This window comes from Duganella sp. S19_KUP01_CR8 (assembly GCF_036688705.1).
Taxonomy (GTDB): domain Bacteria; phylum Pseudomonadota; class Gammaproteobacteria; order Burkholderiales; family Burkholderiaceae_D; genus Rugamonas.
The window spans coordinates 114035-171705 of record NZ_JAQQPR010000013.1 but is presented as its reverse complement, the minus strand read 5'-3'; the positions used below and the strand labels follow the sequence as shown (position 1 = coordinate 171705).

The window sequence follows — 57671 nt, the reverse complement described above, 5'->3', positions numbered from 1 at the left end:
CCTTCGGCAGCACGCCGAACTGCTGCGACAACTGGGTGTACATCTGGTCGGTATATTTCTGGTACAGGTCGATAATTTCCTGGCGCGATTTCGGATGCAGCTCCGGCTTGGCCGACACCGCCTTGTTGAAGCTCTTCAGGTCCTTGTAGCCCAGCTTTTGCGCCGTCGCCAGCATCTGCGATTCGATGCGCTTGACTTCGGACAGGCCCAGCTGATGGATCGCTTCCGGCGACATCTCGGTGGTGGTCGAGGACTTGGCCTTGTAGGTATAGCGCGCCGCGCCATCCGGCAGCGACCACATGCCGACGTCCATGCGGCCGTAAGGCGCGTACTTGGTCTTGGTGAACACGGCCAGCTTCTTGTAGGCCGGGATCACGTCCTTCTGCACCGCCGCCAGCACTGCCTTGCTCAGGCGCGCCTTGTCGGCGTCCGAGAAATCTTTCGGGAATTTCTTCAGCGGCTCGGCGAACGGCGAATCGGCCGGCTTGATGGCCGCCACGTCCTCGCACTGCTTGACGATTTTCGGGATCAGGAATTTCGGCGGCATCAGCTTGTCGTGCACGCCTTTTTCCATCTGTACGCGGGTCTCGTCGAACAGCTTGGGCAGCGTGTGCAGGCGGACGATGTAGTCCTCGTAGTCCTTGACGGTATCGAACGGCAGCGCCGAGACCAGCTGCGGCGCATCGATGTGGATGCCGGAGTTCTGCGCCAGCGGCATCTCCCATTCCTTGAAGCGCCCGCCTTCCACGCTCTGGCGCAACTGGCGCACCATCAGGTCGCGGTTCAGCTGTTCCTGCAAGGGGAAGCCGGTGGTGTCCACCGCTTCGAAGCGCTTGAGGAAGTCGGCGGTGAGCTTGAGGTCGGCCTCGATGCCGGCCTGCGAGAAGTCGGACCATTTGTCGTTGTAGCGCTTGTCGCCCAACAGCGACGCCCACTCAGGGCTGGCGCGCATGGTGTATTCCCACTGCTCCTTGATCAGGGAGTTCAGTGCTTCGCGGCGACCCGCCAGGTCGGGAGCTGCCGGGTCGGCATGGGCCACGCCCAGGATCAGGGAAAACAACAGGGCGCTGGCGACGCCGATACGGGTAGTTGCAGTTGTCATGTCTAGAGGCCTATCAGGAAAAAATGTTGAGCATGCACTGTAGGCCTGCGGCCGCCCCGCCGCGCGCGAATTGCGCTGGAATGTTGAAACAAGGGCATGAAATGCATATTCCCGCGACAGGCGAGGTTCGCTCAGAACAGGACGAAGTCCTCGTTGCAGCTGGGTAGCGAACGCAGCACGCACCACAGCGGGCTGCGGTACGCAAAGTATAGTCCGACGGGAATCAGCATCAGCAGGGCGGCCATCATATTCTCCTTTTTTCGCACACGTGTGCGAAACTGGTTTAAAGAAAACCGCAGACGAGCTGCGGCCGGGTTTATTCCATGTCGTTGAAGCTTTTGTAGGTCGAGATCAGCCGGCTGAAGGCGCGCTGCATGTGGCGCCTGGCCTGCTCATCGCGCAGGAAACGGGTGTCGTGCATCAGGCCCACGATCAGGCTGTAGATTTCGTAGACCAGCTGGCCGGCGTCGGTGTCGGGCCGCAGGTGACCCAGCTCCATCGCCTGCAGGATGGTCTTGCGCAGCGACGCGCGCCAAGCCATCACGCCTTGCTGCAAGCGGTCGCGCAGCGGGCCGTGCTGGTCGTCGAACTCGAACGCGCCGGCGCTGTACAGGCAGGCGTTGTTCAGGCCTTCGTTACAGGCGCGCTGCGACCAGGCGCTGACCATCGCCATCAGGCGCGGCAAGCCTTTGGGCTGCTGCAGCGAGGGCAGGAAGATGTCCTGCGCGAAGCGGCGGTCGTATTCGTCGAGCACGGCGGCCTGCAGGGTCTCCAGCGAGCCGACGCGGGAAAACACGCCGCTCTTGCTGATGCCGGTGCGCTTGGCCAGCTCGCCCAACGACAGCTTGCCGATGCCATCGGCCGCCGCCATGTCCAGCGCGGCGTCGATGATGGTGGCGAAAGTCGCCTCGCTTTTTGCGGTCAGGGTGTCCATGCATCGAACTTTAGCACACCCGTGCGAAATAGCCAGCGTTATTTTTCCTTCTTGCCGTCCAGCGTGGCGATGGTGGCGGTACTGGGCGGGCGCTGCGCCTGCAAGCGCTTGGCCACGCGCTCGGCCTGCTCGAAAGTGCGCAGCATGTTTTCGCCGGCCAGCTTTTTCAGGTCGGCGTCGCTCCAGCCACGGCGGATCAGCTCGGCGAACAGCTCGGGATATTTGGACACGTCCTCCAGCCCCACCGGCGTGACCCCGCCATAGAAATCGCTGGCGATGCCGACGTGGTCATGGCCGGCGGTCCGGGCGACATAATCGATATGGTCGGCCACATCCTTCAGCGCGGCCTTGGGCGACGGGCCGTGTTCCCTGGTGTAGCTGTCTTCTATGCGTTTGAGCTCGGCGTCGTCGGCGATTCCCTTGCTCAGTTTTTCGAGTCCGTCGCCCCAGGCCATGGCGTCGCGGTTCACAAACGGCGGTACGAAAGTGACCATCACCACCCCGCCGTTGGCGGCCATGCGCTGCAGGATGGCGTCCGGCACATTGCGCGGATGGGCGACCAGCGCAAACGCCGAGCTGTGCGAGAAAATCACCGGCGCGGCGCTGGTGTCGAGCACGTCGCGCATGACGTCGGGCGAGACGTGGCTGATATCGACCAGCATGCCGAGGCGGTTCATTTCCCGCACCACTTCCTTGCCGAACGGAGTCAGGCCGTGGTGGCGCGGAGCGTCCAGCGCGGCGTCGGCCCAGTCCAAGGTCACGTTGTGGGTCAGCGTCATGTAGCGCGCGCCCAGGCTGTAGTAGGCGCGCAGTGCGCCCAGCGAGTTTTCCAGCACATGGCCGCCCTCCATGCCCAGCAGCGACGCCACCTTGCCCTTGGCCGCGATACGGCGCACGTCCGCCACCGACAGCGCCAGCTCCATCGCCTCCGGGTACTTGGCGATCATGCGCCGGGCGATGTCGAACTGTTCCAGCTGCACTTTGGCGTAGCCTTCCTTGGTTTCGCCCGGCACGAAGATCGACCAGAACTGCGCGCGCAGCTGGCCTTGCTTCAGGCGCGCCACATCGGTTTCGCCGCTGGTGGTCTTGCGCATGTCGTAGGCCTCGACGTCCATCGGCGCCTTCGGGTCTTCGCGGATGGTCCATGGCAGGTCGTTGTGGCCGTCCAGCAGGATGGTGGATTTCAGCAGCGTCCGCGCGTGGGTCAGCGCGGCATTGTCGGCGTCGGGCGCGGCGGCGGCGGCAAAAGGCAGGACTAGAGCAAACAGCAATACTGGAAGACGCGACATGAATATCCGATCAGGAAGGTACAAATCGGCCGATACTAGCATGCGAGCAATGCGGGCAAAAAAAATCCCCGTGTGGCGTTGATGCACACACGGGGTTTTTTCAGTCTCCTCCAGGCCGGCTTATCGTGCCAGGCGCTTCTCCAACTCAGCCTTGACGGCGGTCAGTTCGGTAGGCAGATGGTAGGCCAGTTTGGCGAACAGTTCATCGTGCAGTTTCAGTTCTTCGCGCCAGGCGTCCTTGTCGATCGAGGTGATCGTTTCGAACTCTTCCGGCGAGAACGGGATGCCGTCCCACTTCAGGTCGCCGAAGCGCGGGGTGGTGCCGAAGATGTTTTCGACGCCGCCGGCCGAGCCTTCGATGCGTTCCAGCATCCACTTCAGCACGCGCATATTGTCGCCGAAGCCAGGCCAGACGAAATGGCCCTGGTCGTCGGTGCGGAACCAATTGACGCAGTAGATCTTCGGCAGCGTGGCGGCGTTGACCTTGCCCAGCTTCTCGCCCAGGTTCAGCCAGTGCTGGAAGTAGTCGCTCATGTTGTAGCCGATGAAAGGCAGCATCGCGAACGGGTCGCGGCGCACGATGCCCATCTGGCCGGCGGCGGCGGCGGTGGTTTCCGAGCCCATGGTCGCGGCCATGTAGACGCCTTCCACCCAGTTGCGCGCTTCGGTCACCAGCGGCACGGTGGTCGAACGGCGGCCGCCGAAGATGAAGGCCGAGATCGGCACACCGGCAGGATCGTCCCAGGCCGGATCGATCACCGGGTTCTGGGTCGCGGCCACGGTGAAGCGGGCGTTCGGGTGGGCGGCCTTGGTGCCGGAGGCCGGCGTCCAGTCCTTGCCCTGCCAGTCGATCAGGTGCGACGGCGCTTCCTTGGTCAGGCCTTCCCACCAGATGTCGCCGTCGTCGGTCAGCGCGACGTTGGTGAAGATGGTGTCCGAACCCAGCGACGCCATGCAGTTCGAGTTGGTGCGGGTGTTGGTGCCCGGCGCCACGCCGAAGTAGCCGGCTTCCGGATTGATCGCGTACAGGCGGCCGTCGGCGCCCGGCTTGATCCAGGCGATGTCGTCGCCGATGGTGGTGACTTTCCAGCCGTCGAAGCTGGCCGGCGGGATCAGCATGGCGAAGTTGGTCTTGCCGCAGGCCGAAGGGAAGGCCGCCGCGACGTAGTGCTTCTTGCCTTCCGGCGATTCCACGCCCAGGATCAGCATGTGTTCGGCCAGCCAGCCGGTGCCGCCATTTTGCGCGTCCTGATGGCCCATGTTGGAGGCGATGCGCAGCGCGAAGCACTTCTTGCCCAGCAGCGCGTTGCCGCCGTAGCCGGAACCGTAGGACCAGATTTCGCGGGTCTCAGGGAAGTGCACGATGTATTTGGTGGCGTTGCAAGGCCAGGCGACATCCTTCTGGCCGGCGGCCAGCGGCGCGCCGACGGTGTGCACGCACGGCACGAACTCGCCGTCGGTGCCCAGCACGTCGTACACGGCCTTGCCCATGCGGGTCATGATGCGCATATTGACCGCCACGTATGGCGAATCCGACAGTTCCACGCCGATGTGGGCGATCGGCGAACCCAGCGGGCCCATCGAGAACGGCACCACGTACATCGTGCGGCCGGCCATGCAGCCGTCGAACAGCGGGTTCAGGGTGGCGCGCATTTCCGACGGCGCCATCCAGTTGTTGGTCGGGCCGGCTTCTTCCTTGGTGTTGGAGCAGATGTAGGTGCGGTCTTCGACGCGCGCGACGTCGGTCGGGTCGGAGCAGGCCAGGTAGGAGTTCGGACGCAGTTCCTGGTTCAGCTTTTTCATGGTGCCGGCGGCAACCATTTCAGCGCACAGGCGGTCGTACTCTTCCTGCGAACCGTCGCACCAGTAGATGCGGTCCGGTTTGGTCAGGGCTGCGATTTCCGCTACCCAGTTGATCAACTTTTGCTGCTTGATGTAAGCTGGGACGTTGAGCAGTGCTGCAACGCCACCCATGACGGGTTGATTCATACTACCTCCAATGCTAATTAAAATTCTGCATGCGGCAGGATCGTCGTCAGCTTTTGGCTTGCGCTCAGATGCCCATTCGAAATGGGTCGGCGGGGTCACGGCGGTCTTGCGCGGCCCGGATTCATGATCGACGGGCCTTATTTTTGAGGCGATTGTACACCCGTCAATAGCTGTTCCAGTCAAAAATGTAGGAGAATTAGTTGAGTAAAGTAGTAAGCTATTCAGGTTCTTTTGCAAGCCGTTATTTCCCTACGAAATTCCTCATAAAATCGGTTATCTTCCATGAAAATTGCGATTCTCGACGATTATCAGAATGCCACGACCACGCTGGCCTGCATGGCTTTATTGCGCGGACACGACGTCAAAGTGTTCAATAACTCGACCCGCGGACTGGGCCAGCTGGCGATCCGCCTGGCCCCGTTCGACGCCCTGGTGCTGATCCGCGAACGCACCGCGCTCAACCGCGCTTTGCTGGCCAAGCTGCCCAATCTGAAGCTGATTTCGCAGACCGGCAAGCTGGCCGGCCATGTCGACGTCGAGGCCGCGACCGAGCTGGGCATCGCGATCGCCGAGGGCGTCGGCTCGCCGACCGCGCCGGCCGAGCTGACCTGGGCGCTGATCATGGCGGCGGCGCGCAAGATCGTGCCCTACGCGACCAACCTGAAGGACGGCCAGTGGCAGACCGCGTCGATCAACCCGCAGCTGAACGGACTGGGCGTGGTGCTCAAGGGCCGCACGCTGGGCATCTGGGGCTACGGCAAGATCGGCCAGGTCATCGCCGGCTACGGCCGCGCCTTCGGCATGCAGGTGATCGTCTGGGGCAGCCAGTCCAGCCGCGACAAGGCCGCCGCCGACGGCCACGGCACGGCGGCCTCGCGCGAGGCGCTGTTCGAACAGGCGGATGTGCTGAGCCTGCACCTGCGGCTGCATCCGGACACGCGCGGCATCGTCAGCGCCGACGACCTGGCCCGCATGAAGCCGAGCGCGCTGTTCGTCAACACCAGCCGCGCCGAGCTGGTGCAGCCGGGCGCGCTGGAGCAGGCGCTGCCCCAGGGGCGTCCGGGCTACGCCGCGCTGGACGTGTTCGAATCCGAGCCGCTGGCGGCCGACAGCCCGCTGCTGCGCATGCCGACCGTGCTGGCGACGCCGCACCTGGGCTATGTGGAGCAGGATAGCTACGAGCTGTATTTCCGCCACGCGTTCCAGAACATCGTCGATTTCGCCGCCGGAACCTGCGACAAGATCAACAACCCGGATTACATTCGTCATTCCCGCGAAGGCGGGAACCCATAGAACGCTGGACAGCAAGCGAAGCATGGATTCCCGCCTGCGCGGGAATGACGTGCCGGCGCTAGTCGGTTTGCTCTGGGATTTCCGGCAGGCCGGTCAGGCTGATGCGGGGGGCGGGCATGGCGTGCACCTTGCTCCACAGACCGGCCCAGCCGGGCGGCCAGGGGATGTCCGGCCCGACATACGGCGGCAGGGTGGCGCGCACCGGCACCACCGGCACCGGCGGCATGTCGACCAGCGGGCCGCCGTCGGGTCGCTGCATGTCCAGGCTGTACATATAGCCCGGCAACAACGCATCGCACACGCTGGCGAACCAGGCCGTGTGGTCCTCGTCGCGGCCCAGCGCCTGCGCCAGCCCCTGCGGGTCGAACCGAGCCAGCGCGTGGATCAGCTCCTCGGTGCTGGCGCCCGGCGTGTCGCCCCAGCCCAGCACCGGGTTGACGTTGTAGTCGGCGCCCGAGCCATACCAGCCCTCGCGCCACGAACGCTGCATCCAGTCGCGCTGGCCGGTGAACAGGTGCCAGCGCCAGTGCAGGCCGGACGGCTTGGGCCAGGAATACAGGTAGAGCCGCTGGTAGCCGGCCTCGTGCAGCGCGCGCACCAGCGCCATCAGGCGCGCGTGCGGCATGCGGTCGGGCGGGGCGCGGCGGAACAGGATGGCTTCGCCGTCGGCGAACTGCACCTCGTCGGTGGACAGGTTCAAGTCCAAGGTCCTCGCCTCGCTGCCGAAACGGGCCGAGATCCAGCCGGTCAGCAAATTGACCGACGTGATGACGCCGTAGCCGCGATGGCGATGGAAAATGACGGTTCCGGGGGCAAGCGCTTTCATGGTGTCGTAACGAACAAAGAAACCAGTGTAGCCATAGTATGCCCAAGTTTCCAGCCCGCCGACGGACTCTTTTCGCGTTCTTGGGCGCTGGCGGTTTGGGTTATGATGCAGATCATTTTAATCTGCCTGAGCTTTCATCATGACCCTGCGCATCCTCGCCACCGGCGGCACCTTCGACAAACACTACAACGAACTGAACGGCACCCTCGGCTTCGCCGACAGCCATGTGCCGGCGCTGCTGGCGCGCTGCCGCCTGACGGTGGACGTGGCGCTGGAACAGTTGCCGCTGATGGATTCGCTGGACATGGTGGACGCCGACCGCGAGCGCATCCTGGCCTCGTGCCGCGCCGCCAGCGAGAAGGCGATCGTCATCATCCACGGCACCGACACCATGCCGCAGACCGCCGCCGTGCTGGGGCCGGCCGGCCTGGGCCAGACCATCGTGCTGACCGGCGCCATGATCCCTTACGCGATCGAAAATTCCGACGCGATGTTCAACCTGGGCTTTGCCGCCGGCGTGGCGCAGACCCTGCCGCCGGGCGTGTATGTGGCCATGAACGGCAAGATCTTCGCGTGGGATAACGTGCAGAAAAATAAAGCGGCTGGAGTGTTCCAGCCGCTGTAACAGCTCGCTTACTTGCGCGGGGGCGCCAGCAAGTCCTTCGTCTCCGGCAACAAGGTAGTCAAGCGCAAGCCATCCGGCGCGGCCAGCATGCCGGCCGCCTCCTTCAGCCCGCCCGGCATCGCCAACGACGACTGCCCGCCAGCCACCGGCTGGCCGGCCTCGCTGAAGGCCGCCAGCGCCTCCACCATGCCGCCCACCTTGATCCGCAAGGACTGGCCGCCCTGCGCCGTCAGGTGCGGCAGCTTGGCCGCCGCCAGCGCCGCCAGCTGCGCCGTGCTCAGGCCGGCCGTCTGCGCGGTCGTGAACACCACCGCCTGCGCCGTCGTCAGCGCGCTGATCTGCGTGGTCGACAGCACCGCCAGCTGCGCGCTGCCCAGGGCCAGCAGGTCGCGCGTCTCGATCGCCGCCAGGTCGTCCGAACCCAGCGCCGCCAGCAGCGGCTTGCTCAGCGCCGCCACCTGGCTCGACGTCAGCGCCACCATCTGATCCGTGGTCAGCACATCGCCGCCGGCGATATGCGCGGTCGGCAGCGCCGCGATCTGGCGCTGCGACAAGGCGGCGATCTGCCCGGTGCCGAAGGCTTGCAACTGTTCCGGCAGCAGCTGGGCGATGGCGGCCGTGCTCAGGCCGCCGACCGCCGCCGTGGTCAGCGCGGCCAGGCCGTCGCTGCCCAGGCCGCGCAACTGCGAAGCCGCCAGCGCCGCCACTTGCGCCGCGCTCAGGGCGCCCACCTGCGTGGTCGACCAGGCCGCCAGTTGGGTGGTGTTCAGGCTGGCGATCACCTGCGACGACAACGCCGCCAGCTGGCCGGTGCGGATGGCGGCCACTTCATCGGCGGTCAGGGCCTGGTACTGGCGCGAGCTGAGCACGCCGAACTGGGTTACCGTCAGCCCCGCGAACTGTTCCAGGCTCAGACCGGCGAGCGCGGCGGTGGTCAGCGCCGCCACCTGGCGCCCGGCCAGCGCGCCGATCTGGCGGCTGGTCAGGGCCGCCAGCGTGGCCGGCGACAGGCCGGCGATCACCGACGTGTTCAGCGCCGCCAGGTCGCTCAGTTGCAGATTGGCCACCACCTCGGCCGACAGCGCGGCGAACTGGGTGCTGCTCAGCATGGAGGCCTGGCCACCGGTCAGCGCGTTGATCTGGTCGCTGCTCATGGCTTGCAACTGGTCGGTGCGCAGGCCTACGATGGCGCCGACCCGCAGCGCGGCGATTTCCGCCGTCTGCATCTGCGCCATCACGTCGTTGGACAGGGCGGCGATGTGCTGGCTGCCCAGGCCGGACGCCTGGGCGGTGGTCAGCCCCAGGATCTGTTCGCTGCTCAGCACCGCCAGCTGCGCGGTGCGCAAGCCGTAGATCGCCGCAGCGCTCAACGCCGCGAAGTCCTGCGATTCCAGCGCCGCCACCGCCTCCAGCGACAGCGCGGCGATCTGCAGGCCGCTCAGCGTGGCCGCCTGCGCCGTGCTCAGCGCGATGGCCTGCTCGACCGTCATGCCGGCCAGCGCGGCCGCCTTCAGCTGGGCGATCTGCGCCGTGCCGAGGTAGCCGATCTGGTGTTCCGCGCCGCCCAGCACGGCAAACTGCGCCGAGTTCAGGCCGCCAAACACCGTTGCCGGCAGGGCCGCCAGCGCGGTGGGCGACAGCGCCGCCAGGTTGGCGGTCGACAGGCCGGCCGCCGATGCCGGGTTCAGCTTGGCGATCTGCGCCGTGCTCAAGGCCTGGAATTGTTCGATGCTCAGCGCGTTCAGGCTGGCCGAGCCGAGCGCCGTGACCTGGCGCGGCGTCAGCGCCGCGATGCGCTCCGGGTCCAGCAGCGCCAGCAGGCGGGTCGACAGGCCGGCGATCGCGTTCAGGCCCAGCGCGGCCAGGTCGGCCGTCTCGATCACCGCGAAGGCGTCGCTGTTGAGCGCATTGACCTGGCTGCTCGACAGCATGGCCACCTGCGCCGTGTTCAGCGCGGCGAATTGCTCGCCGTTCAGCGCGGCGATCTGGCGCGTCTTGAGGCCGGCGATGGCGGCCGCCTTCAAGGCCGCCAGGTCGCTGCCGTCGAGCACGCTGATGGCCTGGGTCGACAAGCTGCCCAGCTGCATCGCGCTCAGCGCGGCGGCCTGGGCGCTGGTCAGCTGCGACGCCTGCTGCGCCGTCAGGCCGGACAGCGCGCCGCTGCTCAAGGCCGCCACCTGCGCGGTCGAGAACAGGCCGAAATCGCCGTCGCCGCTGGCGCCCAGCGCGGCCAGCTGGGCCGAATTCAAGGCCGCCATCACCGCCACCCGCAGCGCGGCCAGATTGGCGCCGTCCAGCGCCACGATGTCGTCGGTCGACAGCACGGCGAACTGGCGCGCGGTCAGGGCGTTCAGCTGGGCGCTGCTCAGCGCATGCAACTGGGCCGCTTGCAGCGCGTGGATTTGCGCCGTGCTGAACGCGCCGATCACCGCCGCGCCCAGCGCCTGGATGCGCTCGGCATCGAACGCCTGGATCTGGCCGCTACCCAGCGCCGCCACCTGCCGGCTTTGCAGCGCGTGCAGCTGGTCCAGGCTCAGGGCCATCAGCTGCGCCACGCTCAGCACGCCGATCTGGCGCGAGTTCAGCGCCGCGATGTCGGCCGTTTCGATGGCCGCCAGTTCGGTGGCGCTCAGCTGCTTCAACAGCGCCGTGCTCAGCGACGTCATCTGCTGGGTGGAAAACGCCGCGATCTGCTCGGCGCTGAACATGTCTTCGCCCTCGCGGCGCAGCAGCGGCAGCGCGGCCACCTGGCCGGCCTTGAGCGCGGCGATCTGGCCGGTGCCCAGCGCATGCACCTGCTCCGGTTGCAGGTTGGCGATCAGCGCGACCGACAGCATATTGACCTGTCTGGTGCCCATGGCCGCCAGCGCCTCGGGCGACAGCCCGCTGATGCCCTTGGCGCTGAGCAATCCGGCCTGCCCCGCCGTCAGCACCGCCAGTTGTTCCGGCGTCAGCGCCGCCATGAAGGCGGTCGATTGCGAGACCTGGTTCAGCGAATAGCTGCGCAAGGCCGCGAAGTCCTCCGGCTGCAGGGCGCTGACGCTGGCCGCCGGCAACGCCGCCAGCTGCGGACCGGTCAGTGTGTTGGCTTGCGCCGTGGTCATCGCCGCGATGTACTCCAGGCCCAGGTGGGCCATGTCGGCGGTGGTGAGCCGGCTGATCAGACGGGTGCCGCCGGCGGCAAACTGCGCCGGGGTCAGGCTGCTGTCGAAGGTCATGGTATTTCCTTTTTGATGAAGTGGTAGCGTGCGTGAGTAGAGGGAAAAGGAAAGATTAAGGATTTGCTATTCTCATGGGCAAAAAAAACCGCCGGCACCGAACGCGATCTTGAGCGCGTTCAGGCTGGCGGTTTTTTTGGAACGGAAAGCCGGCTAGTTGGGCGCCGCCAGCAGACCGTGTCCTGTGGCCGTCTGCAAGGCTTTCAGCCGCAGCGTGTCGCTGTCCACCTGTCCGCCGGCGGTGTTCCGGCCGAGGTCATGGAACTGTTGCAGCACCTCCGCCATGCGCGCCGCGCTGGCCGCCAGGGCGCCGGCCGGCTTGCCGCCGTCGAAGTCCAGGCTGGCCTGCGGCGCCTGCCGCGCGCCGGCGTCGAATGCGGACAAGGCTTGCGCCATGCCGCTGACCTGGGCGCTCAAGCCCTGCTGGAACCAGACGTCGGCGGCCGCGTGCTGCTGGCCGTCGGTGCTGGTGTAGCTGGAGGTCAGGCCGATGATGTTGCCATGATCGACGGCGCCGCCCAGCTGCACATCCAGGTTCAGGCTGGTGATGCGCAGTGCCGCCAGCGTCTTCAGCTCGCCGGCCTGGCTGACGCCGTCGGCATTGGCGTCGACCCACACGCGCAAGTCGTTGTAGCCGGCGTCGAGCGCGCTGACCATGCCGTCATGGTTGCTGTCGAGTTCGGCCAGCGCCTGGTAGCCGTTGGCGGCGGTGCCGCCGGCGGCCAGCCGGGTGGCCGAACCGAACAGCTCGCTGCCGTCGTCGATGCTGCCGTTGTGATTGCGGTCCAGCGCCAGCAAGCCGTCGCCCGGTCCCACCCAGCCGGTGGCGCGTTGCTCGCCGCTGGCCGCCAGGTCGAACTTGACGCCGGCCTCCAGCCCCAGCGTGCGGATGCCGTTGCCGTCCAGGTCCAGCACCAGCGGCGTGACGAACGGCATGGCGCTCAACTGGGCCGTGCTGAAGGCATCCTTCTGGCTCTGGCTCAGGCCGTTGAACTGGGCCGACGACATGGCGTGGGTCTGCGTGGTGGTCAGCGCCGACAGCTGGGCGGTCTGCATGCCCTGCATCTGGGTCGGCGACAAGGCGACGATCTGGCGCGTGCTCAGGCCGCGGATGTCGCGCGTTTCGATGGCGGCCAGGTTGGCCGCCGTCAGGTCGGCGATCAGCGCGGTGCTCATCGCCCCCAGCTGGGCCGACGACAGCGCCACCATCTGGGCGGCGCTGAACTGGTCGGCGCCGGAAGCGCTCGGCAGCAGCGCCGCGATCTGCGCCAGGCTGAGCGCGCTGATCTGGTCGGTGCCCAGCGCCAGCAACTGGTCGTCATGCAGGGCGCGGATCGCGGCCGTGCCCAGCGCCGCGAGGTCGGCCGTTTCAATGGTCGCCAGCGCCAAGGCCTGGATCTGCACCACCGCCGCCGAACTCAGCGCGGCGAACTGCGCCGTGGTCAAGGCGCGCAGCTGGGCGGTGCTCATCGCCGCCAGCAGGTTGCCTTCGCGCGCGGCGGCGTTCAGCAGCAGCGGATTGATCGCCGCCACGTCGGCCGTGCTCAGCGCCGCCACCTGGCTGGCGCCCAGGATGCTCAGCTGGGTGCTGTTGAGCGCGGCCACCTGGCCGGTGCTCAGCGCCGCCAGCTGGACGTTGGTCAGGGCCAGCACCTGCTGCGTCTTGAGGCCGGCGATGGCCGAGGTCTTCAGTACCGCCACGTCCGCCGTTTCCATCGCCGCGATCACCGTCAGCTGCAAGGCGCCCAGCTGGGCGCTGCTCAGCGTTGCGACCTGGGCGGTGGTCAGGGCCGCGACCTGCGCCGCGCTCAAGCCCTGCAGGGCGGCGCTGCGCAAGGCGGCGATCTGCGCCGTGCTCAGCACGGAGATCAGTTGCGCCGCGCTGCCCAGCGGATCGGAACCGAGCACCGTCATTTGCGCCGATGTCAGGCCGGCCAAGGCCGCCGTGCTCAAGGCGGCCAGGTTGGCGGTGCTGATGGCGGCCACGTCTTCCACCGACAGGCGCGCCAGCTGCTGCGACCGCAGCGCGCCGATCTGCATCGAGCTGAAACCGTAGATCTGTTGCGTGCCCAGTCCGTCGAGCTGGGCGCTGCGCAGCGACGCCACCTGGGCCGACGTCAGGCCGGCCAGTTGCGACGAACCCAGGCTGCCGAAGTCGGCGCCCGACAGGCCGCCCAGCGCATTGGTGCTCAGCGCGGCAAGGTCGGCGCTTTCCAGGCCCAGCAGCGCCGTGGCGCTCAAGGCCGCCACCTGGGCGCTGTTCAGCACGGCGGCCTGGGCGGTCGTCAGGGCCGCCAGCTGGCTGCTGCCCAGCAGCGCTGCCTGGGCCGTCTTGAGGCCGGCGATCGCGGAGGTGCGCAACGCCGCGATATCTTGCGTGGACAGCACCGCCAGCAGCGCCGGCGCCAGTGCCGCCAGCTGCGCGCTGCTCAGCGCCGCCGCCTGGCTGTCGCTCATGGCTTGCATTTGTTCCGAGGTCAAGCCCTGCATGGCGGCGGTGCCGAAGGCCGCCACCTGCGCCGAGGTCAGCGCGCTGAAGTGGCTGGCGAAGCCGGCCAGGTCCTGGCCCAGCACCGCCATCTGCTCCGGCCGCAGGCTGGCGATCGCCGCCGTGCTGAAGGCGCTCAGGTGGGTGTTGTCGAACGCGACGATATCCGTGGTCGACAGGCCGGCCATCTGGCGCGAGCCGAGCGCGCCGATTTGCGCCAGCGCCAGCCCGGCCAGCTGGGCGCTGCCAAGGGCGGCGACCTGCTGGCTCAGCAGCGCCGCGATCTGGCGCGTGCTCAGGCTGTTGAGTTGGTTCTGGGTCAGGCTGGCCAGCAACGATTCCCCGAGTCCGGCGATTGCTTGCGGACTCAGCGCGGCCAGGTTGGTGGTGGACAGGCCGACCACCATCTGGCTGCTCAGGGCGCCGATCTGCGCGCTGCTCAGCGCGCCGAACTGCGTGGTCGTCAGCGCGCCCAGCTGGGCGCTGCTGAGCGCCGCCAGTTGTGCGCTGCCGAGGCCGGCGATGACGGTGTTTTTCAGCGCGGCCAGGTCGGCCGTCTCGAGCGCGGCGATCTGCCGGGTCGACAGTGCGGCCACCTGCTGGCTGAGCAGCGCCGCCGCCTGCGCCGTGCTGAGCGCGGCGATCTGGCGCGTGCCCAGGCCGGCCAGGGCCGCGCTGCGCAAGGCAACGATCTGGGCCGTCGTCAACACGTCGATATGGCTGACGCCGCCGGCGTCGGTGCCCAGCACCGACAATTGGTCGGAACTGAGGGCGGCGATGGTCGCCGTCTTCAGCGCGGCCAGGTCATCCCCTTCCAGCGCGGCGATCTGCGCCAGGGTCAGCGCGGCGATCTGGCGGCTGCTGAGCGCCGCCGCCTGGCCGGTGGTCAGGGCGACCAGCTGCGCGCTGCCCAGGCCCTGCAAGGCGGCCGTGCTCAGCGCGGCGATCTGCGCGCTGCGCAGCGAGGCGAACTGGGCGCTGGCGAGGCCGGCGCCCAGCGCGGCCAGTTGCGCCGAACTGAGCGCGGCGATCGCGGCCGTGCTCAGGCCCGGCAGCGAGCGGCTGTCGAGCGCGGCCAGGTCGGTGGTCGACAGGCCGGCGATCTGGCGCGAGCCGAACGCGCCCAGCTGCGACGAGCTGAAGGCCAGGATCTGGTCGGTGCCGAGCGCGGCGACCTGGTCGCTGCCCAGCGCCGCCACCTGCTGCGATTTCAAGGCCGCCAGCTGCGACGGCGTCAGTTGCGAGATCACCCGCGTGGTCAAGCCGCTGATGGCGGCGGTGGTCAGCGCCGACAGGTTGGCGGTCGACAGGCCCAGCAGGGTGTCGCTGGACAAGGCGCCCAGTTGCGCGCTGTTGAAGGCGGCCAGCTGCTGGGTGGTCAGCGCGGTCAGCTGCGCGGCGGTCAGCGCCCGCACCTGGTCGGTCGTCAGGCCGGTCAGCGCGGCCGCGCGCAAGGCCGCCACATCGGCCGCGTCGAACGCGGCGATGTCGCTGGTGCCGAGCGCGGCCAGCTGGGCGCTGCTCAGCGCGGCCGCCTGGGCCGTGCTGAGGGCGACGATCTGGCGCGTGCTCAGGCCGCTGATGGCGGCGCTGCGCAGCGCGGCGATCTGCTGCGTGGACAGCAGGTCGATATGGCTGGCGCCGGCGGCGTCGTTGCCCAGTTGGGCCAGCTGGGCCGCGGTCAGCACCGCCAGCGCGGCGGTCTTCAGGCCGATCAGCGCGGCCGGATCCAACGCGTCGACGGCGCTCGCCGACAACGCGCTGATCTGGCGCGAACCGAAGGCGCCCAGTTGCGCCGAAGTCAGCGCGGCCAGTTGCAGCGCGCTCAGGCCGACCAGCTGGTCGGTGCTGAGGGCGGCGATCTGGCGCGTGCTCAACGCCGCCACCTGGGCCGTGCTCAGGCCCAGCAGCGCGCTGACCGGCAGGGAGGCGATCACCGCCGTGCTCAACGCGCCGACATCATTGGTCTGCAAGCCGGCGATGGCCGACGACGACAGCGCCAGCATCTGGCTGCTGTTCAGCGCGGCGACCTGGGCGCTGGTCAGCGCGGTCACCTGGTCGCTGTTGAAGGCGGCCACTTGCTGGGCGCTCAGGCCGGTCAGCGCATTGGTCTTGAGCGCGGCCAGGTCGGCCGTTTCCAGCGCGGCGATGTCATTGGTGGAGAAGGCGGCCAGCTGGCTGCTGCTCAGCACGGCGGCCTGCGCGGTGCTCAGCGCCACCACCTGGCTGGTGCTCAGGCCGGCCAGGCCGGCGGCCCGCAGCGCGGCGATCTGCGCCGTGCCCAGCGTGCCGAACAGGACGCCGGACGGATCGTTGGCCAGCGCGGCCAGCTGGTCGGAGCGCAGCGCGGCCAGCGCCGAGGTGCTCAAGGTGCGCGCGGCGATGACGCTCAAGGCGGCCACGTCGGCGCTCGACAAGCCGGCGATGTTGCGCGAACTCAGGCCCAGCACCTGCGGCACGCCCAGGCCGGCGACCTGCGCCGTGTGCAGGGCCGCCAACTGGTCGCTGGACAGCACGGCAAACTGCTGCGAGGTCAGGCTGGACAATTGCATCACGCTCAGGTTGCCGACCGCCGACGGGCTCAGCGCCGCGATATAGGCGGTGCCGAAGGCGGCCATATTGGCGCTGGAGAAGCCGGCGATGGTGTCGGACGACAATGCGCTCAGCTGCGATGCGTTCAGGGTCAGGAATTGCGCCATGGTCAGCGCGGCCAGCTGGCTGCTCGATAGCGCGGCCACCTGGGCCGAGGTCAGGCCGGGGATGGCGGCGGTGCGGAGCGCGGCCAGGTCCAGCGGTTCCATGGCGGCGATCGCCTGTGTGCTCAACGCGCGCAGCTGGCTGCTGCCCAGCGCGGCGACCTGGGTGGCGGTCAGCGACACGGTTTCGGCGGTGGTCAGGCCGGCCAGCGCGGCGCTGCGCAGCGCGGCGATCTGCGCCGTGGTCAGCAGCTGCACCATGCCGATGCCGCCGTCGGCGGCGCCCAGCACGGCCAGCTGGTCGGAATTCAGTGCGGCGATCGCGGCGGTGCGCAGCGACGACAGGGTGGCCGAGCCGAGGCCGGCGATCTCGCCGGTCGACAGGCTGCCGACCTGCAGCGAACTGAGCGCGCCAACCTGGGTGGCGCTCAGGCTGTGGATTTGCGTGCTGCTGAGCGCGTTCAACTGCGCGCTGGTCAGCGCGGCGATCTGGCGCGTGCCCAAGCCCGCCAGTTGCGCGGTGCTCAGGCCGGCGAAGCTGGCGGTGTCGAGCGCGCCGAGCGCGCCAGGGTTCAGCGCGGCCAGGTCATCGGTATCTAGTCCGCTCAGGCCGTAGGTGCTCAGCGCGTCGAACTGCTTGCTGCTCAGCGCGGCGATCTGGGTGGTGGTCAGGGCGCGTACTTGCGAGCTGCTCAATGCGGCGACCTGCTGGGTCGTCAGCGCCGCGATGGCGCTAGTTTTCAGGGCCTGCACGTCCGCCGTGATGAACCAGGAGATTTGATCCGTGGACAGGCTGCTCAATTGCGCCCCGCTCAGCGCGGCGGCCTGTGCGGTGGTGAGCAGCTGTGGAAACAGGCCGGCCAGCGCTGCCGGACGCAGTGCCGCGATCTGCGCCGTGGTGAGCGCGCCAAAGTCACCGCCGGCCGACACCAGGCCAATCAGCTGCCCCGACGACATGGCGGCGATCGTGGCCGTGCTCATGGCCGCGCCACTGGTCGGATAGAAAAACAGCGCACCCATATCGCCGGTCGACATCGCCGCAAGCTGCGCCGCAGTGAGGACGCGGATCTGTGCCGTGCTGAAGCCGCCAACCTGATCGGTGGACAAGGCAGCGATCTGCGCCGTGGTGAGCGCGGCGAACTGGCGGGTGCTCAAGTTGTTGAGCTGGGTCGTGGTCAACAGAGCAATCACGGACGGGCTCAGCGAAGCAATAGCGCCCGGATTCATGGCGAGCAGATCGGCTGTAGGCAGGGCGGCGATCGCGTCGCTGGACAGCACGCCGATTTGCTTGCTGCTGAGCGCGGCAAACTGTGCGGGGGTCAACGCGCGCAACTGCGCGCTGCCCAGCGCCGCCATCTGCTGCGTGGTCAAGCCGGCGATGGCGGCGGTCTTGAGCGCCGCCAAATCGGCCGTGCCGAGCGCGGCGATCAACGCCGTCGACAGGCTGCCCAGCTGCGCGCTGCTCAGCGCCGCCGCCTGGGTGGTCGACAGATTGGCGATCTGCGCGGTGTTCATGCCGGCCAGCGTGGCCGTGCGCAGCGCGGCGATCTGCGCCGTGCTCAGCAAGTTGAAATCCGTATTGGCCAGCTGCGCAAACTGGTCCGACGACAGCGCCGCCATGAACGCGCTGCTCAAGCCGCTCAGCGAGAAGTGCAGCGTGGCGATATCCGCCGTCGACAGGCCGGCCACCTGGGTGGAACCGAAGCCGGCGATCTGCCTCGTGTCCAGCAGGCGGATCTGGTCGGAATTGAGTCCCGCCACCTGGTTGCTGCTCAGCAGGCTCATCTGGCGCGAGCCAAAGCCGGCCAATTGTTCGGTGCGCAGGCTGGCCAGCAGGTCGGTGCTCAGCGCCGGCAGCAGGGTCAGCTTGAGCGCGGCCAGGTCGCCGCTTTCCAGCCCGGCCAAAGCGTCGGTGGACAAGGCCGCCAGCTGGGCGCTGTTCAAGGCGGCGAAATCGCCGGTGGTGAAGGCGGTCAACTGGGCCTCGCCCAGCGCGGCCACCTGGCGCGTCGACAGCGCGGCGATGGCGGCGGTTTTCAGCGCGGCGACATCGGCCGTCTCCATGCCGGCCATGGCGGCGGTGGACAAGGCGTTCAGTTGCGCGCCGCTCAGCGCGGCGGCCTGCGCGGTGCTCAGCGCCACCACCTGGTTCAAGCTCAGCGCAGTCAACTGCGCGCTGGTCAGCGCGGCGATGCCACGCGTCCCCAGCGCGGCGATGCCTTGCGTGCCGATGGCCAGCATTTCGTCGGCCGACAGCGTCACCAATTGGCGCGTGCTCAACGCGGCCAACTGGCCGGTGCTCATCAGGGCCACCTGGTCGGACGACAGGCTGGCGATATTGGCGGTGCTCAAGGCGGCCAGGTCGGCCGTTTCAAACGCGGCGATCGCCTGGGTGCTCAGGCTGGTGAAGGCCTTGGTGCCCAAGGCGGCCACCTGGGCGGTGGTCAGCGCGACGATCTGGGCGCTGGTCAGCGCGCCCATGAAGCCGGACGGCACGGCGCCGACGGCGTTCAGGGTGGCGGGCTTGATGGCGACCAGGTCCTGCGTGGTCAACACCGCGACACTGCCGGTGGCCAGGAAGGACAGCTGGTAGCTGGTCATGACGGACACGTGATCGGTGCGCAGGGCCGGCACCTGGAGCGTGCTCAACGCCGCGATATCCTCGCTGGTCCAGGTCAAGACATCCTGGGTGGTCAGGATGTTGGCGATCTGGTCAGTGGTGATAATGGGGACGAAGGTGCTCATCGCGAGTTCCTAATTTGATAACATCTTCCACTATAGCAGAAATCGCGCTAATTTCTACAGAGCAACGAAATTATTTTCCCGGTTTTTTATCAAAAGTTACATGAAAAATGCCGCAAAATCAAAGACTTTGCGGCATTCTTAACCAACAGACAACGGCTTTTGTTGCGATGCGATCAAGCCTTGGCTTCGCCGCCCAGCGCTTCCACCACGTCGGCCATCAGCTTGGCCAATTCGCCGCTCATCAGCATGAAATCGCCGTCGAAACGTTCGTCGTCGTTCTTGGTGCTCGATTCCTTTTCGGCGATCACGTCCAGCGGCTTGATGCCCTTGATCGCCAGCGATTCGGTCAGCACGAAGGAGATCTTGCTGTCCCAGGTCATGGCCAGGCGGGTGCACTGCTTGCCGGCCGCGATGTGGCGGCGCACTTCGTCCGCTTCCAGCGTGTGGCGCACATAGCGCACGGCAGCCTTGCTCTCGCCGGTGGCGCGCAGTTCGGTATCCATGTCGACCGTGAAGCCGGCCGGCGCATCGTCCGCTTGCAGCCATTCGGTCATCACGCCGACCGGCGAGCGCTGCACGCGCAGGCTTTCCAGCGGCAGCTTGTCGACCGCCTTGAGCAGCAGCTTGATCACTTCGTCGGCCTTGGCCGGGCTGGCGGCGTCGACCACCAGCCAGCCGTTGACCGGATCGATCCAGGTCCAGACGTTGCTGCGGATCGAGAAGGCGCGCGGCAGCAGTTCGTCGGCCACGCGTTCCTTCAGTTCCTTCATCGCCTTCTTGCCCGGAGCGAAGCCCTGGGCTTCTTCCATTTCGGCGGCGCGCGCCTTGGCGACCTGGTTGATGACGGTGTTCGGCAGCAGCTTCTTCTCGGTGCCCAGCAGGATCAGCATTTGCTTGTTGACGACGTGCACCAGGCCGCCGTTCGGACGCGGCGTGTCCCAACCCTGGCGCAGCAGCTCATTACTGCTTGCCGGGACGAAGGAGTGGGAGGCCAGTGCTGCTTCCAGTTGTTCGGGAGTGTAGGCCCAAGGGGCCGGCAGACGGTAAATCTGTAGATTCTTGAACCACATGTGTTGAGCCTTGTTTCAGTAATGCCAGGGGAGCGCCATTTTACACGGTGATGGCGGCGCCGGACCGAATCTGTTGCGTGACTAAGAAGTTGTTTCAAAATGAGCGCAGCTAGGCGTGGCGCCGAAGACAGTGCGATTGCACGGCGAGGCGCCACAACGACGCTGCGGTCTTTTTGAAACAACTTCTAGGCGAACAATTCGCCTTGCAAGGGCAACGCCGCCTGCGGGCCGGAGCCGGGCGGCTCCAGCGTGCTGGCGCGCACGCCCAGCAGGCGCAGCCGGCGTTGCAGCGGCACCCGCTTCAGGCACTCGCGCGCGGCGTGCAGGATGCCGGTGGTGTCGGCCACCGGCTGCGGCAGGGTGACGTTGCGGCTGACGATCTGGAAATCGTCGAAGCGCAGCTTGATGCTGATGGTGCGGCTGACGTAGCCCTTGCGCTTGAGGTCGTCCGCCAGCCGGGCGCACAGCTGGGTCAGGATGCCGGACAGGGTGTCGCGGTCTTGGCGCGCGTGCAGGTCGCGCTCGAAGGTGGTTTCGCGGCTGATCGACTTGCTCTCGGAGCTGGTCGAGATCTCGCGGTGGTCGACGCCGTGCGAGGCCTCGGCCAGCCAGGCCGCGTAGTGGGCGCCGAAATGGTCTTGCAACAAGCCGGCGTCGGCCGCCGCCAGCTGGCCGATGGTCTCTATGCCCAGCGCCGCCAGCTTCTCGGTGGCCTTGGGGCCGATGCCGTTGATCTTGCGCACGCCCAGCGGCCAGATGCGCGCCGGGATGTCGTCGTAGCCGAGGATGGTCAGGCCGTTGGGTTTTTCCAGGTCCGAGCAGATCTTCGACAGCAGCTTGTTGGGCGTGATGCCGATCGAGCACGACAGCCCGGTGGCGTCGCGCACGGCCTGCTTGATGCGCTGCGCCAGCTCGCGCGTCTCACCTTCGACATGGGTCAGGTCGATATAGATTTCATCGATGCCGCGGTCTTCGAAATCCGGCGCGATGGCGGCCACGGCGTTCTTGAACAGCCGCGAACAATGGCGGTAGGCGTCGAAGTTGACCGGCAACAGGATCGCGTCCGGCGCCAGCTTGGCCGCCTTCATCATGCCCATGGCCGAGCCGACGCCGAGCGCGCGCGCCTCGTAGGTGGCGGTGGTGATGACGCCGCGTCCCACATAGTCGCGCAGGCGCGAGAAGGTGTGGGTGCCGTCCGCCTGCGCCACCGGCTGGGCGTCGCGGCCGCCGCCGATGACCACCGGCAGGCCGCGCAGCTCGGGATAGCGCAACAGCTCGACGGACGCATAAAACGCGTCCATGTCGAGGTGGGCAATGCGGCGCTGGTCTTCAGCCATGGTGCGGGTAAAATTACTGTGAATACATACAGTATCTACGGAAATCATTCCCGCCGCAAGACCCCACCTTTTGCCGGGGCCTGGTGTTACACTTTGGAAACTATCTGTTTCCTCCTGACGACATGTCCAAGCGCCCGAGCACCGTCTTGCTGAGCCTGCTGCTGTCCGCCGCGCCCGCGGCGTGGGCGGCGGACGCCGCCTGCGCGCCGGCGCGGGCCGGCCTGAGCGACCTGGGCTACTCGTCCTACCGCGACGGCGCCGCCATCCGCGGCATCACGGCCGACGTGCTGGAGGCGGTGCGCAAGCGCAGCGGCTGCACCTTCGAGCTGGAGTGGTATCCGCACGGCCGGCTGTATGCGCAATTCTTCAACGGCCAGCTGGACCTGACCGGCGCCTCGCTGCGCACCGCCGAGCGCGACCGCCATGGCGTGTGGCTGCCCTACACCTACACCCATTTCGAGCTGCTGCTGCTCAACAAGAGCGCGGGCAAGTTCCGCAGCCTGGAGGAGTTTGTCGAGCGCAGCACGGCGCGCCTGAACGTCACGCGCGGCATTTCGTATTCCGCCGCGACGATGGTGCAGATGGAGCGGCTGCAAAAGCTGGGGCGGCTGGAATACGTCAACGACTACGGCGTGGTGTTCCGCAAGATCCTGGCCGGGCGGGCCGAAGGCACGCTGGCGCCGCCGGCCATCCACGTGCTGCACCAGCGCCAGTTTCACATGCTGGGCAAGATGACGGCCACGCCGTTCGCCGAATCGCCGCGCGCGCTGGTGGGCATGTATGTGTCGAACAAGGTGGCGGCGCCGACGCTGCGCCGCTACACCGAGGCGCTGCGCGCCGTCATCGCCGACGGCGAGGTGCAGAAAATCTACGAGCGCTATCTGGGCGAGGAGATCGCCCGCCAGATCTTCGGCGGCGGCGTGCGCGAGATCCTGGACGCCTTGCCGGACAGCTAGCAATGATGGGCGCGGAACCACGCCGCGCTGGCCTCGTCGGCCGGGAAAAACGATTCGATCCTCAGCTCGTGCACGGTGACGTCGTGCGGCGTGCCCAGGGTGGCGATGGTGGTGAACAGGTTCAGTTCGACGCCGTCCTTGCGCAGCGTCATCGGCAGGAAGGGCAAGGCGCGGCGGTCCAGGTTCGGAGTGCGCGACATGCCGGCGATGCCTGGCAGCGCCAGCAACTCGCCCAGCAGCAGGGTCGCTTCGCTGCCGGGGCCGTCGCTCATGGCTTCGCGCTGTATCCAGTGCAGCAGGTCGGCGCTGACTTCCTCCCAGTTGCGCAGGTACTGGCGCACGCCGTGCGGATCCAGCATCAGCTTGAGCACGTTGACCGAGCCGTCGGTGGGGATCGCCGCGTCATCCGGCATGCCCAGCAGCCAGCGCATCATGCCGGCCGCCGGCGCGTTGGCCAGCGCCAGGTTCCACAGGCGGTCCACCACCAGCGCCGGATACGGCGCCTGCTGCGCCAGCATGAAATCCAGCGCCTGGCGCACCGCGCCCAGCTCGGGATCGGACAGCTTGCGCTCCTGGTAGGCCGGCGCGAAGCCGGCCGCCAGCAGCATGACGTTGCGCTGTCGCAGAGGGATTTCCAGCACCATGCCCAGCTTGAGTATCAAGTCCTTGCTGGGCTGCGAGCGGCCGCTTTCCAGGAAGCTGATGTGGCGCTGCGAAATCTCGCTCTCGGTCGACAGGCGCAGCTGGCTGTAGCCGCGCTTGCCGCGCCAGTACTTCAGCGCGGTAGCGAAGTCGCTGAAATAGTCGGCCGCGCCGTTCATGCCGGCGCCACGTCGAGGAAGTCCAGCAGGTCGGCGTTGACCCGCTCCAGGTGGGTGACAAACATGCCGTGTGGCGCGCCTTCGTAACGGTGCAGGCGCACGTCCGGGATTAGCGCCGCGCTCGGCGCGGCGGTCAGGGCGTATGGCGCGCTGACGTCGGCATCGCCGGCGATCAGCAGCACCGGGCGGTCGATGCGCGGCAGTTCGGGACGGAAATCGGCGCCGTCCAGCGCGCGGTTGCATTCCGTCAGCGCTTGCAGCGAGGCGCCCAGCGCCAGCTGGCGCAGCCAGTTGGCGATCGCCGGCGAGGTGTCGGGCGTCAGGAACGGCGGCAGGTTGTCGTCCACCCACTGCGGGAAGTCGCGCGCCAGCTGCTGGTTGCGGAAGTAGTCCAGCAGGGCGGGAGCTATGCCGTCGGGGTTGCTGTCGTCCTGGGTGATCATCGGCGTCATCGTGCCCAGCAGCGCAATCCGGGCCACGCGGGCGCTGCCGTGGCGGCTCAGGTAGCGGACGATTTCGTTGCAGCCCATCGAGTGGCCGACCAGCGTCACACGGCGCAGGTCCAGCGCCTCGATGACGGCGGCCAGGTCGTCGGCCAAGGTGTCGAAATCGTAGCCGCGCCCCGGATCGCTGGAGCGGCCGTGGCCGCGCCGGTCAAAGGCGATGCAGCGCAGGCCGCGCTGCGACAAGGCCAGCATCTGGTATTGCCACATGTCCGACGGCAGCGACCAGCCGGCCACGAACAGCACCGGCGCGCCATCGCCCCAGTCGCGGTAGAACAGGTCGACGCCGTCGTCGGTGCGGATAAATCCTGGTGCGCTCAGTACAGGCATGATGATCTCCTTGAAGGGCAATAATAGCTCGATTGCAATCAGGCGGCGTTCAGGAAGCCGGTGACGCGGGTCAGGCGGCCGTCGTCGCCGAGTTCGGCGACATCGGTGCCGTGCGCCACCGGCGCGCTGCCGGGCACGGCCAGCGTCCACGAGAAGCGCACCACGTGGTTGTGGCCGTCCGGCGTGCCGTCCAGTTCGAAGCGGAAACCGGGGAACTGGCTTTGCGCGCCGGCGATCATGGCGTCGATGCCGTCGTGGCCGGCGCCGCGCATCATCGGGTCGAGGTAGCTGGCGTCCAGCGCGAAGGCGCGCGCCACCAGCGCGCGGCGGGCGGCGGCGTCGCGTTCGTTCCAGACAGCCAGGTATAGCGTAGCGATGTGGGATGGGGTGCTCATGCTGATCTCCTTGAGTAGGTTATGTCGTGGCGACAGAAACCATTCTCCGGAAATCGTTGTGCGGCGGCGATTACGTCCCAGGTAATCGTCGCGCCACCACCAGCACGGCGCCGGCCAGCAGGCTGGCCGCCAGCAGATAGATGCCGTTGGCGGTGCTGCCGCTCGCATCCTTGATGGCGCCCACCAGGTAGGGACTGGCGAAGCCGGCCAGGTTGCCGACCGAGTTGATCAGCGCGATGCCGGCCGCCGCCGCCGCGCCGCCCAGCATGGCGGTCGGCAGGCTCCAGAAGATCGGGAAGGTGGTCAGGATGCCGGCCGTGGCCACGCTCAGCGCGGCCATGGCGATAATGGTGTTGTCGCTGTAGACGGTGGCCACCACCAGGCCCAGCGCGCCGGCCACGGCGGCCGCCGCCGCGTGCCAGCGCCGTTCGCCGCTGCGGTCCGAGTGGCGCGCGGCCAGCACCATCACCACCGCCGCCACCGAGTACGGGATCGCCGTCAGCAGGCCGATATCCAGCACGTCCTTGACGCCGCTGTTCTTGATCAGCTGCGGCAGCCAGAAGCTGACGCCGTACAAACCCATCACGAACAGGAAGTACACCAGCGCCAGCAGCCATACCTTGCCGCTGCCGAACACCTGCGCCAGCGGCAGGCGCTGTTGATGCCGGCCGTCTTCGACGATGGCGTGCTCCAGCCGCTGCTTGTCGTCCTCGCTGAGCCACTTGGCGCTGCGGATGCCGTCGTCCAGGTAGAACAGCGTCCAGACGCCGATCAGCACCGACGGCAAGCCTTCCAGCAGGAACAGCCATTGCCAGCCGCTGAGGCCATATAGTCCGGCGAAGGTTTTCATGATCCATCCCGACAGCGGCCCGCCGACCACGCCGGCCACCGCCACCCCGCTCATGAACAGCGCCACCATGCGCGCGCGGCGGTGGGCCGGATACCAGTACGTCAGATACAGGATGATGCCCGGGAAGAAGCCGGCCTCCGCCGCGCCGAGCAGGAAGCGCAGCAGGTAAAACGTCGCCACGCTGTTGGCCAGCATCAGCGCCGACGAGATCACGCCCCAGCTGATCATGATGCGGGCGATCCAGATGCGGGCGCCGGTGCGCGTCATCAGCAGGTTGGACGGCACCTCGAACAGGAAGTAGCCGATGAAGAAGATGCCGGCGCCGATGCCGTACACGGTGTCGCTGAAGCGCAGGTCGGCCAGCATCTGCAACTTGGCGAAGCCGACGTTGACCCGGTCCAGGTAGGCGGCCACGTAGCACAGGAACAGGAAAGGCATCAGCCGCCAGCTGACGCGGCGGTACAAGGAATCGAGCTGGTGATCGTGGTGGCGCATGCTGGCGGTCCTTATTCTTGGTGTTTGGCGCGCGGCTATGGTGACACCGGAAAGCGGGGCCGCAAACAAAATTCTAAATAATTTACAAAACCCCTTGCGGAACGGATAAACCAGCTTGTAGAATACGGCCTCGTTCAGCAGTTGTGACAAAGTAGTGAAGCAAAGCTGATATGTTTTCTGGGTGCTTAGCTCAGTTGGTAGAGCGGCGCCCTTACAAGGCGTAGGTCGGGAGTTCGACCCTCTCAGCACCCACCAAGAAAACAGAAACAACGAAATTTGGAGCGGTAGTTCAGTTGGTTAGAATACCGGCCTGTCACGCCGGGGGTCGCGGGTTCGAGTCCCGTCCGCTCCGCCAAATTCCTTTAAGGGCCCGATTCGTCGGGCCCTTAATCATTTCTGCGTCGATTAATACGCGATTAAGCTTAGGCTTGTGCATCGGGTGTTATTCTCCCGGCATGATTCTCTCCGCCACGTCTTGCTCTCCCTATCTGCGTTTCCGCATCCGCATGGCGCACCAGGCGATGCTGCAGTTCGTCGCCAGTTTCAAGACTTCGCTGGAATACATACTGCTCGGGTTCGGCCAGGTGCTGGTGGGGCTGATCGCCTGCCTGGCCCTGCCCGGATTGTTTGCGGCGACGCGGCCGTGGCCGCAGGCGCTGGGCTTGTTCGCCGGCCAGGCGCTGGTCGCCAGCGCGCCGGTCTGGCTGCTGCGCAAACGGCTGCTGCCGGCGCAGGCGCTGCTGTGGTGCCGTCCGCTGCCGATTCCAGCCGGCCTGCAATGGCGCGCCAATATCGCCGTGGCTGGCATGATCATCGTTCCGTTGAGCGTGGCTTACGCAATTTCCACCACCATCTGGCTGTATCAATGGCCGGACTGGCTGCGACCGGTCGCGCCGCAGGCGCTGCTGCTGACCACAGGCTCGCTGCTGCTGGGCTGGATCATCTCGACGCTGGTGCTGGCCCAGCGCTGCCGCCTGCCGGCCGCCGCCAGGCTGGACCCCGACCGCCGCGCGCCTGGACCCTATGCGCCGCGCGCATTCGCCAACGCCGGCGCCCGGGCGCAACGCATGCGGACCGCGCTGTATCACTGGCGCCAGCTGTTCTGGCTGCCGTTCTGGCGCGCCGAGAACGTGGTCGGCATTCAGCAGACCGCGCTGCTGCTGGGCGCCGCGCTGGGCATCGCCGTGTGGCTGTGGCATCCGCCCGTGGTGCCGCCGGCGCTGTGGGGCTTCAACGCCGCGATCCTGCTGATGCTGCTGACCGACCGCGGCGACAAGGCCGTCACCGAACAGATCGCCCTGCTGCGCCCGGTCGCGGCGGCGTGGCCGGCGCGCATCGAGCGCCTGTTCCGCTTTGCGCGCGTGTCGACGCTGCTGCCCGGCCTGGCCGTGATGGCCTGGTTCGCGCTGCTGACCTTGGGCCACCTGGGCCGCGCCGACAGCGCCGGCTACAGCACCACCGTCGCCACCGTGTGGCTGTGCTTTGCCGGCGTCGCCCAGGTCGCCGTCGTCTCGCTGCGCCGCCTGAGCGTGCGCGGCCGCGTTGGGCTGGTCATCAGCGCCATCATCATCCTGACTGCCATTGGAAGCGAACTATGGAATTGAACCCCGTGCTGCGCATCGACCAGCTGACCTTTGAATTCGCCAGCCATCCGCTGTTCCGCCGCTACGACCTGCAACTGGGCGCGGGCATCACCTGGCTGCGCGGCGAAAACGGCGCCGGCAAGACCACGCTGCTGAAACTGGCCGGCGGCGCGCTGACGCCGCATGCCGGCGCCATCACGCTGGACGGCCTGGACATCCAGGCCCAGCCGCTGGCCTACCGCCTGCAGTGCTACTACTGCGGCGGCGACACGCCGCAACTGCCGTGGCTGACCGTGCGCGAGATCCTCGACCTGCACCTGTCGCTGTATCCCAACACCGATGCCGCGCTGCTCAACGCCGAGCTGCAAGCCTTCCACCTGCTGCACACGCTGGACCAGCCGGTCACCACGCTGTCGCTGGGCCAGCACAAGAAGATGCAGTTGTCCTTGGCGCTGGCGCTGCCGGTGCGGCTGCTGCTGATCGACGAACCGTTCAACGGCCTCGACGCGGACGCCATGGCCTATCTGCGGCAACAGCTGTCGGCGCCCGAACGGCTGGCGCGCCAGTGCATCCTGCTCACCAGCCACCTCGACCCGGCCTTGCCGCTGTCCGCTACCGTGCAACTTTAAGTTATCATTGGAACGATAAAGCCGGGCCGGCCCGGTCCGCGCACCTTGCCCCGCACGGAGTTCCCTTGATCTTTGGTTTCCTGAAATCGCCCGCATTGTCGCCGCGTTTGCTGCGCCTGAAGGAATCGGCGCTGTTCTCCACGCTGACCCCGCTCGAACTGAAGATCGTCGACGGCCTGATGCACGAGCGCCGCTACCTGGCCGATGAAATCATCTTCGACGAGGGCGAGGAAGGCCAGGCGCTGTACCTGGTGATGTCGGGCCGCGTGATCATCAGCCGCCAGCTGGGCGCCACGCGCGAAGTGGTGGCCGAGCTGTCGGCCGGCTCCTTCTTCGGCGACCTGGCCCTGCTGGACAACACGCCGCGCAACGCGCAGACGCGCGCGCTGGACAACTGCGAGCTGGCGGTGTTCTTCCGTGCCGACTTCATGGGCCTGATGGAGACCGACGCCGTGATCGGCTACAAGATCTCGCTGGCCCTGGCGCGCCACATCGGCAGCCGCCTGCGCGACTGGATGACCGGCAAGCCGCAAGTCGAGGCGCTATGAATTTCCTGCCGACCCAACAGCGCGCCGGGCCGGTGGTCTGGAGCGGCATCATCGCCGCCACCTGCGTGCTGTTGTTCCTGCTGCAGCAGATGCTGTTCCTGGCCATCCCCTTCCTGCTGGGGATCGTGCTGTACTACATCCTGCAACCGCCGATGCAGCGCCTGATCCGCCTGGGCGCCAGCCACAACGCGGCCACGCTGATCGTCGGCAGCGTGTTCCTGTTGTTGCTGGTGGTGGCCGGCCTGGTGTTCATCTACTGGGATTCCGGCCCGTCCGACTCGTGGCAGGACATGCTGGGCAAATACCTGACCGGCGGCCTGGAGTTCGTGCGCCACACGATGCTGTCGCTGGAGCAGCAGTTCCCCATCCTCAAGCAGATCAAGCTGGCCCGCACGGTCAACAGCCGCGTCAGCGCCTTCACCGGCACCTTCGTGCAGAAGCATTTGACCGACATCCTGGTGTCGGTGGCGGCGTGGCTGCCGTCGCTGCTGCTGGCGCCGTTCCTGACCTTCTTCTTCCTGCGCGACGGCCTGCGCTTCAAGAAGTTTTTGGCGCGCGCCGTGCCGAACGCCTTCTTTGAAAAGACCCTGTGCCTGCTGCACGAAGTCGACCAGACCGCGCACCGCTACTTCCAGGGCTTGATCAAGCTGACCATCCTCGACACGGCGGTGCTGGCCATCGGGCTGTGGGCGATCGGCGTCTCGTCGCCGCTGGTGCTGGGCCTGATCGCGGCGATGCTGGCGTGGGTGCCGTACGTGGGCTCCATCGTCGGCTGCGTGCTGGTGGTGATGGTGGCCTCGACCGACGCGCCGGCCGATCCGGCGGTGGCCTACATGGCGATCGGCGTGTTCATCACGGTGCGGCTGCTGGACGATTTCGTCTTCATGCCGCTGACCCTGGGACGCAGCCTGCACATCCATCCATTGATCACGGTACTGATGATTTTCATCGGCGGCTCGGTGGCCGGCGTGGCGGGGCTGATGCTGGTGCTGCCGCTGCTGGGCGTGGTGATGGTGATCGGCGAAACGCTGGGCCGGCTGATCACCGACCCGCGCCTGCGCGCGCGCCACCGCAACGCCATGCAGCTGCGCGCCCGGCAGGCCAGCGCCGACCTGGTGACATAAAAAAAGGGCCGCTATCGTAGCGGCCCTTTTGCTTTGCTGCGAACGCTTACGCGGTCAGCGCCTGCTTCTCGCTCGACTCGGCCACCACTTCCTCGTCGTCCGAGCGGATCAGGTGATCGAAGGCCGACAGTGCCGCCTTGGCGCCGTCGCCGGTGGCGATGATGATCTGCTTGAACGGCACCGTGGTGACGTCGCCCGCTGCAAACACGCCGGGAATCGAGGTCTGGCCGCGCGCATCGACTTCGATCTCGCCGTGACGCGACAGCGCCACCGTGCCTTTCAGCCACTCGGTATTCGGCACCAGGCCGATCTGCACGAACACGCCTTCCAGCTCAACCTTCTGCACCGCGCCCGAGACCCGGTCGGTGTAGCTCAGGCCGTTGACGATCTTGCCGTCGCCGTGGATCTCGGTGGTCTGCGCCGAGACGATCACGGTGACGTTGGCCAGGCTGCGCAGCTTGCGTTGCAGCACCGCGTCGGCGCGCAGCTCGGCGCCGAACTCGATCAGCGTCACATGCTTGACCAGGCCGGCCAGGTCGATCGCCGCTTCGACGCCGGAGTTGCCGCCGCCGATCACCGCCACGCGCTTGCCCTTGAACAGCGGGCCGTCGCAGTGCGGGCAGTAGGCCACGCCGTGGTTGCGGTATTCCTTCTCGCCCGGCACGTTGATCTCGCGCCAGCGGGCGCCGGTGGCCAGGATCACCGACTTGGCCTTGAGCGTCGCGCCGGTGGCGGTCTGCACCTCGATCAGCTTGCCCGGCACCAGCTTGGCGGCGCGCTGGGTGTTCATGATGTCGACTTCGTATTCCTTGACGTGCTGCTCCAGCGCCACGGCGAATTTCGGGCCGTCGGTGGCCTTGACCGAGATGAAGTTCTCGATCGCCAGCGTGTCCAGCACCTGGCCGCCGAAACGCTCGGCCAGCACGCCGGTCTTGATGCCTTTGCGGGCGGCGTAGATGGCCGCCGCCGCGCCGGCGGGACCGCCGCCGACGATCAGCACGTCGAACACGTCTTTCTTGCTCAGCTCGGCGGCCTGGCGGGCGCCGGCGTTCTTGTCCAGCTTGGACAGGATCTCTTCGACGTTGGTGCGGCCCTGGCCGAAGTGCTCGCCGTTCAGGAACATCATCGGCACCGCCATGATCTGGCGCGCCTCGACTTCTTTCGGGAACACGCCGCCGTCGATGGTGGTCACTTTGATGCGCGGGTTGATCACCGCCATCGCGTTGAGCGCCTGCACCACTTCCGGGCAATTGTGGCAGCTCAGCGAGATGAAGGTTTCGAATGCGTAATCGCCATCCAGGTTGCGGATCTGCTCGATCACGGCTTCGTCGAATTTGATGGTGTGGCCGCCGACCTGCAGCAAGGCCAGCACCAGCGAGGTGAATTCATGGCCCATCGGGATGCCGGCGAAACGCACGCCGATATCGGTGCCCGGGCGGTTGATGCTGAACGACGGCTTGCGTTCGGCATCGTCGGTGCGCTTGACCAGCGTGATCTTGTCGCTCAACAGGACGATTTCCTGGAGCAGTTCTTCCATCTCGCGGGCCTTGGCGCTGTCATCGAGAGAGGCGACGATCTCAATCGGTTGCACCACTTTTTCCAAGTAGGCTTTCAACTGGGTTTTGAGAGTTGCGTCTAACATGATTTTTCTTCCTTTTTACAAATATTTAGGCGTATGCCGGGCCGGACGCCCGGACCGGCATCGCGGTATTACTTGTGTGCTGCGGTCTCTTTCAAGACGTGCTCGGACTTAGATCTTGCCGACCAGGTCCAGCGATGGGGTCAGGGTAGCTGCGCCCTCGGTCCATTTAGCTGGGCAAACTTCGCCTGGGTGGGATGCCACGTACAGCGCTGCCTTGACTTTGCGCAGCAGTTCCGACGCGTCGCGGCCGATGCCGTTGTCGTGCACTTCCAGCACTTTGATGAAGCCTTCCGGATTGATGACGAAGGTGCCGCGCAGTGCCAGGCCTTCTTCTTCGATCATCACTTCGAAGTTACGCGACAGCGTGCCGGTAGGGTCGCCGATCAGCGGGTAGTTGACTTTTTTGATCGCATCCGAGGTGTCGTGCCATGCTTTGTGCGCGAAGTGGGTGTCGGTCGACACGCCGTACACGTCCACGCCCAGCTTGGCGAATTCAGGCTGGTGGTCGGCCAGGTCTTCCAGTTCGGTAGGGCACACGAAGGTGAAGTCGGCTGGGTAGAACATCAGAACGGACCACTTGCCCTTCAGGGACTCGTCGCTCACGTCGATGAACTTGCCGTTGGCGTATGCGGTTGCCTTGAATGGTTTTACTTGGGTATTGATCAGAGACATTGTGGTTTCCTCGTTGGGTTGTGAATCATTGAGACGCCAGTTTAAGGGCTTTCGCCCCATTTGCAAAATTGATTGTTCCAATAGTTTCAATAGCTACTAGCTATAGAACAAGCAAAGCGGATAGCTATTATCGCCGTTTCGGGCCGGGCAGGCAGAGGGTCAGCCGAGCGGGGCGCCCAGCTTGCGCAGGAAGGATAGCAGCAGCGTGGTCAGACCAGCGGCAGACGCAAACTCGATACGCTCATCAAACAAGTCATTACCGGACTCGACATCGATAATTTCCGCATAAATAGCGCCGCTATCCCAGCAGGTGACCCGGCCAAGGCGTACCCACCGCGCTGCTGCTGATGGCGGCCACCAGCACCATGCGAACCATCCCGGTTGTGCATCCCAAACTGAACCGCTCGGCGCATGCGGGGTTGGTGCAGCAGTCCGGTTCCTGAGCCCGGCCTGGCCTCAATAGCGATAACTCCAGGGTTTCAACAATGGCGGCAGCGCGTTCGTCGAAGCGGCAAGTGCTTTTTGGGCCGTCTTGTGACGAACCCACAAATCGACCTGCTCCGGATGTTCGTACCCGAATGCGCGCATCACCTCGGTTGTCTCCACGGCGAACTCCCTGAAGCGCAATCGTATCCATACCGTGATAATCAAGGTGATCGTAAAGCACATGACGTAAAACCAGAAATCGGCGGCGAAGCCGTTCTTGCCAAAATCCCTGTCGATAAAAAATTCGGATATCCCAACCAGAATGACCGCCAATGTGGGGTAGAAAAAGCTCCACTTGATATCGCAGATCTTTTGTATGGCGTGTCCCCGGACGCGATGCGGCGGCATCCACAAGATCAGCAGGCTTGGACTTCTGGCGGCGTACACGGCCGCGTAGCCGGTCTCAAAGCCGATGGCAAATTCGAGGAAGTCGCCATTCCGGAATTCAACCTGATGAAATCCTCCTCTCAACACCTCGCCGTCCACAGTGCAGGAAAAGAAATCGATGCCGATCTCGCCACTGGCATCGCGTTCCACGTGCAGGTTTTTCACCACTCCAGCCAGCTTAGCGAGCTGCAGCGTTGCGTTAGCGCGGGTTTTCATCGTCTTTCCCTAGCACTGGCCATAAATGGCGGTTTGACGCAGTTAGCGGCAATGGCATCAAGTGCACTTGGTTCTTGAGAACGCCCACCCTTACTTCGATTTCCCGACCAAATCTACATAAACCTGCTTGCCCAATTCACGATTCAACCTAGCAGGCAAGCGATAAAATATCATCCATCCACGGACGGCAAGACCGATAGCCATCATGTCCAACGGAATCGCACCTATAGCTAAAAAGAGGTGGACAAACGGCAACCCAAAAAAAACGACCAATGATTTTCCGAAAATCATCGCAAAGCAGGCAGCAGCACCAAAAAGTACGAATAATATCGCCGAAGGAAACTGTTTAAATTTCAGTTTTTTATCCAAAAGTGATTTGTCACCTTTTTGTAGATAATAAATGCAGTCCACATCCTCTTGGTAAATTCGCGATCGCATTTTGGAATCAGCATAGATATCTTGGTATAGATTGAAAAATCGAAGACCCCACCATACAAGCAGCGAAACGTAAGCGAAAAAAAGGAATCCACGCAGCGAAATTGGAGCGGAGCTGTACAATAAAATACAAAGCCAAGGAATGCCGCCAAACATCGCCACACTACTCATATACAAAGTGCTTACGCCGAAGTGACGTGCCTTCCAGTCCCACTTGAAAATTCGCGGGACGAACAAGAAAATGAACGATACGACAACAATCGAAATGCATAAAATCGAAATAGGGTTCTGCTGAAAAGGGACCGATTCAGCCGCTCCATTAGCCAAAGCAAGACAACACGCACTAATTAGCAACGGCAGCGCTGCGGTCACAGAAACAAAACTGCTCGGCTTGGCGAATACCGGATTAATAGCATCCAAGTCTTTCAAAAGATCAACTCCTGGTAATCACTCGGGAATTTTTGCATCAAGTACTCCCAACCAGCTTGGATTTCCTTACCAGCTTTTCTCAGATAAGGCGCGATGGCAGATGACAGACCGTCAGTATTAGACTTGTCTCCAGTGGCGGCCCTTCCCAGCGCCTTATCCACGGCTTCCACGGCATAGTTTACTGCGACCCCCGCCGCGACAGTCAGAGCCCCCACCGCAAGAACGGGCAGTGACGCCCCTAGGCCAACCATAGCCACAAATATCACCAGCGCGACAATCGCAACGACGATCGCCGCAGCAATAATTGCTTTCAATAGCGACATGAACAAAGCAGCCGTCAAGTCATATCCATCTTTTTTCACGTCATCCTTCCACTCGGCCACCGCCGTAACAGACCCAAAAATAAAGCTGACTAAGGCATTTCCTTTGAAACTCCCCGCAACGCCTTTGGCTATAGCGGCAAATGAACTAGACGTTTTCCCTACACCGGCAAAGATACTCAAGATGCGCTCATGGCCTGGTCCAAACCCACCCGGGCCGAACACACGATTAAATTTGCTATACCCCGAAAAGTAAAAGCGAGCCTTTCCGCGAACCAGATGAATCTGCGCCCGCACCAACTTAAACCCTTCGCTGGTTTTGCTATCCAGACTGGCACGTAGCCAACTCCAATTGTCGCCAACAAATGCTGCACTGCCAGCCACTTGGCCCCAGATCCAATTCCGCGTTGCGACTTCAGACGGATCAAAGTCAGCCAAACCGGACTTGCCGCCCCCCTTCTTAAAGTATTCCGCAATTTTCTCCGGCATTCCTTTAATACTGCCGTCAACTACACACACCACCGAGCATCCTTCTGTGTCTGGTGCAGATGCCGCAATATGATTTTGCAGTTGAGCGGCAGAGAGCTTGGTCAGCGGAGGCTTGGTTGCTTCTACAGACATCGGTGTTATACCAGGGATCACCGGTGTTTTTTTAGCAGGTGAGTTGGCTTGTCCTATGGACAATATAATTGGTGCCGGCTTCGTCTTAGGAGCGTTGTCATATTGATGAGTATCGAGCTTGTTCGGCTCCACTTTCATCAACAACTTTCCTTCGCTTTTCAGTAAAAGCGCCCCTTTGAAATTGCGAGTGACCCACAAATGCAAGCGCTCTCCATCTTTAAAGGTGACCACCTCCGACCTGCTTGCATATACCAGTTTTTTATCCCTCACATTGTAGAAGTCTGACTCAACCGCCTGTACCGTATATACGGCCCCACCTTTTAGATGCAAATCGAAAATCACGTCGCGATGCTTGCGCAGCACAACTTTCAAGTGATCGCCTGAGCGCCAGCATTGCACAGACTCTCCGGGCAAGTCTATGCATACTTCCTGGGCGGCCGACTGCACGGATTTGGTAGCAACTGTGTTCATCGATTTCTTTCTATTTGCGCTTGGGTTGATTCGCAACGAACGGACCCAAAGGAATGTTCTTCAAGATCGCCATACCGCTACCATCAAGCACGATACTTTTCGCATCTCCGCCATGGAACTTCAAATCAATAGGCTCATCTTTCAGCGGATTGCCCTCCGCATCCAGGTACTCAATTTTCAGATCCTTTTTGAGATTGAGTTCGTTGACCTTGTAAGCGATTTCTGTGGAGGGGACGCTGACCGGTCCCGTCAATTCCTTCATCGACGCCTTGAACGTCATCGTGCCCGGACCATGCAGCATGATATTGCCGCCTTCGAGCTTGAGGAAGGCACCTTGCGCCGTCAGCATCACATGCTCCTTGGCGCTGACCGTGACGCTCTTGCCGACGCTGGCCACGGTGACCAGCTTGTCGGCGGTGACCTTGGTCTCGTCCGACTGGCTCTGCACGCTGACCTTGCCGCTGGCCGCGTGCAGCTTGATGCCGGTTTCCTGGTTCGGCTTGTCGGCGCTGCTGGCTTTGCCGTAGGTGAACAGGCTGATACCGTCCTTGACCACGCTGGAGGCGTTGCCTTGCGCAGCGAAGTTGATGTCCTGTCCGGCGCCCAAGCTGCTCGTGCCGCCCGCCGCCAATATCGCGCTGGCCGGCGTCACGGCCGCGATGCCGGCCGGGCTCGACAGCTGCAGATGCTGCTCGCTGTACGCCGTGACGTCGCCGTCGCCACCCTCGTCACCGCCGCCGCCGGCAGCGCTGGCCTGCACCACCTTGCCGCTGTTCTGCATCTGCGCCAGCGCGGCCAGCTTGGCCGGCTCCGCTTCATCTTTCAATTTGGCGTTGTGCTTTTGCGCCGTCCCGGCCAGCGACTGCTGCAACGCATGGCTTTGCTCGATCTGCGACCGCGCCTCGCCCGTATCGAGCTGGCTGTCCCTGGCGCCATTGCGGGCGTCGGTCGACAGCAGCAGGCCCTGGCCGGCGCGCAGCGCGGCGCTGTGCGCGGTCTTCAGTTCGGCGCCGAAGCCGGCCGTCTGCAGGCGCTGGTTGTCGCTCTGGTGACGCAGATGGCCCAGGTTCAATTCGTCCGTGCCGGCGTGCGGCGACGCGTGCCGCTGCAAGGCCACGCGCGGCTCGCCCGGATGGTCGTCGAACACCAGCTGGCTGTACGCACTGGCGCCGCTCTGGCTGGCGTTCATGGTTTGCGATTTGATGCCCGACAGCGCCGCCGGATGGGCGTGCGCGCCGCTCTCGCCGGGGAACCAGGCCGGCGCGTTGCCGGTCGCCACGCCGGCGCCCTGGCTGACCCGGTTGTTCTGCGCGTCGCGCGCGCCGCCGCCGTTGTAGACGCTGCCGATCACCACCGGCCGGTCGATGTCGCCGTCGATGAAGTCGATCAACACCTCGCTGCCGACGCGCGGCACCGCCACCGCGCCCCAGTTGGCGCCGGCCACCGGCGCCAACGCGGTGGCGATGCGCACCCAGGTGCCGGCGCTGTCGTCGGCCGGCGCACCGCTGTGGCCGTCCGGCGCCGGATGCGCCAGGCGGCTGTGGCTTTGCGCGCCGCGCTGCCAGTGGAACTGCACCTTGATGCGGTGGTCGCGGTCGGTGTGGATCACCGCGCCGGCCGGGCCGACCACGATCGCGGTCTGCTGGCCATGCACGGTGGGCTTGGGATGCAGCAGCAGGCCGTGGCCGTCGGCATCGCTGCTGCGGTAGGGCAGCTTGCTGCGGATGGCGTCGATGCGGTTGCGGTACAGCGGCCGCTCGCCCTTGCCTTCGCCCAGCGCGTGCAGGCTGCCGCCCTGTTCGCGCGCGATCGCCTGCGCCAGCGCGCTGACGCCCAGCGCCTGCGCCGCCGCATGCCGGATGTCGGTGCTGAGGTTGTTGTGCGCCAGGTGCACCACGCGCGTGATGACGAAGCTGCGCTCGCCGGCATCGCCGGCGTCGAGCACGGCCTGGCCATCCAGCGTGAAGGTGGTGCCGGCGCTGAGCGTGCGCACGGTGCCGGCGCCGGTGAAGATTTCGCGGCCCGCCTCCAGCGCCTCGGCCTGGCGCTCGGCGATGCGCTGGCCGTGCTCGCGCGTGGTGTAGGCGTAGGCGCCCGGCGCGTCGCGGCTCACCGGCGCGGCCGGGTCGGCGTTGACGCTGGCGGCCGACGCCGGCCGCGTGCCGTTGCTGCGGTAGTCCCAGCTGGCGAGGTCGACGCCGCCGGCGGTCCAGCGCAGCTCGCTGCGCCAGCGGTCGATGACATCCTCCTTCATCACCGCGCCCGGCTGCGTGAAGCGCACCGTGGCCTGGGCGTTGGGCTGGAAGCTGCCGTTGTGGTCGGCGATCACCATGGTGTGGCTGCCCAGGCCGGGGCTGGCGGCGTCGCCGCTGTGCTCGAAGTAATAGAACAGGCCTTCCTCGCGCATCAGCCGCTCGGCGAAGGCCAGGTTGGATTCCTGGTACTGGCAGGTCAGCGAACGCTTGGCGTAGAGGGCGCGGTCGGCCAGGTCGTAGCGCCACTGCGGCACCAGCTTGCCGGCGTCCTGCCAGCCGTTGAACACGGCGTCGAGGATGTCGAACACGGTCTGGTCCTGGAACACCCGGCTGTCGCGCCCGGCGGCCAGGAAGGCGTACCAGGGGCCGATGCTCAGCTCGTAGCGCGCCAGGCCGCCGTCGGCGCCCAGCATGCGCAGCGCCGTCACGTGGCCGTGGAAGGGCCGCAGCTGGTCGCGGCTGGCCGCCGTCATCAGTTCCAGCAACACCGGCTGGCCCAGCAGCGACTTCAGCGGGATGTCGGCGTCGCCCGACAGGGCCGTCACCGTCAGCTGGTAGGGCTGGCTCAGGGCTTCCTCGCCGCGCAGGCATTCGGCCACCAGGGTGTCCGCGCCCAGCGGCGTGGTCAGCCGGAGAACGCGGTGGTCCTGGGTCAAACTGTCTAGCAGCGCAAGCATGGATTTCAGCCCTTCAAGATAACGACGGAATTAGCAAATTACTATGATTTGTCCGGCATTACACCCGAGTTGGCTCAGTTGGGCAAGAGTGATTCGATTGAAATCGGGTTTTACTGGCCGCGCAGCAGCTGGTCGAACTGCTCGGCCGGCATGGGGCGGGCGAACAGATAGCCCTGGCCGTAGTCGCAGCCGGCGGCGGCCAGCAGGTCGCGCTGTTCCGGCGTTTCCACGCCCTCGGCGATCACCCGCAGGCCCAGCTTGTGGGCCATGACGATGATCGCGTCCGACAGCGCCATGTCGCTGGAATCGGGCGCCAGGTTGCGGGTGAAGGAGCGGTCGATCTTCAGGTAGTCGATGTCGAACTTCTTCAGGTAGGACAGCGACGAGTAGCCGGTGCCGAAGTCGTCCAGCGCCACCTGGATGCCGGCGTCGCGCAGCTGCAGCAGCTTGTTGCTGACCGTGGCGTTGGCGTCGAGCAGCAAGCCCTCGGTGATTTCCACCACCACCGCCTGGCCCGGCAAGCCCAGCGCCTGCAAATAGTTCAGCCACGAGTCGTAGGCGCCGTCCTCGCGCGCGAACTCCAGCGGCGACTGGTTGACGCTGACCTGGAATTCCGGGTGGTGCTCGTGCCGCCAGCGCTGCACCCAGCGCGCCGATTCGCGGAACACCCATTCGCCGATGTCGATGATCAGGCCGCTGGCCTCGGCCAGCGGGATGAAGTCCATCGGGCTGACCACGCCGCGCTGCGGGTGGTTCCAGCGTATCAGCGCCTCGGCCTTGTGGATGCGGCCGCTCTTCAGGTGGACGATGGGCTGGAAATACAGCTCGAACTGCCCGGCCTTGAGGGCGCCGCGCAAGTCGTTGGTCAGGCGCATGCGGTTCAGCGCGGCCACCTGCAGGGTCGGCGTGAAATAGCTGTAGCGGTTGCGGCCGGCGCCCTTGGCGGCGTACATGGCCTGGTCGGCGTGCTTGAGCAGGTCGTCGATGTCGAGCGCGTCGTCCGGGTACAGCGTGATGCCGATGCTGGCCGAGACGAAGGCCTGCTCCTGCCCCAGCGGGAAGGGCAGGCGCAGGCTGTCGATGATGTGCTGGGCGATGTGCTCGACCCGGTCGGCGTCCTCCAGCTCGGACAGGATCACGGTGAACTCGTCGCCGCCCAGGCGCGCCACCGTGTCCGACTTGCGCACGCAGGCGCTGATGCGGCGCGCCGCGTCCACCAGCAGGATGTCGCCCTGGTGGTGGCCCAGCGTGTCGTTGACTTCCTTGAAGTGGTCGAGGTCGATGAACAGGATGGCGATGTGCGAGCGGTCGCGCTGGCTCTTGAGCATGTCGTGCGCCAGCCGGTCGTGGAACATGCGGCGGTTGGGCAGCTGGGTCAGCGGGTCGAAGTTGGCCTGCTGCCAGATCAGCGCCTCGCTCTGCTTCTTGTCGGTGACGTCCTCGATCATGCACAGGTGGTGCGGATGCGTGCCCTTCTCGGTCTCGATGGCGGTGACCGACACTTCGATCCAGACCAGCTCGCCGTCCGGGCGGAACAGCCGGTTGGTGATCTTGAAGCTGCCGATCTCGTGCGCGCTGAGGCGTCCCATCTGCACCTTGAGCTGGGCCACGTCCTCCGGATGCGCGCCCTCGAACCAGCGCATGGCGCCCAGCTCGACCTGCGAGCGGCCGACGATTTCCTGGAAGCGCGGATTGATGTCGCGGTATTCGGAAGTGACCGAATCGACCAGCGCGATGCCCAGCGGCGAGGCTTCGAACATGGTGCGGAAGCGCTGCTCGCCGGTGCGGATGGCGGCGTTGGCGCGGCGCCGTTCGCGCGCCAGCAGGCTGAAGTGGACGGCCGCGCCCAGCACCAGCACCAGCGCGGCGCCGCCCAGCACGCGGTACAGCCACAGCAGGCTGGCGCCGCCGCCGCCGGTCTGGTACATGAAGCCGTCGAAATTGGCGTTCTTCGGCACCATGCCCAGGCCGGCGTAGACGTCGGCGATGTGGCGCCAGCGCTCCGGATTCTGGTAGCCGATCTCGACCAGCACCGGCTGCACCAGCGGCACCATCTGGCGCGCCTCGTACAGCAGGTGGGCGCGGTCGCTGCGGCGCGAGTACTTGCCGAGGATGAGGTCGGCCATCTCCTCCTGGTGGCTCATGGCCCACTGCCAGCCGCGCATGCTGGCGGCGCGGAAGGCGCGCACCCGCTCCGGATGGTTGGCGATCTCGCGCTCGCTGGTGAACAGGTTGTCGCCGTAGAAGTCGATGCCGACCGCGCGCGGGCTGTAGATGTCGTAGGGGAAGCCGAGGCGGTCGAAGGTGTCCGGCTCGTTGGTGGTGTAGACCGCGATGGCGTCCACCTTGCCGTTGATCAGGTCGGCCGTGTTGTAGCTCGGCTCGACCCGCTGGAAACTGCTGGCGGGGATGCCTTCCTTGATCAGGTAGGCCAGCAGCTCGTCGGCGCTGCCCAGCTCGTCGACCAGCGAACCGATCATCGCGCGCTTGCCGATGATGCGGCGGATGTCCGGCTCGGCGCTGGTCTGGCGCATCGCCAGCGCATACGGCGAGTGCTGGAACACCACGCCCAGCACCACCACCGGCTTGCCGGCCAGGCGCGCCAGCAGCAGGCTGCTGGCGCCGGTGCCGTACTCGGCCTTGCCGGCGGCGACGTCGCGCTCCGGCTCGTTGCCGTCCGCGCCTTCGCGGATGGCCACGTCCAGCCCGGCCTCGCGGTAATAGCCCTGCTCCAGCGCAGCGTAGTAGCCGGCGAACTGGAACTGGTGGCGGTGCTTGAGTTGCAGCGTGACCTTGTCCTGCGCCGCGGCGGGCGCCAGCCACAGCGCGGGCAGCAGCGCCAGCAGCGTCAGGCCGGCACGGCGCCGCCGGCGCGGCGCGCCGAAGGCGGGGGATGTGGTGGGGACAGTATCACGTACGGGCACTAGTGTTTTTCCAGAGAATCGCGGGCTAGGAGTAGTGTAGCTGCTTCGGCGGTCGAAATCGTCGCTTTCTGACAATACTCAGGCATAAAACACAACGGACGGCCAGGCGTTTGCCTGCCGTCCGTTGTTATGCCGGTAGTACTACTTAGTTCGGGATGGTGACCGGCACCGGCGCTTGGGCATTGTCGCCCTTGCCCAACTGGCCTTCCGCGTTGCGGCCCCAGCCCCACAGCGTGTTGTCCGAGCGCAGGCCGAAGCTGTGCAGCGCGCCGGCGGTGACCGACAGCCAGTTGTTGGCGGTGCCCACCTGCACCGGCGTCGGACTGTCCGGGCCGCCGGTGCCGAGCTGGCTCTCGAGGTTGCTGCCCCAGCCCCACAACTGGCCGTCGCGGGTCACCGCCATGGAGTGCGTGGCGCCCGAGGCCGCCGCCAGCCAGTTGCTGCCGACGCCGATCGGGGTGGGCGCATTGATGTTGGCCGAGCCATTGTTGCCGACCTGGCCGAAGGTGTTGTTGCCCCAGCCGTACATGGCGCCGTCGGTGCGGATCGCCACCGAATGGTTGGCGCCGGCCGCCAGCGACGACCATTGGAAGGCGCCGATCTTGGCGGGAGAAACGACGTCCACCAGGCCGCCGTTGCCGACCTGGCCGCTGGAATTGCCGCCCCAGCCATACATGTTCAGGTTGTCCTTGATGATGGCCAGCGTATGGGTGTCGCCGGCGCTGACCGACAGCCATGCCTTCAGGCCGGTCGGCAGCGGTATCACGACCGGCGCCAGCCGGTCGATGTTGGTGCCGTCGCCCAGCTGGCCGTTGAAGTTACGCCCCCAGCCGTACATGACGCCGCTGGTCTTGATCGCGAACGCGTGCGCCTTGCCGGCCGCCACAAAGGCCCAGTCGGTGTCCTTGCCGACCTTGACCGGGACCTGATGCGGAGCGGTGTCGGTAGTGCCCTGGCCCAAGGTGCCGTTCTGGTTGGAACCCCAGGCCCACAGGGTGCCGTCGCTGCGCAGCGCCACCACGAACTGCTCGCCCACCGCCATCTGCTTCCACAGCGTGCTGCCGCCGCTGACCAGGGCCGGCGCGTTGCGGTCGGCCTGGGTGCTGTCGCCGAGCTGGCCGCGGATGTTCGAGCCCCAGCCGTACAGGCTGCCGTCGGACTTGTGGCCGATGGTCTGGTTGCCGCCGGCGGCGACGCCGTTCCACTGCGCGATGACGTTGATGGCCAGCGTGCCGACCACGCCGTCCTGGGTCGCGGTCACGGTGTCGGAGCCGACCGCCTTGCCGGTCACATTGCCGGCCGGGACGATGGTCGCCACCGCGCCGGCGCCTTTGAAGGCCCACACCAGGCCGGAGGCGGTGTTGAGCGCCTTGGTGCTGTTGTCCGAATATGTGCCGGTGGCCGTCAGCGGCACCGCGATGCCGATCGGGATGGTGGTGCTGGCGCTGGCCGTGACGGCGATCGATTTGAGCGTGACCACCGCCGGCGTGCTGCTCGTGCTGCCGCCACCGCCGCCGCATGCGGCCAGGATGGCCAGCACGGGTACCAGCAACAGGGTCGGGAATTTAAAGTTTTTCATGTTCTTCCAGTTCACAGAATGAGGTCTGCGTGCGGGGCCAACCGGACCGGTGGCCAGCTTGCAACCAGTGTAGCCGCAAGCGGCCTCCACGCATCGTCGGAGCAAGCCTGAATTATCCACGCAATTGCACCGATGGGGGTATTTAACAACATTTCTTGAATGGAATAGACGAAAAAAAAGCAGCGTCACCTTGGCGACGCTGCTTTCCGGACCGGCCGGGCCGGCTGATTTTCGGCTTATTTGCGGCCGCGCGGGGCCGGCTTGGCGCCCTTGGCCGGCGCGGCGGCGGCCGGCTTCTTGACCTTGATGGTGTCGAGGATCGAGGCGCGCGGCTTGGTGTCGAGCGACTGCCGCGCCGTCAGCGAACCGGTCAGCGCATTGGCGCGCTGTCCCTGATGGCGTGCCGGCGGCTGGGCGCTGGCGACGATGCCGGAACGGGCGCCCTTGGCGCTCGGCGCCGGGCCGGACGGCGTGCGCCGGCTCGGGTCCGGCGCATTGCCTTCGCCCGCCGACCACGACGGGATCAGGTGCTTGTCGCCATTGCCGATCAAGTCGCCGCGGCCCATGGCCACCAGCGCCTCGCGCAGGATGGGCCAGTTCTCCGGGTCCTGGTAGCGCAGGAAGGCCTTGTGGGTGCGGCGGATCTTGCCGCTGCGCGCGGTCTCGACCACTTCCGAATCCTCGCTCACCTTGCGCAACGGGTTCTTGCGCGTGTGGTACATGGTGGTGGCCATGGCCATCGGCGTCGGCATGAAGGTCTGCACCTGGTCCAGCTTGAAGTTGTTCTTCTTCAGCCACAGCGCCAGGTTCAGCATGTCGAGGTCGGTCGTGCCGGGGTGGGCCGCGATGAAGTACGGGATCAGGTACTGCTTCTTGCCCGCCTCCAGCGAGAAGCGGTCGAACATTTCCTTGAACTCGTCGTAGGCGCCGATGCCCGGCTTCATCATCTTCGACAGCGTGTTTTCTTCGGTGTGTTCCGGCGCGATCTTCAGCAGGCCGCCCACGTGGTGGGTCACCAGTTCCTTGACGTACTCCGGCGAACGCACGGCGATGTCGTAGCGCAGGCCCGACGAAATCAGGATCTTCTTCACGCCGGGAATCGCGCGCGCCTTGCGGTACAGCGAGATCAGCTTGCTGTGGTCGGTGCCCAGGTTGACGCAGATCGACGGGTACACGCACGACAGGCGGCGGCACGATTCCTCGATCTTCGGGTCCTTGCAGGCCAGCCGGTACATATTGGCGGTCGGGCCGCCGAGGTCGGAAATGGTGCCGGTGAAGCCCTTGGTCTTGTCGCGGATGTGCTCGATCTCGCGCAGGATCGACGGCTCCGAGCGGCTCTGGATGATGCGGCCCTCGTGCTCGGTGATCGAGCAGAAGGTGCAGCCGCCGAAGCAGCCGCGCATGATATTCACGGAGAACCGGATCATTTCCCACGCCGGTATGCGAGCCTTGCCGTAGGCCGGGTGCGGCGCGCGCGCGTAGTTCATGTCGTAGACACCGTCCATCTCGTCCATGCGCAGCGGCAGCGGCGGCGGGTTCAACCAGACGTCGCGCTCGCCGTGCGCCTGCACCATGGCGCGGGCGTTGCCGGGGTTCGACTCCAGGTGGAACACGCGCGAGGCGTGCGCATACATCACCGGATCGGTGCTGACGGTTTCGTACGACGGCAGCCGCACCACGGTCTTGTTGTGCTTTTCCTTGGCCATGGCCTGGCGTTCTTCGCGGCTCATGATGCGGATAGGCTTGATCACCTCGACCGGCACCACCGGCTTCGGCTCGACCATGCCTTCGTCCACTTCGCCCTTGGCGCCGCCGTTCTCGGTGGCGCACGACGAGGTGTTCTGCTGCACCATCATGTACGGATCGGGATGGGTGTCGACCTTGCCCGGCACGTCGACGCGGGTGCTGTTGTGCACGCCCCAGTCGTCGTCCGGCAGCCAGCCGGCCGGCACCATGAAGGCGGTGCCGCGCAGGTCGCGGATGGACTTGATGTCTTCGCCGGCGGCCATGCGGTGGGTCAGGTCGACCAGCGCGCGTTCGGCGTTGCCGAAGATCAGCAGGTCGGCCTTGGAATCGGTCAGCACCGAGCGGCGCACCTTGTCCGACCAGTAGTCGAAGTGGGCGATGCGGCGCAGCGACGCTTCGATCGAGCCGATCACCACCGGCGTGCCGGGATAGGCTTCGCGCACGCGCTGGGCGTAGACGGTGACGGCGCGGTCGGGGCGCTTGTTCGGTTCGCCGTTGGCGGTGTAGGCGTCGTCGGAGCGGATCTTGCGGTCGGCCGTGTAGCGGTTGACCATCGAGTCCATATTGCCGGCGGTGATGCCGTAGTACAGGCGCGGCTTGCCCAGCGCGCGGAAGGCCTCGGCGGAGGTCCAGTCCGGCTGCGAGATGATGCCGACGCGGAAGCCCTGCGCCTCCAGCAGGCGGCCGACCAGGGCCATGCCGAAGCTCGGATGGTCGATGTAGGCATCGCCGGTGACGAGGATGACGTCGCACTCGTCCCAGCCGAGCGCAACCATTTCGGCGCGGGACATCGGCAGGAAAGGCGCGGCGGCAGCGCGGGCAGACCGTTTCGGGACGGTCGCAAATAAATTGGTAGGGGAGCTCATATCGGACAGCATTGTACCGGAAATGCCCCCGCTCCGCTCATGGCTGAAAGAAAAATTCTTTTAGTATTCAATCACTTGAGTGTAAATGATGATGGATTTACATTGCTATAGTCCGCAACTTTGCTATAACGGATAGACACCTGTCACCGGGAGACCATTATGCGACGCCGACTTTATTTCATGCTGCCCGACGTGCCGAGCGCCCGTTCCATGCTGGACGAGTTGCTGCTGGCGCGGATAGAAATCGGCCATATGCGCTTCATGGCCAGGGACGGGCTGCCGTCGGACATGCCGGACGTCAGCTTCATGCAGAAGACCGATCTGGTGCACGGCGCCCAGCTGGGCGTGGTGATCGGCGCCATCGTCGGCCTCGGGGCCGGCGTGTTCCTGACGCTGTTCCCGGTCGACGGCATGACCTTGCGCACCGCCGCCATCCTGCTGGTGGCGCTGGGCGGGGCGATCTTCGGCGGCTGGGCTTCCGGCATGAATGCGGCGGCCGTGCCGAATACCCGGCTCAAGCAGTTTATGCCGCGCATCGAGCAGGGCCAGGTGCTGTTGATCGTGGACGTGCCGGTGCGGCGCGTCGAAGAAATCGAAGAGATGATCGCCAAGCGTCATCCCGAAATCAGCTTTGGCGGTATGGAACCGCCGATGCTGGCGTTTCCGTAACGCCGGCTACCCGGGGACCTAGGTTCCCCGGGTCCTTGAATACCACCCCGCAAACCGGAGCCGTGGGGTCGGACCCCGCACGGGGACCGACCCCTGTGGCCGCATTGCGGGTTTAGATCCCCATGCTGGACAGGATATTGCCCAATTCGCGCAGGGCCGGCTCCAATTGCGGATGCTGGGCGGCGAACTTGGCCGAGATTTCCTGGGTGCGTTCGGCCAGGCCGTAGGTGGTGCTCTCGCCCGGGCTGGCCTCGGCGGCGGCGCGGCGCTCCAGCAACTGCTTGATGTCGCCGTCCAGCTGCTTGAGCAAATCCTGCAATTCATCGTCGATCGGGCCGGCGCTGGCCAGGTGGCTGCGCAGGGAACTCAGTGATGTCTTCAGATTGCTGTCCATATTCAACCCCTAGTCGGTAAATGTCGTGGCGACGTAGAGTTCTTCGACTCTGGCGCGGGCCCACGGTGTCTTGCGCAAAAATTTCAGGCTGGACTTGATGCTCGGATCGCTGATGAAGCAATTGATGTCGATCCGTTGACCCAGCTGTTCCCAGCCGTAATGCGCGTGCAAACGGGTTACGATGGCTTCCAGCGTCACGCCGTGCAGTTCGTTACTCATAGTTCTATCTTACTCATAAAATGAAAGGGCCGGACTCGATTCTTACACAAATCGGGTCCGGCCCCTGCTTCCTTGCTCTGCTGCGACTTATTTACCGGTCAGGCCGCGGCGCTCCAGCAGCGGTTCGATGATCGGATCGCGGCCGCGGAAGTTGCGGAACAGGTTCATCGCATCGTCGGTGCCGCCGCGCGACAGCAGCTTGGCGCGGAACCAGTCGCCGTTTTCGCGTTTCAGGCCGCCTTTTTCCTTGAACCACTCGACAGTGTCGGCGTCCAGTTTCTCGGACCACAGGTAGGCGTAGTAGCCGGCCGAGTAGCCGCCGGAGAAGCTGTGCGAGAAGTAGGTGGTGCGGTAGCGCGGCGGCACCGGCGCGAAGTCCACGCCCATGTCCTTCAGCGATTGCGCTTCAAAGCCCAGCACGTCGGTCGGGATCTGCGACGGCGTCAGCTGGTGCCAGCGCTGGTCCAGCAGCGAAGCCGACAGGTACTCGGTGGTCAGGAAGCCCTGGTTGAATTTCTTCGACGCGATGACCTTGTCCAGCAGTTCCTTCGGCATCGGCGCGCCGGTCTTGTAGTGCTTGGCGTAGTTGGACAGCACCTCAGGCCACACCGCCCACATCTCGTTCACTTGCGACGGGTATTCGACGAAGTCGCGCGGCACGCTGGTGCCGGAGAAGCGCGGGTACTTCACGTTGGAGAACATGCCGTGCAGCGCGTGGCCGAACTCGTGGAAGGCGGTCTTGACTTCATCGTAGGTCAGCAGCGTCGGCTCGCCGGCAGGCGGCTTGGGAATGTTGAGGTGGTTGGCCACCACCGAGTGCGTACCCAGCAGCGACGACTGCGAGCTGTACTCGTTCATCCAGGCGCCGCCCTGCTTGTTGCTGCGGGCGTACATATCGGCCAGGAAGATGGCCAGTTGCTTGCCGTTGGCGTCGAACACATCGAACACGCGCACGTCCGGGTTGTACACCGGCAGGTCCTTGCGCTCCTTGAACGACAGGCCGTACAGCTTGCCTGCGGCGTAGAACACGCCGTTGGTCAGCACGTTGTTCAGCTCGAAGTAAGGCTTCAACTGGTTCTCGTCGAAGGCGAAGCGCTGGGCGCGCACCTTGTCGGTGTAGAAGGCCCAGTCGGAGGCGTCGATCTGGAAGCCGCCCTTGTCGGCGTCGACCACGGCTTGCAGGTCGGCCGCTTCTTTCTTGGCGTTGGTGACGGCCGGCTTGGCCAGCTCGCCCAGCAGCTTGTTGACGGCGGCGGTGTCGTGCGCGGTCTGGTCTTCCAGCGAGTAGGCGGCGAAGTTGGCGTAGCCCAGCAGGGTGGCTTTCTCGGCGCGCGCCTTGGCGATTTTCAGCACCACTTCGCGGCTGTCGAACTCGCCGCCGTGGCTGCCGCGCGTCAGCGATGCGGCCATCAGGCGCTCGCGCACGGCGCGGTTGGTCAGCACGGCCAGCGGCGGCTGGCCGCTGGTGTTGACGATGGCGACCAGGAACTTGCCGTCCATGCCCTTGGCCTTGGCGGCGGCTGCGGCGGCGTCGATGGCGGCGTCGGTCATGCCGGCCAGTTCTTCGCGGGTGTCGACCACCAGCGCCGAGGCGTTGGTTTCCTTCAGCACGTTCTGGGTGAAGGTGGTTTGCAGCGTGGCGATGGCGCCGTTGAGGGTCTTGAGTTTTTCCTTGTCGGCGTTGGACAGCTTGGCGCCGGCGCGGACGAAATCGGTGTGATAGCGTTCCAGCAGGTGCTTGGACTCGGCGTCGAGCTTGAGCTGGTCGCGCTTGTCGTACAGCGATTTCACGCGGGCGTACAGCTTGGCGTTCAGGTAGATGGCGTCGCCGTGGGCGGCCAGCTTGGGCGACATCTCGCTATCGATCGCGTCCAGCTTGTCGTTGGTGTTGGCGCCTTGCAGGTTGCCGAAGGTGGTTTGCACGCGGGTCAGCAGCTCGCCGGATTTTTCCATGGCGACGATGGTGTTCTCGAACGTGGCCGGCTTCTTGTTGTCGGCGATCGCTGCGATTTCCTTCAGCTGGATGCGCATGCCTTCGACGAAGGCCGGCTGGAAGTGCTCGTCCTTGATCTGGTCAAATGCCGGGTAGTGGAACGGCAGCGTGCTGGCGGCGGCCAGCGGGTTGCCGGCCAGCGCGGCGGCGGGGGCAGGGGCGGCCAACACGGTCTGGGAGAAGGCCAGGCCGAGGGCGGCCGCGATTACGAGCACTTGAGGACGGGACATGGTGACATCTTTCATTAAACGCCGAGGAAAAATGCTGACGCGACTAAGCGCAGCATGGAAGCGCAAGATGATATCAGGGTGATATGGCGGCAGTCACTGGCAAAAAATGCTGCACTGCACTTGATTGGAAAGCGGGGGCTTTTTCCGAAGAATGCTTTGTCGAATTGGCATTTTTACCGCTACACTGAGGCTCCGTTGCAACATCACCGCCGAAATGAACACTCAACAGCTGAAACGACATTGCCAGCAATACCCCGGCACGGTGGAAACCCTGCACGGCGAGCCGTCGAACATCCTGGTCTACAAGGTCGAGGGCAAGACCTTCGCCTACTTCAAGACCAGCGAACCGGAACGCTGGCGCTTCAGCCTGCGCGTGACGCCGGACCGTTTCCTCGAGCTGACCGACGTGTCGGGCGTGAAGCCGGCGCGCTACATGGGGCGCTTTCACTGGGTGACCATTGTCGACGTGAGCAAGTTCCCGGCCGACTACCTGACCGAGCTGGTGGCAGGATCGTATCGCCGCGCGGTGGAGTCGCTCAGCAAGGCCAGGCAGAAGGCCTTGAATCAGAACGCTAGCGCTGCTCGAAGCGGCGACCCGGAGTAAACCAGATCATCGCGACGCTCACATAGACCGCGAAACCGGCCATCGGTTCGACCAGCGATACGCCGATGCCGATCAAATACAGCAAGGATGGCGACATTAGCTCGACGACTTGCAGTCGAGAAACGGCTGAAAGGATGCATGAAGGGGGCGAGATTCAGGCGTTGGAGTACAACGTGTCGCTGGATGAAGTTGTAGGGCGTCGGGAAGCGGGTATCATCGCAAGTTCATAAAAATTCAAAAGGGCTCACCGTGGCATCCTACTCCGCCGCTGATCGACTCGCTCGAATGCTGGAAAAGATGGGCTACAAAGACCCCGTTGTGACAAAACGCGATGGTGCTTGGACCGCCGTCGCTTCGGACCCTTTGAACCAGATCGAAGTGCGATTTGAACCCTTGGGCACCACTGTTGATGCCGCGATTCTCGCGCTGCACAAGTACTCGCCTGTTCCTAAGCACTACGTCTGCGGTCACTGGACTACGTGCAAGCAATGCGGTGTGGTTGACAAGCCGATGGGATATACCGAGAGCGCCAGCGGTAATTTCATGCACCGATGCCGGTCGTGTGCCAGCGTTTGGGTAGCCATGACGGCAGCGGAACAAGAAGAGCAAGCCGAGGCATGGATGAATGAAGCGCAGGAGGTTCACGATCCGTTGTTCAAGCGATTTTCCAAGGGCGGTTAAATCCATAGGGCATAACGGTTGTTCAGTCGAACATCCCCGTTACCCGCACGAAATACGGTGGCATACTGGTATGCTTGTCTTTTTTAATGTGGAGTAGCAATGGCAACATGCTTTGTGATACAGCCCTTCGATGGCGGAGCCTATGACAAGCGGTATAACGACGTGTACGCGCCAGCCATTGTCGCCGCAGGGTATGAACCGTACCGTGTCGATCACGACCCAAGCGTATCAGTACCGATTGAGTCCATTGAAGCTGGCATTCGTAACGCGGTGGTCTGCCTTGCCGACATCAGCGAGGACAACCCGAACGTCTGGTACGAACTGGGGTACGCTTTTTCTCAAGGCAAGCAGGTCGTGATGGTGTGTAAAGAAGGGCGTACGAAGTTCCCTTTCGATATTCAGCACCGCACGATCATCACCTACAAAACCGAATCACCCAGTGACTTCGATGCGCTGCGTGACGCGATCACGGCAAAGATAACTGCTTACGTCAAAAAGGCCGAAACTTTGCAGGTAATGTCTGCGAACGATGCGGTTTCGCCGGTCGATGGCCTGTCGTCAGTTGAAGTGCGCGTTGTGGCTATTTTGGCTGGTGGTGCCAGTCCGGGAAGCGCGGTGGCACTTTATTCCGCAAGGCGCGATGCGGAGGCCGCTGGTGTAACACTGATTGGTTTCAACTTAGGCGTGCGGCGCTTATTAGCGAAGGGGTTCATAAACGAAACCTCAGAGGAAGACGAACGTGACGGTGAAATATATGCCTGCCTTGAACTGACGGAGACTGGCTGGATTTGGTTGGACGCGAACGAAGACTTGTTCGTCCTTCATCGGACCCCGAAAGAAGAGACGACTGATATACCCTTCTGATCGGACACCTAAAAAAAATCCTGAGGGGGCCACTGGGCGATTTAACAAGCCGGTGGACAGAGGAACAATCCTCAGGCTTCGATTTAAGGTACCTGGCAGCGCTGCTTGTTTTGCGACCATGCCACGGCTACACCCTACCAGTTCCATGATTTCTTTCCAGCTAGACGGTACTACGGTAACGAATTCATTTGACCATCAACAGTACAACTCAACATGACCACTTTGTTAACGCCAGTGACTGAAGAGCAGAACCCACCTGCCGAGCGCATAAGTTTGAAGACTTTTTTTGAATCCTGTCAGCCCGGCAAGGGGGCGATGGTAGACGAAATCATCGCTTCATCCCGGCAAGGAAATTCTTACATACCCGTCCTGAGAGTTCCATTAGTCCAGCTTCATTGCGATTCGGACGACTGTCAGGGTGTTAGGTATTTCGCCCACACTGGCATCCACGCCATAAAGCGCGAAAGCACTACCGAACATTTCGTTGAGTTCATCTGCCGCCACTGTCGCAAAACGAAGAAGACGTATGCGGTGACGGTATTGCCCGACGAAGAAGGTGATAATGGCTACCTTTTCAAATTTGGTGAAGAACCGCCTTTTGGGCCACCTACGCCTGCAAAAGTAATCAGCCTAATTGGCGGCGAGCGTGACTATTTCCTAAAGGGGCGTCGCTGTGAGAATCAAGGGCTTGGAATCGCTGCATTTGCATACTATCGCCGTGTAGTAGAAAACCAAAAAGGGCGCATCTTAGCCGAGGTGCATCGCGTCGCTGCTCGGCTTGGTGCAGCAGAAGAGGTGTTATCTGAACTGGTGGCCGCACAAGCAGAAGTCCAATTTTCAAAAGCTATCGAGTCAATCAAACACGCCATCCCGCAAATACTGCTAATTAACGGGCATAACCCCCTTATGCTACTTCACTCAGCGCTAAGCGAAGGTCTTCACGCCACTACAGACGACGAGTGCTTGCAACTTGCAACCAGCATCCGTATCGTTTTAACGGAGTTGGTAGACCGTATGAACGTTGCGCTGAAAGACGAGGCCGAGCTTACCGGTGCGGTCAATCACCTAATGAAAGCAATAGGTAAGCAGAAGGCCCGCAAGTAGTCAAGGGAATCGCGGTGTGGGGCGGCGCTTGTTCAGCTAGGCTACCTCCCCTTCTTGCACTCTCTGTAGGCCCACGCTTCAGTTTCAAGCGGACCCATGAAGCTCCGTTTCATGAAGGCATCACCGATTATCTCTCCATACACCGTGCCATGCGACGCATTGATCTTATCTAACCGGTATTTCGTGCGTTTCGGTTCATTGTCGCGCACCTTTTCGACACCTATAAGCCTGTCCGTGTGGGATGCTCCCCCATCATTACCTGCGCTCGAACCTGCGATCAGGGACGAACCAGATCATTGCGACAAAGATGTAGACTGCAAAACCAGCCATCGGCGTCACAAGCGATACACCGATGCCTACTGCATACAGCAGCGTGGACAGCTTCCCCTTGCGATCCTTGCCTAGCGCAATCTTTAACGCTTCGTTGTTTGCAGCAAGACAGGTTGCGAGGATAAAGTACGCGACACTGCACATGAACAGCACTAAGCCATAGCAGGCCAGCGGCACGGCAGCGAAATGGTTCTCACCCATCCACCCGGTCACGAATGGCACTAGCGACAGCCAGAACAACAGATGTAGATTTCCCCACAGCGCCCCGCCGGTGACTTGGGTAGCCGTATGGACCAAGTGGTGGTGATTATTCCAATATATTCCAACGTAAATGAAGCTCAGCACATAGCTGAGAAACACCGGCCACAAAGGCAGCAGCGTCGCCCATTCCGCACCATGCGGCACCTTTAGTTCCAGCACCATGATGGTGATGATGATCGCGATGACACCATCGCTGAATGCTTCCAACCTGCCTTTGCCCATGCCTGCTCCCTGCTGCTTTTTGAAAGTACGGCAAGCTTAACCGAATCCTTCACTGCCGGGTCAGCTATAGCGTTCAGACCTGTATCAATCGTGTGCTCTATGCTGCGCAGGCAAGCTGGCGTAAAGTAGTCGATGCCTCCGAGGAGTCCACTATGAACGGCAACAATCAGCCCCAGCAGGAACAGCACCGCATCGCCGAGCGCGTTGCCCGTGTTGAGACGGCGATCGACTACCAGGGGCAGGCCATATCTGGGCTGCGCGACGAAACGCGGGCTGGCTTCGCCCGTGTGGACGCCGAGTTCGTTCGCGTACATGAGCAACTGCTGAAGATACGCACCACGGACTTCCGCATTCTGTTGAGTATCTGCTTGACCACGGCCCTCGGCACCATGGGCTTGCTCATCAAGGTCTTTGGTCTGCTCCCGATGCGTTAAACGGGTGCGGACACGCAACTCGACAAGCTTTACTTATCCACATACACTTCGCTGCCACAACTCCTTCATAGCGCTGCGATGAAATCGAACATTTTCAAAAAAAAGATCCTGACTCCAGCACTAGGCTTGGCCATGTTGGCGAGCGCAGGCAGTATATCCGCCGGCGAGCAGCAAGACACACGCCCAATAGCGAACTTCAATAGCTGCCAGAAGCCCGAGTGGCCCAAGGAAGCTCTGCGCAAGGAGCAAACAGGCACTGTAACGCTGTCTTTCCTGATTGACGAAGACGGGACGGTCCGGGACTCAGTCATCGTCAAGTCAAGCGGCGCTCCATTATTAGACGAGGCAGCGCAACGCGGCATCGAGCGCTGTCAATTTAGCCCTGCAAAGGTTAATGGCATAACGGTCGGAGCCTGGACGCAGATGCAATATGTGTGGACGATCGAAACACCGGAACAGACGAAAGAAGCCTTGGCCCAAGCAGAAGCCTATCGTGCCTCTGCATTGAAAGGGGATATGACGGCCGTATACAAATTGGGCATGCTCTATCGCGGCGTAAACGGCTTGCCTCAGAACCTGGAATATGCGGCCAAAATGTTTCTCCTTGCAGCGGAGCGCGGGCAAGCGGATGCTCAATACGAATTGGCAAACAGCTTGACCTATGGGATGGGAGTACCAAAGAATCCTGAGCAAGCAGTGGGCTACTATCAAAAAGCTGCGGAACAAGGCAACGCCAAGGCCCAACTGAAGCTGGGCGGTCTCTACGAAACAGGGACTGGAGTCGTTCGCAATGCGGCTCTTGCAGCAGAGTGGTACCGCAAGGCCGCCGATCAAGGCGATCATGCATCAGAGGAGAAATTGGGCGGATACTATGAAAGCGGCACTGGCGTCGAACATAGTGACTCCAAGGCCGCCGTCTTGTACCGCAAGGCGGCCGAGGCAGAAATTCCTGCGGCTCAAACGCATCTGGGCTTAATGTACTTGCGCGGCAAGGGTGTCGATAAAGACTTGTCTCAAGCCATAGTTTGGATCGGCAAAGCTGCGCAACAGCGTCACCCCGAAGCAGAGGCGACGCTTGGTGAGTTGTACTTTGCAGGCAAGGGCGTACCACAAAGCGAATCGGAAGGCTGGAACCTCCTGCAACGTGCGGCGGCAGGTGGAAATGTTCAGGCGATGGCGGTGATGGGATACATGCTCACTCGAGGGATACATACGGCTCCGGACCTCAAGCAAGGCCAGATATGGCTACGCAAGGCTGCGACTCTAGGCAGTACGGTAGCCGCTCACTGGCTCGATAGCAGCAACGCCCCGAACTACATCTTTGGCGACTGACCACCTTGCCCATTTCTCGTCACCCTTTATACCGCATCAGAAGCGATCCGAATCCCGCATTTCGCGTATGAATTCAGCTGCCGGCTCACCCAGATAACGAATGCCGGCCCGGTGTTCGGTCAAGCTTGGGACATGCTGGCGGGGCGGGTCGCTTTTCACAATCTTAACGACCGCTTTTCCACGCTTGGTGATCGTCACCTGTTCACCGCCCTCCACCAACTCGATCAGCTTGCTCAGCTGCGCTTTTGCTTCAGCCAAAGAAAACGTGTACATGAGGACCTCATGAATATCCGGATGACCATTAGATCATAGCACCACATGAAGATGATAACGCCTGCGCTAAATACTTCACTGCCGGGGCCGCCGTACCATAGGGACCTGCATCAATCGTGTGCGCTATGCTGCGCGTGCATGCTGGCGTAAAGTGGTAAATGCTTCCGAGGAGTCCACCATGAATGGTAACAATCAGCCCCAGCAGGAACAGCACCGCATCGCCGAGCGCGTTGCCCATTTTGAAACAGCGATCGACTACCAGGGGCAGGCCATATCTGGACTGCGCGAGGAAATGCGCGGTGGCTTCACTCGAGTGGACGCCCAGTTTTCTCGTGTGGACGCCGAGTTTGTGCGGGTACACGAGCAGTTAATGAAGATACGCACCACGGACTTCCGCATTCTGCTGAGCATCTGTCTGACCACGGCCCTTGGCACGATGAGCTTGATCGTCAAAGTCTACGGTCTGCTCTAGTACGCTTGCTGCATTAAACTGCGCAAGGGCCGATAGCCCAACAATCAGTAACTGCTGTCGATTCGGTAGGTGACGATCACACTGCCCTTGACGGCATGCTGCTTCAGGCGCATCGCTGCGACCCCGCCCACGCTCTCTTGCGGAAAACGAATCTCCAGACGATTGGCCGCGAGCCATTTGACATCCGGACCGTTGCGCAGATTGTTTGTCGCCAGGTCACGGAAGCTGCCGCAACCGCCCACATAAACGACCTGGGCATCATCGCGCGCATCGACCTTCACGTCGGCAGGTAGGACCACGATCGTATCGATGCAATAGGGAGAAATGCCGCCTCCGCCGTTCTCGTTGAGCAGCACCGCCTTGTACCTGCCGTCAGGCGAGCGCATCTCCTTCGTCTGGAAGGGCTGGTCCCCGAAGTAACCCAGCAAAAAACGCGCCGCGCCTGCCAGCAAAGCCAACAAGCCCACCAGCGCCAGAAAATTTTTAAACCAACGTCCGACAGCACGTCGAACATTCCCGCCCTCGGCGAAGCGCAGTTTTCCGGCGAATATCTCCACTGTTTCCGTCCTTTCAATTTACTCGCGTATCTCCGGCTCCACCAACTGCGCCAGCAGCACCAGCGACTCCTGCCAGCCCAGATAGCAGGCTTCCGTCGGGATCACCGCCGGTATGCCTTCCTGCACCACTTTCAGCTCCACGCCGCAGAACACGTCGCGCAGCGTCACGGTGGTCTGCATCACGCCGGGCAGGTTGGGATCGTCGAACTTGCCGGTGTAGACCAGGCGCTGGTTCGGCACCAGCTCCAGGTACTCGCCGCCGAAGTGATGGCCGCCGCCGGTGGTGAAATTGGTGAACGACATGCGGTAGCCGCCGCCCACCTTGGCGTCCAGCGCATGCACCTTGCCGGTGAAGCCATGCGGCGGCAGCCATTTGGCCAGCGCATCGGCATCCAGGAAGGCGCGGTAGACGCGCTCCGCCTTGGCCTTCAATACCCGTTGCAGTTGTACAGTATTCGTAGTCATGATCGTATCTCCTGTGAGTGAGAGGACAGCCCTCTATAACCTACGACGAACGACGGTCCGCAAATTCGACACGCCACGCCTATCCTGCCGGTAATAGACAGATAACCAATTTCCGCCTATCCTGCCCGTTTTCAAATTTGAAACATTAAGGATACGCCATGGGCCAGACTTTTTCCACCCGGCGGCTGCTGGCCGCAGCGCTCGGCGTCACGGTCTCGCTGGCCGCCCACGCCGCTGAGCCGCGCACCAAGCCGGTCGCCGATTTCAGTAGCTGCACCAAACCGGCCTGGCCCAAGGAAGCGCTGCGCAAGGAACAAACCGGCACCGTGACCCTGTCCTTCCTGATCGCCGCCGACGGCAGCGTCGCCGACACCAAAGTGACCCGCTCCAGCGGCTTCCCGCTGCTCGACGACGCGGCCGTGAACGGCCTGCGCCTGTGCCGCTTCAAGCCGGGCATCCTGGACGGCAAACCAGTCAGCGCCTGGCAACAGATGCAGTACGTGTGGGAACTGGAGGGCGTCTCCAGGATCAAGGTCGATCAGCAGGCGGTGAAGCAATACCACGATGCCGCGCTGGCCGGCGATCCCGAAGCGCTGTACATGCTGGCCAAGGCTTACAGCAACGGCGCGGCCAACCAGGCGGCCAGCCTGGAGCAGTTCCGCACCGTGCTGGACAAGAGCCTGGCGGACGCGCAGTTTGAGCTGGCCCATCGGCTGGCGAACGGATCGGACGCGTCCAAGGACCAGGCCGAAGCGACGGTCTGGTATCGCAAAGCCGCGGAAGCCGGCAACGCGACCGCGCAGCTGGAACTGGGCAACCGCTATGACCATGGCAAGGGTGTCGCCAGGGATTATGCCGAGGCGATGGCCTGGTATCTGAAATCGGCTGCGCAGGGCGACCACCGGGCGGAAAGCAATATCGGCGTGCTGCATGCCTATGGCCGCGGCGTTCCGAGCGATCTGGCCGAAGCCGCCAAGTGGTATCGCAAGGCGGCC

General features: G+C 64.2%; 46 protein-coding genes, 2 tRNA genes and 1 pseudogene (2 of these 49 running past the window's edge). 18 read left to right on the top strand and 31 right to left on the bottom strand.

The annotated features are described in order from the left end of the window. From V6M89_RS15145 to V6M89_RS15130, 4 genes are all read right to left on the bottom strand, one after another. On the bottom strand, window positions 1-1102 hold the 5' portion of the coding sequence (locus V6M89_RS15145; protein WP_332853936.1) for a DUF885 domain-containing protein. Its footprint begins 707 nt before the window's first position; the window shows 1102 of its 1809 coding nt (coding positions 1-1102); the start codon lies at window positions 1100-1102; its stop codon lies beyond the left edge, outside the window. Between the two features lie 316 nt (window positions 1103-1418). Further along, window positions 1419-2036 (bottom strand): TetR/AcrR family transcriptional regulator, encoded by a 618-nt coding sequence (locus V6M89_RS15140; protein ID WP_332853935.1) that lies wholly within the window; start codon window positions 2034-2036, stop codon window positions 1419-1421. Window positions 2037-2074: 38 nt separating this feature from the next. After that, the gene (locus tag V6M89_RS15135; RefSeq protein ID WP_332853934.1) at window positions 2075-3325 is read right to left on the bottom strand and encodes a dipeptidase; all 1251 of its coding nucleotides are present in this window, start codon (window positions 3323-3325) and stop codon (window positions 2075-2077) included. A 120-nt stretch (window positions 3326-3445) separates the two neighbouring features. Continuing rightward, a complete protein-coding gene (locus tag V6M89_RS15130) occupies window positions 3446-5314 on the bottom strand; it encodes a phosphoenolpyruvate carboxykinase (GTP) (RefSeq protein WP_332853933.1) in 1869 nt (622 codons plus the stop codon). 282 nt (window positions 5315-5596) lie between these two features. Here V6M89_RS15130 and V6M89_RS15125 point away from each other — a divergent pair, with 282 nt between their 5' ends. After that, complete coding sequence (locus V6M89_RS15125) at window positions 5597-6607, top strand: D-2-hydroxyacid dehydrogenase family protein (RefSeq protein WP_332853932.1); 1011 nt, start codon at window positions 5597-5599, stop codon at window positions 6605-6607. A gap of 58 nt (window positions 6608-6665) precedes the next feature. On the opposite strand, the gene V6M89_RS15120 is transcribed toward V6M89_RS15125, so the two are convergent. Next, on the bottom strand, window positions 6666-7433 hold the full coding sequence (locus V6M89_RS15120; protein WP_332853931.1) for an L-asparaginase: 768 nt from the start codon (window positions 7431-7433) through the stop codon (window positions 6666-6668). Window positions 7434-7572: 139 nt separating this feature from the next. Here V6M89_RS15120 and V6M89_RS15115 point away from each other — a divergent pair, with 139 nt between their 5' ends. Then, on the top strand, window positions 7573-8058 hold the full coding sequence (locus tag V6M89_RS15115; protein WP_116993814.1) for an asparaginase domain-containing protein: 486 nt from the start codon (window positions 7573-7575) through the stop codon (window positions 8056-8058). Between the two features lie 8 nt (window positions 8059-8066). On the opposite strand, the gene V6M89_RS15110 is transcribed toward V6M89_RS15115, so the two are convergent. The 4 genes from V6M89_RS15110 to dinB all read right to left on the bottom strand — a co-directional run bounded on the left by V6M89_RS15110 (window position 8067) and on the right by dinB (window position 21612). After that, entirely contained in the window at window positions 8067-11276 is a 3210-nt protein-coding gene (locus tag V6M89_RS15110; RefSeq protein WP_332853930.1) for a hypothetical protein, read from the bottom strand. 153 nt (window positions 11277-11429) lie between these two features. Next, entirely contained in the window at window positions 11430-19205 is a 7776-nt protein-coding gene (locus V6M89_RS15105; protein WP_332853929.1) for a hypothetical protein, read from the bottom strand. A gap of 173 nt (window positions 19206-19378) precedes the next feature. After that, entirely contained in the window at window positions 19379-20275 is an 897-nt protein-coding gene (locus V6M89_RS15100; protein WP_332853928.1) for a recombination-associated protein RdgC, read from the bottom strand. A gap of 185 nt (window positions 20276-20460) precedes the next feature. After that, entirely contained in the window at window positions 20461-21612 is a 1152-nt protein-coding gene (dinB, locus tag V6M89_RS15095; RefSeq protein ID WP_332853927.1) for a DNA polymerase IV, read from the bottom strand. A 122-nt stretch (window positions 21613-21734) separates the two neighbouring features. Here dinB and V6M89_RS15090 point away from each other — a divergent pair, with 122 nt between their 5' ends. Continuing rightward, a complete protein-coding gene (locus tag V6M89_RS15090; RefSeq protein ID WP_332853926.1) occupies window positions 21735-22568 on the top strand; it encodes a substrate-binding periplasmic protein in 834 nt (277 codons plus the stop codon). Here the strand turns inward: V6M89_RS15090 and V6M89_RS15085 are convergent. The 4 genes from V6M89_RS15085 to V6M89_RS15070 all read right to left on the bottom strand — a co-directional run bounded on the left by V6M89_RS15085 (window position 22565) and on the right by V6M89_RS15070 (window position 25962). Further along, window positions 22565-23389 (bottom strand): helix-turn-helix domain-containing protein, encoded by an 825-nt coding sequence (locus tag V6M89_RS15085; protein WP_332853925.1) that lies wholly within the window; start codon window positions 23387-23389, stop codon window positions 22565-22567. The two genes, V6M89_RS15090 and V6M89_RS15085, sit on opposite strands and share 4 nt — an antisense overlap. Further along, window positions 23386-24222 (bottom strand): alpha/beta fold hydrolase, encoded by an 837-nt coding sequence (locus tag V6M89_RS15080; RefSeq protein ID WP_332853924.1) that lies wholly within the window; start codon window positions 24220-24222, stop codon window positions 23386-23388. Before V6M89_RS15080 ends, V6M89_RS15085 begins: the two co-directional genes overlap by 4 nt. A 38-nt stretch (window positions 24223-24260) precedes the next feature. Continuing rightward, entirely contained in the window at window positions 24261-24617 is a 357-nt protein-coding gene (locus tag V6M89_RS15075) for a nuclear transport factor 2 family protein (protein WP_332853923.1), read from the bottom strand. A gap of 70 nt (window positions 24618-24687) precedes the next feature. Further along, a complete protein-coding gene (locus tag V6M89_RS15070) occupies window positions 24688-25962 on the bottom strand; it encodes an MFS transporter (protein ID WP_332853922.1) in 1275 nt (424 codons plus the stop codon). Window positions 25963-26141: 179 nt separating this feature from the next. Between V6M89_RS15070 and V6M89_RS15065 the strand changes: the two genes are divergently transcribed. From V6M89_RS15065 to V6M89_RS15040, 6 genes are all read left to right on the top strand, one after another. Further along, window positions 26142-26217 (top strand) — tRNA-Val (locus tag V6M89_RS15065). 23 nt (window positions 26218-26240) lie between these two features. Continuing rightward, window positions 26241-26317 (top strand) — tRNA-Asp (locus tag V6M89_RS15060). Between the two features lie 100 nt (window positions 26318-26417). Next, window positions 26418-27566 carry a hypothetical protein gene (locus V6M89_RS15055; RefSeq protein WP_332853921.1) on the top strand — a complete coding sequence of 383 codons (1149 nt, stop codon included), beginning with the start codon at window positions 26418-26420 and terminating at the stop codon, window positions 27564-27566. Further along, complete coding sequence (locus V6M89_RS15050) at window positions 27557-28174, top strand: ABC transporter ATP-binding protein (RefSeq protein WP_332853920.1); 618 nt, start codon at window positions 27557-27559, stop codon at window positions 28172-28174. The genes V6M89_RS15055 and V6M89_RS15050 overlap by 10 nt, the downstream gene beginning before the upstream one ends. A gap of 65 nt (window positions 28175-28239) precedes the next feature. Continuing rightward, entirely contained in the window at window positions 28240-28722 is a 483-nt protein-coding gene (locus V6M89_RS15045; protein ID WP_332853919.1) for a cyclic nucleotide-binding domain-containing protein, read from the top strand. Further along, window positions 28719-29846, top strand: coding sequence for an AI-2E family transporter (locus V6M89_RS15040; RefSeq protein WP_332853918.1), 1128 nt, complete (start codon window positions 28719-28721; stop codon window positions 29844-29846). The genes V6M89_RS15045 and V6M89_RS15040 overlap by 4 nt, the downstream gene beginning before the upstream one ends. A gap of 46 nt (window positions 29847-29892) precedes the next feature. Here the strand turns inward: V6M89_RS15040 and ahpF are convergent, their stop codons facing one another. The 10 genes and pseudogenes from ahpF to V6M89_RS14995 all read right to left on the bottom strand — a co-directional run bounded on the left by ahpF (window position 29893) and on the right by V6M89_RS14995 (window position 45497). After that, window positions 29893-31488: an alkyl hydroperoxide reductase subunit F gene (gene ahpF / locus V6M89_RS15035; RefSeq protein WP_332853917.1), complete on the bottom strand. Its 1596-nt coding sequence runs from the start codon at window positions 31486-31488 to the stop codon at window positions 29893-29895. Between the two features lie 108 nt (window positions 31489-31596). After that, entirely contained in the window at window positions 31597-32160 is a 564-nt protein-coding gene (gene ahpC / locus V6M89_RS15030; RefSeq protein WP_020703761.1) for an alkyl hydroperoxide reductase subunit C, read from the bottom strand. A gap of 159 nt (window positions 32161-32319) precedes the next feature. Beyond that, window positions 32320-32475 (bottom strand): annotated as a pseudogene (locus V6M89_RS30420) (immunity protein TriTu family protein); the annotation flags it as partial. Window positions 32476-32616: 141 nt separating this feature from the next. Further along, the gene (locus tag V6M89_RS15025) at window positions 32617-33249 is read right to left on the bottom strand and encodes a hypothetical protein (RefSeq protein WP_332853916.1); all 633 of its coding nucleotides are present in this window, start codon (window positions 33247-33249) and stop codon (window positions 32617-32619) included. Window positions 33250-33339: 90 nt separating this feature from the next. Then, window positions 33340-34113, bottom strand: coding sequence for a hypothetical protein (locus tag V6M89_RS15020; RefSeq protein WP_332853915.1), 774 nt, complete (start codon window positions 34111-34113; stop codon window positions 33340-33342). Beyond that, window positions 34110-35426: a hypothetical protein gene (locus tag V6M89_RS15015; RefSeq protein ID WP_332853914.1), complete on the bottom strand. Its 1317-nt coding sequence runs from the start codon at window positions 35424-35426 to the stop codon at window positions 34110-34112. The genes V6M89_RS15020 and V6M89_RS15015 overlap by 4 nt, the downstream gene beginning before the upstream one ends. A 109-nt stretch (window positions 35427-35535) precedes the next feature. Then, entirely contained in the window at window positions 35536-38457 is a 2922-nt protein-coding gene (locus tag V6M89_RS15010; protein WP_332853913.1) for a type VI secretion system Vgr family protein, read from the bottom strand. Between the two features lie 110 nt (window positions 38458-38567). Next, window positions 38568-41381, bottom strand: coding sequence for an EAL domain-containing protein (locus V6M89_RS15005; RefSeq protein ID WP_332853912.1), 2814 nt, complete (start codon window positions 41379-41381; stop codon window positions 38568-38570). Between the two features lie 145 nt (window positions 41382-41526). Further along, window positions 41527-42960: a hypothetical protein gene (locus V6M89_RS15000; RefSeq protein WP_332853911.1), complete on the bottom strand. Its 1434-nt coding sequence runs from the start codon at window positions 42958-42960 to the stop codon at window positions 41527-41529. Between the two features lie 236 nt (window positions 42961-43196). Beyond that, window positions 43197-45497, bottom strand: a complete 2301-nt coding sequence (locus V6M89_RS14995; RefSeq protein WP_442881976.1) for a YgiQ family radical SAM protein — start codon at window positions 45495-45497, stop codon at window positions 43197-43199. Between the two features lie 234 nt (window positions 45498-45731). Here V6M89_RS14995 and V6M89_RS14990 point away from each other — a divergent pair, with 234 nt between their 5' ends. Further along, window positions 45732-46241, top strand: a complete 510-nt coding sequence (locus tag V6M89_RS14990; RefSeq protein ID WP_332853909.1) for a DUF1269 domain-containing protein — start codon at window positions 45732-45734, stop codon at window positions 46239-46241. Window positions 46242-46353: 112 nt separating this feature from the next. Here the strand turns inward: V6M89_RS14990 and V6M89_RS14985 are convergent, their stop codons facing one another. The 3 genes from V6M89_RS14985 to V6M89_RS14975 all read right to left on the bottom strand — a co-directional run bounded on the left by V6M89_RS14985 (window position 46354) and on the right by V6M89_RS14975 (window position 49077). Next, on the bottom strand, window positions 46354-46635 hold the full coding sequence (locus V6M89_RS14985; protein ID WP_332853908.1) for a DUF4404 family protein: 282 nt from the start codon (window positions 46633-46635) through the stop codon (window positions 46354-46356). Between the two features lie 9 nt (window positions 46636-46644). Beyond that, entirely contained in the window at window positions 46645-46854 is a 210-nt protein-coding gene (locus V6M89_RS14980; RefSeq protein WP_332853907.1) for a VF530 family protein, read from the bottom strand. Between the two features lie 87 nt (window positions 46855-46941). Then, entirely contained in the window at window positions 46942-49077 is a 2136-nt protein-coding gene (locus V6M89_RS14975) for a M3 family metallopeptidase (RefSeq protein ID WP_332853906.1), read from the bottom strand. Window positions 49078-49291: 214 nt separating this feature from the next. On the opposite strand from V6M89_RS14975, the gene V6M89_RS14970 reads away from it, so the two are divergent. Then, window positions 49292-49681 (top strand): MmcQ/YjbR family DNA-binding protein, encoded by a 390-nt coding sequence (locus V6M89_RS14970; RefSeq protein WP_332853905.1) that lies wholly within the window; start codon window positions 49292-49294, stop codon window positions 49679-49681. Here V6M89_RS14970 and V6M89_RS14965 read toward each other — a convergent pair. After that, a complete protein-coding gene (locus V6M89_RS14965; RefSeq protein WP_332853904.1) occupies window positions 49650-49778 on the bottom strand; it encodes a hypothetical protein in 129 nt (42 codons plus the stop codon). The genes V6M89_RS14970 and V6M89_RS14965 overlap by 32 nt on opposite strands. Before the next feature lie 152 nt (window positions 49779-49930). Between V6M89_RS14965 and V6M89_RS14960 the strand changes: the two genes are divergently transcribed. The 3 genes from V6M89_RS14960 (at window position 49931) to V6M89_RS14950 (ending at window position 52330) form a co-directional block, all read left to right on the top strand. Beyond that, complete coding sequence (locus V6M89_RS14960) at window positions 49931-50362, top strand: hypothetical protein (protein ID WP_332853903.1); 432 nt, start codon at window positions 49931-49933, stop codon at window positions 50360-50362. Window positions 50363-50461: 99 nt separating this feature from the next. Further along, window positions 50462-51226 carry a hypothetical protein gene (locus V6M89_RS14955; RefSeq protein ID WP_332853902.1) on the top strand — a complete coding sequence of 255 codons (765 nt, stop codon included), beginning with the start codon at window positions 50462-50464 and terminating at the stop codon, window positions 51224-51226. A gap of 213 nt (window positions 51227-51439) precedes the next feature. Next, entirely contained in the window at window positions 51440-52330 is an 891-nt protein-coding gene (locus tag V6M89_RS14950; protein ID WP_332853901.1) for a hypothetical protein, read from the top strand. Between the two features lie 255 nt (window positions 52331-52585). On the opposite strand, the gene V6M89_RS14945 is transcribed toward V6M89_RS14950, so the two are convergent. Continuing rightward, complete coding sequence (locus V6M89_RS14945; protein WP_332853900.1) at window positions 52586-53143, bottom strand: TMEM175 family protein; 558 nt, start codon at window positions 53141-53143, stop codon at window positions 52586-52588. Between the two features lie 152 nt (window positions 53144-53295). Between V6M89_RS14945 and V6M89_RS14940 the strand changes: the two genes are divergently transcribed. Together V6M89_RS14940 and V6M89_RS14935 are read left to right on the top strand one after the other, a co-directional pair. Beyond that, the gene (locus tag V6M89_RS14940) at window positions 53296-53577 is read left to right on the top strand and encodes a hypothetical protein (RefSeq protein ID WP_332853899.1); all 282 of its coding nucleotides are present in this window, start codon (window positions 53296-53298) and stop codon (window positions 53575-53577) included. Window positions 53578-53655: 78 nt separating this feature from the next. Beyond that, entirely contained in the window at window positions 53656-54909 is a 1254-nt protein-coding gene (locus V6M89_RS14935) for a TonB family protein (protein WP_332853898.1), read from the top strand. Between the two features lie 36 nt (window positions 54910-54945). On the opposite strand, the gene V6M89_RS14930 is transcribed toward V6M89_RS14935, so the two are convergent. After that, window positions 54946-55182, bottom strand: coding sequence for a type II toxin-antitoxin system Phd/YefM family antitoxin (locus V6M89_RS14930; protein WP_332853897.1), 237 nt, complete (start codon window positions 55180-55182; stop codon window positions 54946-54948). A gap of 178 nt (window positions 55183-55360) precedes the next feature. Between V6M89_RS14930 and V6M89_RS14925 the strand changes: the two genes are divergently transcribed. Continuing rightward, window positions 55361-55654, top strand: a complete 294-nt coding sequence (locus V6M89_RS14925) for a hypothetical protein (protein WP_332853896.1) — start codon at window positions 55361-55363, stop codon at window positions 55652-55654. A 44-nt stretch (window positions 55655-55698) separates the two neighbouring features. Here the strand turns inward: V6M89_RS14925 and V6M89_RS14920 are convergent, their stop codons facing one another. Further along, the gene (locus V6M89_RS14920; protein ID WP_332853895.1) at window positions 55699-56211 is read right to left on the bottom strand and encodes a hypothetical protein; all 513 of its coding nucleotides are present in this window, start codon (window positions 56209-56211) and stop codon (window positions 55699-55701) included. An 18-nt stretch (window positions 56212-56229) separates the two neighbouring features. Continuing rightward, window positions 56230-56676, bottom strand: a complete 447-nt coding sequence (locus V6M89_RS14915) for an SRPBCC family protein (protein WP_332853894.1) — start codon at window positions 56674-56676, stop codon at window positions 56230-56232. Window positions 56677-56834: 158 nt separating this feature from the next. Between V6M89_RS14915 and V6M89_RS14910 the strand changes: the two genes are divergently transcribed. Further along, window positions 56835-57671, top strand: the 5' portion of a protein-coding gene (locus tag V6M89_RS14910; protein WP_332853893.1) for a TonB family protein. It continues 798 nt past the right edge of the window; only the first 837 of its 1635 coding nucleotides appear in the window; it begins with the start codon at window positions 56835-56837; its stop codon lies off the right edge, out of view.

Bases quoted from the DNA above. Each gene is read 5' to 3' on its own strand.
- V6M89_RS15140 (WP_332853935.1), bottom strand. From the start codon at position 2,036: ATGGACACCCTGACCGCAAAAAGCGAGGCGACTTTCGCCACCATCATC.
- V6M89_RS14940 (WP_332853899.1), top strand. From the start codon at position 53,296: ATGAACGGCAACAATCAGCCCCAGCAGGAACAGCACCGCATCGCCGAG.
- V6M89_RS15125 (WP_332853932.1), top strand. From the start codon at position 5,597: ATGAAAATTGCGATTCTCGACGATTATCAGAATGCCACGACCACGCTG.
- V6M89_RS15025 (WP_332853916.1), bottom strand. From the start codon at position 33,249: ATGAAAACCCGCGCTAACGCAACGCTGCAGCTCGCTAAGCTGGCTGGA.
- V6M89_RS14955 (WP_332853902.1), top strand. From the start codon at position 50,462: ATGGCAACATGCTTTGTGATACAGCCCTTCGATGGCGGAGCCTATGAC.
- V6M89_RS14945 (WP_332853900.1), bottom strand. From the start codon at position 53,143: ATGGGCAAAGGCAGGTTGGAAGCATTCAGCGATGGTGTCATCGCGATC.
- V6M89_RS14975 (WP_332853906.1), bottom strand. From the start codon at position 49,077: ATGTCCCGTCCTCAAGTGCTCGTAATCGCGGCCGCCCTCGGCCTGGCC.
- V6M89_RS15055 (WP_332853921.1), top strand. From the start codon at position 26,418: ATGATTCTCTCCGCCACGTCTTGCTCTCCCTATCTGCGTTTCCGCATC.
- V6M89_RS15010 (WP_332853913.1), bottom strand. From the start codon at position 38,457: ATGCTTGCGCTGCTAGACAGTTTGACCCAGGACCACCGCGTTCTCCGG.
- V6M89_RS15075 (WP_332853923.1), bottom strand. From the start codon at position 24,617: ATGAGCACCCCATCCCACATCGCTACGCTATACCTGGCTGTCTGGAAC.
- V6M89_RS14965 (WP_332853904.1), bottom strand. From the start codon at position 49,778: ATGTCGCCATCCTTGCTGTATTTGATCGGCATCGGCGTATCGCTGGTC.
- V6M89_RS15080 (WP_332853924.1), bottom strand. From the start codon at position 24,222: ATGCCTGTACTGAGCGCACCAGGATTTATCCGCACCGACGACGGCGTC.
- V6M89_RS14930 (WP_332853897.1), bottom strand. From the start codon at position 55,182: ATGTACACGTTTTCTTTGGCTGAAGCAAAAGCGCAGCTGAGCAAGCTG.
- V6M89_RS15135 (WP_332853934.1), bottom strand. From the start codon at position 3,325: ATGTCGCGTCTTCCAGTATTGCTGTTTGCTCTAGTCCTGCCTTTTGCC.
- V6M89_RS15120 (WP_332853931.1), bottom strand. From the start codon at position 7,433: ATGAAAGCGCTTGCCCCCGGAACCGTCATTTTCCATCGCCATCGCGGC.
- V6M89_RS14935 (WP_332853898.1), top strand. From the start codon at position 53,656: ATGAAATCGAACATTTTCAAAAAAAAGATCCTGACTCCAGCACTAGGC.
- V6M89_RS14990 (WP_332853909.1), top strand. From the start codon at position 45,732: ATGCGACGCCGACTTTATTTCATGCTGCCCGACGTGCCGAGCGCCCGT.
- V6M89_RS15110 (WP_332853930.1), bottom strand. From the start codon at position 11,276: ATGACCTTCGACAGCAGCCTGACCCCGGCGCAGTTTGCCGCCGGCGGC.
- ahpF (WP_332853917.1), bottom strand. From the start codon at position 31,488: ATGTTAGACGCAACTCTCAAAACCCAGTTGAAAGCCTACTTGGAAAAA.
- V6M89_RS15130 (WP_332853933.1), bottom strand. From the start codon at position 5,314: ATGAATCAACCCGTCATGGGTGGCGTTGCAGCACTGCTCAACGTCCCA.
- V6M89_RS14950 (WP_332853901.1), top strand. From the start codon at position 51,440: ATGACCACTTTGTTAACGCCAGTGACTGAAGAGCAGAACCCACCTGCC.
- V6M89_RS15000 (WP_332853911.1), bottom strand. From the start codon at position 42,960: ATGAAAAACTTTAAATTCCCGACCCTGTTGCTGGTACCCGTGCTGGCC.
- V6M89_RS15100 (WP_332853928.1), bottom strand. From the start codon at position 20,275: ATGTGGTTCAAGAATCTACAGATTTACCGTCTGCCGGCCCCTTGGGCC.
- V6M89_RS15085 (WP_332853925.1), bottom strand. From the start codon at position 23,389: ATGAACGGCGCGGCCGACTATTTCAGCGACTTCGCTACCGCGCTGAAG.
- V6M89_RS15050 (WP_332853920.1), top strand. From the start codon at position 27,557: ATGGAATTGAACCCCGTGCTGCGCATCGACCAGCTGACCTTTGAATTC.
- V6M89_RS14925 (WP_332853896.1), top strand. From the start codon at position 55,361: ATGAATGGTAACAATCAGCCCCAGCAGGAACAGCACCGCATCGCCGAG.
- dinB (WP_332853927.1), bottom strand. From the start codon at position 21,612: ATGGCTGAAGACCAGCGCCGCATTGCCCACCTCGACATGGACGCGTTT.
- V6M89_RS15090 (WP_332853926.1), top strand. From the start codon at position 21,735: ATGTCCAAGCGCCCGAGCACCGTCTTGCTGAGCCTGCTGCTGTCCGCC.
- V6M89_RS15115 (WP_116993814.1), top strand. From the start codon at position 7,573: ATGACCCTGCGCATCCTCGCCACCGGCGGCACCTTCGACAAACACTAC.
- V6M89_RS15105 (WP_332853929.1), bottom strand. From the start codon at position 19,205: ATGAGCACCTTCGTCCCCATTATCACCACTGACCAGATCGCCAACATC.
- V6M89_RS14995 (WP_442881976.1), bottom strand. From the start codon at position 45,497: ATGTCCCGCGCCGAAATGGTTGCGCTCGGCTGGGACGAGTGCGACGTC.
- V6M89_RS14970 (WP_332853905.1), top strand. From the start codon at position 49,292: ATGAACACTCAACAGCTGAAACGACATTGCCAGCAATACCCCGGCACG.
- V6M89_RS15070 (WP_332853922.1), bottom strand. From the start codon at position 25,962: ATGCGCCACCACGATCACCAGCTCGATTCCTTGTACCGCCGCGTCAGC.
- V6M89_RS14980 (WP_332853907.1), bottom strand. From the start codon at position 46,854: ATGAGTAACGAACTGCACGGCGTGACGCTGGAAGCCATCGTAACCCGT.
- V6M89_RS15040 (WP_332853918.1), top strand. From the start codon at position 28,719: ATGAATTTCCTGCCGACCCAACAGCGCGCCGGGCCGGTGGTCTGGAGC.
- V6M89_RS14915 (WP_332853894.1), bottom strand. From the start codon at position 56,676: ATGACTACGAATACTGTACAACTGCAACGGGTATTGAAGGCCAAGGCG.
- V6M89_RS14985 (WP_332853908.1), bottom strand. From the start codon at position 46,635: ATGGACAGCAATCTGAAGACATCACTGAGTTCCCTGCGCAGCCACCTG.
- ahpC (WP_020703761.1), bottom strand. From the start codon at position 32,160: ATGTCTCTGATCAATACCCAAGTAAAACCATTCAAGGCAACCGCATAC.